At 63.8% G+C, this 56,248-nt stretch carries 52 protein-coding genes, 4 tRNA genes and 1 pseudogene (2 of these 57 cut by a window edge); 31 read left to right on the forward strand and 26 right to left on the reverse strand.

Features of this window, described 5'->3' with window-relative positions:
• Positions 1–300: the 3' portion of an SDR family NAD(P)-dependent oxidoreductase gene (locus WBP06_RS06130; RefSeq protein WP_395332873.1), read on the forward strand. It extends 504 nt beyond the left edge of the window; the window shows 300 of its 804 coding nt (coding positions 505–804); the start codon falls outside the window, past its left edge; the stop codon is at positions 298–300.
• Positions 301–349: 49 nt separating this feature from the next.
• Here WBP06_RS06130 and WBP06_RS06135 read toward each other — a convergent pair whose 3' ends face one another.
• The 3 genes from WBP06_RS06135 to WBP06_RS06145 form a co-directional block, all read right to left on the reverse strand.
• A complete protein-coding gene (locus WBP06_RS06135) occupies positions 350–871 on the reverse strand; it encodes a nuclear transport factor 2 family protein (protein WP_395332875.1) in 522 nt (173 codons plus the stop codon).
• 27 nt (positions 872–898) lie between these two features.
• A complete protein-coding gene (locus tag WBP06_RS06140; protein ID WP_395332877.1) occupies positions 899–1,711 on the reverse strand; it encodes an SDR family NAD(P)-dependent oxidoreductase in 813 nt (270 codons plus the stop codon).
• A 104-nt stretch (positions 1,712–1,815) separates the two neighbouring features.
• Positions 1,816–2,250 (reverse strand): hypothetical protein, encoded by a 435-nt coding sequence (locus tag WBP06_RS06145; protein ID WP_395332879.1) that lies wholly within the window; start codon positions 2,248–2,250, stop codon positions 1,816–1,818.
• A 105-nt stretch (positions 2,251–2,355) separates the two neighbouring features.
• Between WBP06_RS06145 and efp the strand changes: the two genes are divergently transcribed.
• The 9 genes from efp (at position 2,356) to prsR (ending at position 13,303) form a co-directional block, all read left to right on the forward strand.
• Positions 2,356–2,919 (forward strand): elongation factor P, encoded by a 564-nt coding sequence (gene efp, locus WBP06_RS06150; protein ID WP_395332881.1) that lies wholly within the window; start codon positions 2,356–2,358, stop codon positions 2,917–2,919.
• Positions 2,919–3,350, forward strand: a complete 432-nt coding sequence (locus tag WBP06_RS06155; RefSeq protein ID WP_395332883.1) for a hypothetical protein — start codon at positions 2,919–2,921, stop codon at positions 3,348–3,350. The genes efp and WBP06_RS06155 overlap by 1 nt, the downstream gene beginning before the upstream one ends.
• An 82-nt stretch (positions 3,351–3,432) precedes the next feature.
• Positions 3,433–4,251, forward strand: a complete 819-nt coding sequence (locus WBP06_RS06160) for an inositol monophosphatase family protein (protein WP_395334055.1) — start codon at positions 3,433–3,435, stop codon at positions 4,249–4,251.
• A gap of 82 nt (positions 4,252–4,333) precedes the next feature.
• Positions 4,334–4,417, forward strand: a tRNA-Leu gene (locus WBP06_RS06165).
• Between the two features lie 582 nt (positions 4,418–4,999).
• Positions 5,000–6,826 carry a tetratricopeptide repeat protein gene (locus WBP06_RS06170; RefSeq protein ID WP_395332885.1) on the forward strand — a complete coding sequence of 609 codons (1,827 nt, stop codon included), beginning with the start codon at positions 5,000–5,002 and terminating at the stop codon, positions 6,824–6,826.
• A 76-nt stretch (positions 6,827–6,902) separates the two neighbouring features.
• The gene (locus tag WBP06_RS06175; protein ID WP_395332887.1) at positions 6,903–8,237 is read left to right on the forward strand and encodes an amidohydrolase; all 1,335 of its coding nucleotides are present in this window, start codon (positions 6,903–6,905) and stop codon (positions 8,235–8,237) included.
• Between the two features lie 188 nt (positions 8,238–8,425).
• Entirely contained in the window at positions 8,426–9,811 is a 1,386-nt protein-coding gene (locus WBP06_RS06180; protein ID WP_395332889.1) for a TIGR03013 family XrtA/PEP-CTERM system glycosyltransferase, read from the forward strand.
• Positions 9,812–9,828: 17 nt separating this feature from the next.
• Positions 9,829–11,928, forward strand: a complete 2,100-nt coding sequence (gene prsK, locus WBP06_RS06185) for an XrtA/PEP-CTERM system histidine kinase PrsK (RefSeq protein ID WP_395332891.1) — start codon at positions 9,829–9,831, stop codon at positions 11,926–11,928.
• A gap of 1 nt (position 11,929) precedes the next feature.
• Positions 11,930–13,303, forward strand: a complete 1,374-nt coding sequence (gene prsR / locus WBP06_RS06190) for a PEP-CTERM-box response regulator transcription factor (protein ID WP_395332893.1) — start codon at positions 11,930–11,932, stop codon at positions 13,301–13,303.
• Between the two features lie 93 nt (positions 13,304–13,396).
• Here prsR and lpdA read toward each other — a convergent pair whose 3' ends face one another.
• The 10 genes from lpdA to WBP06_RS06240 all read right to left on the reverse strand — a co-directional run bounded on the left by lpdA (position 13,397) and on the right by WBP06_RS06240 (position 26,602).
• Positions 13,397–14,794 carry a dihydrolipoyl dehydrogenase gene (gene lpdA / locus WBP06_RS06195; RefSeq protein WP_395332895.1) on the reverse strand — a complete coding sequence of 466 codons (1,398 nt, stop codon included), beginning with the start codon at positions 14,792–14,794 and terminating at the stop codon, positions 13,397–13,399.
• A gap of 116 nt (positions 14,795–14,910) precedes the next feature.
• Positions 14,911–16,140, reverse strand: a complete 1,230-nt coding sequence (gene odhB / locus WBP06_RS06200; protein WP_395332897.1) for a 2-oxoglutarate dehydrogenase complex dihydrolipoyllysine-residue succinyltransferase — start codon at positions 16,138–16,140, stop codon at positions 14,911–14,913.
• Positions 16,141–16,148: 8 nt separating this feature from the next.
• Positions 16,149–19,013 carry a 2-oxoglutarate dehydrogenase E1 component gene (locus tag WBP06_RS06205; RefSeq protein ID WP_395332899.1) on the reverse strand — a complete coding sequence of 955 codons (2,865 nt, stop codon included), beginning with the start codon at positions 19,011–19,013 and terminating at the stop codon, positions 16,149–16,151.
• A gap of 177 nt (positions 19,014–19,190) precedes the next feature.
• Positions 19,191–20,081 (reverse strand): succinate--CoA ligase subunit alpha, encoded by an 891-nt coding sequence (gene sucD, locus WBP06_RS06210; RefSeq protein ID WP_395332901.1) that lies wholly within the window; start codon positions 20,079–20,081, stop codon positions 19,191–19,193.
• Positions 20,082–20,266: 185 nt separating this feature from the next.
• Entirely contained in the window at positions 20,267–21,229 is a 963-nt protein-coding gene (gene mdh / locus WBP06_RS06215; RefSeq protein WP_395332903.1) for a malate dehydrogenase, read from the reverse strand.
• 454 nt (positions 21,230–21,683) lie between these two features.
• Positions 21,684–22,034: a hypothetical protein gene (locus tag WBP06_RS06220; RefSeq protein ID WP_395332904.1), complete on the reverse strand. Its 351-nt coding sequence runs from the start codon at positions 22,032–22,034 to the stop codon at positions 21,684–21,686.
• Between the two features lie 113 nt (positions 22,035–22,147).
• Positions 22,148–23,254 (reverse strand): cell wall hydrolase, encoded by a 1,107-nt coding sequence (locus WBP06_RS06225; RefSeq protein ID WP_395332905.1) that lies wholly within the window; start codon positions 23,252–23,254, stop codon positions 22,148–22,150.
• A 220-nt stretch (positions 23,255–23,474) separates the two neighbouring features.
• Positions 23,475–25,637 carry a M3 family metallopeptidase gene (locus tag WBP06_RS06230; protein WP_395332906.1) on the reverse strand — a complete coding sequence of 721 codons (2,163 nt, stop codon included), beginning with the start codon at positions 25,635–25,637 and terminating at the stop codon, positions 23,475–23,477.
• 310 nt (positions 25,638–25,947) lie between these two features.
• Positions 25,948–26,109 carry a hypothetical protein gene (locus tag WBP06_RS06235; protein ID WP_395332907.1) on the reverse strand — a complete coding sequence of 54 codons (162 nt, stop codon included), beginning with the start codon at positions 26,107–26,109 and terminating at the stop codon, positions 25,948–25,950.
• 73 nt (positions 26,110–26,182) lie between these two features.
• Positions 26,183–26,602 (reverse strand): Rrf2 family transcriptional regulator, encoded by a 420-nt coding sequence (locus WBP06_RS06240; RefSeq protein ID WP_395332909.1) that lies wholly within the window; start codon positions 26,600–26,602, stop codon positions 26,183–26,185.
• Between the two features lie 93 nt (positions 26,603–26,695).
• Between WBP06_RS06240 and WBP06_RS06245 the strand changes: the two genes are divergently transcribed.
• Both WBP06_RS06245 and WBP06_RS06250 read left to right on the forward strand, forming a co-directional pair.
• Positions 26,696–27,145, forward strand: a complete 450-nt coding sequence (locus WBP06_RS06245) for a globin domain-containing protein (RefSeq protein ID WP_395332911.1) — start codon at positions 26,696–26,698, stop codon at positions 27,143–27,145.
• 153 nt (positions 27,146–27,298) lie between these two features.
• The gene (locus WBP06_RS06250) at positions 27,299–28,633 is read left to right on the forward strand and encodes a surface lipoprotein assembly modifier (protein WP_395332913.1); all 1,335 of its coding nucleotides are present in this window, start codon (positions 27,299–27,301) and stop codon (positions 28,631–28,633) included.
• Between the two features lie 20 nt (positions 28,634–28,653).
• Here the strand turns inward: WBP06_RS06250 and WBP06_RS06255 are convergent, their stop codons facing one another.
• Positions 28,654–29,238, reverse strand: coding sequence for a septal ring lytic transglycosylase RlpA family protein (locus WBP06_RS06255; protein WP_395332915.1), 585 nt, complete (start codon positions 29,236–29,238; stop codon positions 28,654–28,656).
• Positions 29,239–29,355: 117 nt separating this feature from the next.
• Here WBP06_RS06255 and WBP06_RS06260 point away from each other — a divergent pair, with 117 nt between their 5' ends.
• Both WBP06_RS06260 and WBP06_RS06265 read left to right on the forward strand, forming a co-directional pair.
• Positions 29,356–30,315 (forward strand): ABC1 kinase family protein, encoded by a 960-nt coding sequence (locus WBP06_RS06260; RefSeq protein ID WP_395332917.1) that lies wholly within the window; start codon positions 29,356–29,358, stop codon positions 30,313–30,315.
• Positions 30,275–30,880 (forward strand): hypothetical protein, encoded by a 606-nt coding sequence (locus tag WBP06_RS06265; protein ID WP_395332919.1) that lies wholly within the window; start codon positions 30,275–30,277, stop codon positions 30,878–30,880. The genes WBP06_RS06260 and WBP06_RS06265 overlap by 41 nt, the downstream gene beginning before the upstream one ends.
• Position 30,881: 1 nt before the next feature.
• On the opposite strand, the gene WBP06_RS06270 is transcribed toward WBP06_RS06265, so the two are convergent.
• From WBP06_RS06270 to panB, 3 genes are read right to left on the reverse strand one after another with little or no spacing between them, the layout of a single operon-like run.
• A complete protein-coding gene (locus WBP06_RS06270; protein ID WP_395332921.1) occupies positions 30,882–32,558 on the reverse strand; it encodes a M20/M25/M40 family metallo-hydrolase in 1,677 nt (558 codons plus the stop codon).
• Between the two features lie 42 nt (positions 32,559–32,600).
• Positions 32,601–33,056: a GNAT family N-acetyltransferase gene (locus WBP06_RS06275; RefSeq protein WP_395332923.1), complete on the reverse strand. Its 456-nt coding sequence runs from the start codon at positions 33,054–33,056 to the stop codon at positions 32,601–32,603.
• Positions 33,057–33,061: 5 nt separating this feature from the next.
• Positions 33,062–33,931 (reverse strand): 3-methyl-2-oxobutanoate hydroxymethyltransferase, encoded by an 870-nt coding sequence (gene panB / locus WBP06_RS06280; protein WP_395332925.1) that lies wholly within the window; start codon positions 33,929–33,931, stop codon positions 33,062–33,064.
• A 176-nt stretch (positions 33,932–34,107) separates the two neighbouring features.
• Between panB and WBP06_RS06285 the strand changes: the two genes are divergently transcribed.
• The 3 genes from WBP06_RS06285 to WBP06_RS06295 all read left to right on the forward strand — a co-directional run bounded on the left by WBP06_RS06285 (position 34,108) and on the right by WBP06_RS06295 (position 36,836).
• The gene (locus WBP06_RS06285; RefSeq protein ID WP_395332927.1) at positions 34,108–35,670 is read left to right on the forward strand and encodes an amino acid permease; all 1,563 of its coding nucleotides are present in this window, start codon (positions 34,108–34,110) and stop codon (positions 35,668–35,670) included.
• Positions 35,671–35,887: 217 nt separating this feature from the next.
• Positions 35,888–36,085 (forward strand): hypothetical protein, encoded by a 198-nt coding sequence (locus tag WBP06_RS06290; RefSeq protein WP_395332929.1) that lies wholly within the window; start codon positions 35,888–35,890, stop codon positions 36,083–36,085.
• 40 nt (positions 36,086–36,125) lie between these two features.
• The gene (locus tag WBP06_RS06295) at positions 36,126–36,836 is read left to right on the forward strand and encodes an extensin family protein (protein ID WP_395332931.1); all 711 of its coding nucleotides are present in this window, start codon (positions 36,126–36,128) and stop codon (positions 36,834–36,836) included.
• A 100-nt stretch (positions 36,837–36,936) separates the two neighbouring features.
• Here WBP06_RS06295 and WBP06_RS06300 read toward each other — a convergent pair.
• From WBP06_RS06300 to recJ, 4 genes are all read right to left on the reverse strand, one after another.
• Positions 36,937–37,011, reverse strand: a tRNA-Glu gene (locus WBP06_RS06300).
• 38 nt (positions 37,012–37,049) lie between these two features.
• A tRNA-Glu gene (locus WBP06_RS06305) sits at positions 37,050–37,124 on the reverse strand.
• A 36-nt stretch (positions 37,125–37,160) separates the two neighbouring features.
• Positions 37,161–37,235 (reverse strand) — tRNA-Glu (locus WBP06_RS06310).
• 104 nt (positions 37,236–37,339) lie between these two features.
• Positions 37,340–39,139 carry a single-stranded-DNA-specific exonuclease RecJ gene (gene recJ / locus WBP06_RS06315; protein WP_395332933.1) on the reverse strand — a complete coding sequence of 600 codons (1,800 nt, stop codon included), beginning with the start codon at positions 39,137–39,139 and terminating at the stop codon, positions 37,340–37,342.
• A 193-nt stretch (positions 39,140–39,332) separates the two neighbouring features.
• Between recJ and WBP06_RS06320 the strand changes: the two genes are divergently transcribed.
• Positions 39,333–39,806: an NAD(P)H-dependent oxidoreductase gene (locus WBP06_RS06320; protein WP_395332935.1), complete on the forward strand. Its 474-nt coding sequence runs from the start codon at positions 39,333–39,335 to the stop codon at positions 39,804–39,806.
• Positions 39,807–39,869: 63 nt separating this feature from the next.
• The gene (locus WBP06_RS06325; RefSeq protein WP_395332937.1) at positions 39,870–40,670 is read left to right on the forward strand and encodes a hypothetical protein; all 801 of its coding nucleotides are present in this window, start codon (positions 39,870–39,872) and stop codon (positions 40,668–40,670) included.
• 70 nt (positions 40,671–40,740) lie between these two features.
• Here the strand turns inward: WBP06_RS06325 and WBP06_RS06330 are convergent, their stop codons facing one another.
• Positions 40,741–41,691, reverse strand: coding sequence for an NAD(P)H-dependent flavin oxidoreductase (locus WBP06_RS06330; protein ID WP_395332939.1), 951 nt, complete (start codon positions 41,689–41,691; stop codon positions 40,741–40,743).
• 197 nt (positions 41,692–41,888) lie between these two features.
• On the opposite strand from WBP06_RS06330, the gene WBP06_RS06335 reads away from it, so the two are divergent.
• Positions 41,889–43,064 (forward strand): MaoC family dehydratase N-terminal domain-containing protein, encoded by a 1,176-nt coding sequence (locus WBP06_RS06335; protein WP_395332941.1) that lies wholly within the window; start codon positions 41,889–41,891, stop codon positions 43,062–43,064.
• Between the two features lie 4 nt (positions 43,065–43,068).
• On the opposite strand, the gene WBP06_RS06340 is transcribed toward WBP06_RS06335, so the two are convergent.
• The 3 genes from WBP06_RS06340 to WBP06_RS06350 all read right to left on the reverse strand — a co-directional run bounded on the left by WBP06_RS06340 (position 43,069) and on the right by WBP06_RS06350 (position 45,989).
• A complete protein-coding gene (locus WBP06_RS06340; RefSeq protein WP_395332943.1) occupies positions 43,069–43,581 on the reverse strand; it encodes a DUF805 domain-containing protein in 513 nt (170 codons plus the stop codon).
• Positions 43,578–44,876, reverse strand: coding sequence for an ammonium transporter (locus tag WBP06_RS06345; RefSeq protein ID WP_395332945.1), 1,299 nt, complete (start codon positions 44,874–44,876; stop codon positions 43,578–43,580). Before WBP06_RS06345 ends, WBP06_RS06340 begins: the two co-directional genes overlap by 4 nt.
• A gap of 93 nt (positions 44,877–44,969) precedes the next feature.
• On the reverse strand, positions 44,970–45,989 hold the full coding sequence (locus tag WBP06_RS06350) for a 2-hydroxyacid dehydrogenase (protein ID WP_395332947.1): 1,020 nt from the start codon (positions 45,987–45,989) through the stop codon (positions 44,970–44,972).
• 168 nt (positions 45,990–46,157) lie between these two features.
• Between WBP06_RS06350 and WBP06_RS06355 the strand changes: the two genes are divergently transcribed.
• Positions 46,158–46,571 (forward strand): SH3 domain-containing protein, encoded by a 414-nt coding sequence (locus WBP06_RS06355; RefSeq protein WP_395332949.1) that lies wholly within the window; start codon positions 46,158–46,160, stop codon positions 46,569–46,571.
• An 84-nt stretch (positions 46,572–46,655) separates the two neighbouring features.
• Here the strand turns inward: WBP06_RS06355 and WBP06_RS06360 are convergent, their stop codons facing one another.
• Complete coding sequence (locus WBP06_RS06360) at positions 46,656–47,849, reverse strand: acetyl-CoA C-acyltransferase (RefSeq protein ID WP_395332951.1); 1,194 nt, start codon at positions 47,847–47,849, stop codon at positions 46,656–46,658.
• A gap of 436 nt (positions 47,850–48,285) precedes the next feature.
• Between WBP06_RS06360 and WBP06_RS06365 the strand changes: the two genes are divergently transcribed.
• The 10 genes and pseudogenes from WBP06_RS06365 to nuoH all read left to right on the forward strand — a co-directional run.
• On the forward strand, positions 48,286–48,660 hold the full coding sequence (locus WBP06_RS06365; RefSeq protein ID WP_395332953.1) for an NADH-quinone oxidoreductase subunit A: 375 nt from the start codon (positions 48,286–48,288) through the stop codon (positions 48,658–48,660).
• A complete protein-coding gene (locus WBP06_RS06370; protein WP_395332955.1) occupies positions 48,657–49,226 on the forward strand; it encodes a NuoB/complex I 20 kDa subunit family protein in 570 nt (189 codons plus the stop codon). The genes WBP06_RS06365 and WBP06_RS06370 overlap by 4 nt, the downstream gene beginning before the upstream one ends.
• 8 nt (positions 49,227–49,234) lie before the next feature.
• Positions 49,235–49,846 (forward strand): annotated as a pseudogene (locus WBP06_RS06375) (NADH-quinone oxidoreductase subunit C); the annotation flags it as partial.
• A 20-nt stretch (positions 49,847–49,866) separates the two neighbouring features.
• Positions 49,867–51,072, forward strand: coding sequence for an NADH-quinone oxidoreductase subunit D (locus WBP06_RS06380; RefSeq protein WP_395334057.1), 1,206 nt, complete (start codon positions 49,867–49,869; stop codon positions 51,070–51,072).
• Entirely contained in the window at positions 51,069–51,419 is a 351-nt protein-coding gene (locus WBP06_RS06385) for a nuclear transport factor 2 family protein (protein WP_395332957.1), read from the forward strand. Before WBP06_RS06380 ends, WBP06_RS06385 begins: the two co-directional genes overlap by 4 nt.
• A 10-nt stretch (positions 51,420–51,429) precedes the next feature.
• Positions 51,430–51,630 carry a hypothetical protein gene (locus tag WBP06_RS06390; RefSeq protein WP_395332959.1) on the forward strand — a complete coding sequence of 67 codons (201 nt, stop codon included), beginning with the start codon at positions 51,430–51,432 and terminating at the stop codon, positions 51,628–51,630.
• Positions 51,623–52,291, forward strand: coding sequence for an NAD(P)H-dependent oxidoreductase subunit E (locus tag WBP06_RS06395; RefSeq protein WP_132385490.1), 669 nt, complete (start codon positions 51,623–51,625; stop codon positions 52,289–52,291). The genes WBP06_RS06390 and WBP06_RS06395 overlap by 8 nt, the downstream gene beginning before the upstream one ends.
• Positions 52,291–53,592: an NADH-quinone oxidoreductase subunit NuoF gene (gene nuoF / locus WBP06_RS06400; RefSeq protein ID WP_395332961.1), complete on the forward strand. Its 1,302-nt coding sequence runs from the start codon at positions 52,291–52,293 to the stop codon at positions 53,590–53,592. Before WBP06_RS06395 ends, nuoF begins: the two co-directional genes overlap by 1 nt.
• The gene (gene nuoG / locus WBP06_RS06405) at positions 53,592–55,610 is read left to right on the forward strand and encodes an NADH-quinone oxidoreductase subunit NuoG (RefSeq protein WP_395332963.1); all 2,019 of its coding nucleotides are present in this window, start codon (positions 53,592–53,594) and stop codon (positions 55,608–55,610) included. The genes nuoF and nuoG overlap by 1 nt, the downstream gene beginning before the upstream one ends.
• Positions 55,607–56,248: the 5' portion of an NADH-quinone oxidoreductase subunit NuoH gene (gene nuoH / locus WBP06_RS06410; RefSeq protein ID WP_395332965.1), read on the forward strand. It continues 402 nt past the right edge of the window; only the first 642 of its 1,044 coding nucleotides appear in the window; it begins with the start codon at positions 55,607–55,609; its stop codon lies beyond the right edge, outside the window. The genes nuoG and nuoH overlap by 4 nt, the downstream gene beginning before the upstream one ends.

Genomic DNA, 56,248 nt, shown 5'->3' on the forward strand with positions numbered 1-56,248 from the left:
GCGTCCTCCAAGGCTGGTGCGCAGGGCTTCATGCGCTCGATCGCGAAGGAATTGGGGCGCTACAACGTCACCGCCAATTGCGTATCGCTCTCTGCTCTGCTGCCGGACATGGATGAAGATCAGCGTCAGCAGATCATGCAGGGCGACCACATGAGGAACCTGATGACGCGCTATTCGATCCGCCGCTGCGGGAAATCGACCGATGTGGCTGCGTTGGTGACGTTCCTTTGCTCCAACGCGGCGGAATGGATCACGGGGCAGACCTATCCGCTGAACGGAGGCTACGCGCCGTCCGCGTGATCGTTCCATTCGCGGCCGGTGATCAGCCGGCCGCGACAATTTCAGAGGATCAGCCTCTGGCTCCCCGTGCGAACAGCCGCTCCGTGCAGACGGTGTAGCTGGGATCCAGCGCGCCTTGGCCGAGCGTGCCGCCACCGTCGAAGGGCCGGCGCAGCTTGAAATCGTACGTGACGACGCGCTTGGAAAAGCGCCATTTGCCATCGGCGCAGCGTCGATATTTGTCGATGTAGCGGACGGCCATGAAGTCTTCCTGCTGGCCACCCTCGCGCGTGGGGATCAGGTGCCAGGCAAGGGCATAGACTTCGCCGCTGGCACTATCGCCGTCCACCGCGATCAGGTGATTGCACACGTGGTGGCCCGAATAGGGCATGTAGGGGAACGATCCCGCGATGAACTTGCAGTAGTCGTCCGCCGATCCGTCGAACGAATCGCCGTGGGTGTCGGTTGCGTCCTCGGTGTAGAGATCCCGCAGCAGGTCGATGTCCTGCCGGTCGATCGCTCGTGAGTAGAGCAGCACCAGTTCGCGGATCGCATCCTTATCCAGCAGTTCGCGCAGCGCCTTTTCGTCCATATCCGGTCCCTCCCGATCTTCCGTGTTCTAAAGCAGGGCGCCGCCGTCCACGGGATAGACCTGCCCGGTGATGAAACTTGCTCGCTGGCCGGCGAGGAAGGCGACCATTCCCGCCATCTCATCCGGATTTGCGAATGGCCGGCCGACGAACGTGCGTCGCTGGCGCAAGGCTCGGTCTTCCTCGCGCACGCTGGCGGTACCTTGGCTGAACAGGCCGGATTGCGGGTGGAAGCGGCTTCCCTTGCTGAAATCGGCAGCGTCGCGGGAGATGGTGGCGTAAGGTGCCACCGCGTTCACCCGGATGCCGTGCTGGCCCAACTCCTTCGCCAGCACGACGGTGAAACTGTGCACGGCGCCTTTGGCGGCCGAATAGACAGCCAGTTGATAGTCGCCCACCAACGCCGCCGTCGACCCGACATTGACGATGGCGCCGGCCTTGCGCGCGATCATTTCCGGTAGCACCGCATGGGTCATCCGCAGAACCGTGCCGAAGTTGAGGTCCAGGTCCGCCATCCAGGTTGCCGGATCGGAATCCGCGAAGAAGCCTTGGCCGACATTGCCGCCCACGTTGTTTACCAGCACGTCGATCGGGCCCAGCGGCTGCGCAGCCTCCAGCACGCGGGCCGGGCTGCCGGGATCGGTTAGGTCGGCGGCAACGAACAGGGCATCGGGCGCTCCCGCGCGAAGGCAATCGTCGATCAGTCTGGCGCCGGCTTCCTCATCGCGGCCGATCAATACGGTTTTCGCGCCTTCGCCTGCCAGTTCCAGTGCGATGGCTCGGCCGATATTGGCGGTTGCTCCGGAAACGATCGCCAGTTTGCCCGCAAGACCGAGATCCATTGCCCCGCACTCTCCCAATTGCATTGGCAAATGGGGCTAGTGCGGAACCGACAGCAGGGCAAACCGCCAGAGCGATCAGCCGCCGCGATAGGCCGGAGGTGAGATCAATCGTCGGAATCGACCGGGGAATCGTCCCGCATCTGCGGCTTGCGCGATGTCAGCACGCAGCGCGTCTCCGTATCGTTGCCGTCCGCGCCGACGATGCGGACGAAGCCGGGGGAGATGCGATGCAGCCGCAGGCCTTTCAGCCCGCCTCCGGTCATCACCACGGAGTCGCCGGTCAGCAGATAGCTGCCGCGCACACCGTCCACGCCCTTGTAGCTGGAAAAGTTGACCACCTGGAAATCGAGCGTGGGCGCCGGGGTGCCGACGGCACCACCTGCATCGCCATCCTTTTCGCAGGAATATCGGCCCAGCGAGAGCGTGCCCAGCGTGCCGCCGGGAACCGGGGGCGGCGCGGGGCGAGCCGCAAGCGAAGATGCCAGCGCAACCAGCGTGATGGACGATAGGGGCAACAGGACGAGGCGGGCGCGATTCATGACCAAAGCGCTAGCATTGGCGCGAAGCAATTGCCACAGTCGGTGTCCTAAGCTAAGGGCGGCTGCTTCGCCGCCCAGCGGCTCTTTCCCATCGAAGGCTCACTCATGAAGATCAGCGGCGTCGACATTCGTCCCGGCAATATTCTCGAATACGAAAAGGGCATCTGGAAAGTTGCCAAGACGCAGCACACCCAGCCGGGCAAGGGCGGCGCCTTCATGCAGGTCGAGATGAAGAACCTGATCGATGGACGCAAGACCAACGTGCGCTTCCGCAGCGCCGACACCGTCGAGCGTGTTCGCCTCGACACCAAGGATTTCCAGTTCCTCTACGCCGAAGGCGATAGCCTGGTGTTCATGGACATCGAGACCTACGAACAGATCCAGCTTCCGGCCGACCTTCTGGGCGACGCTGCCGCCTTCCTGCAGGACGGCATGCAGGTTCTCCTCGAAATGTGGGAAGAGCGTCCGATCTCGGTGCAGCTGCCGGAACAGGTCGAAGCCAACATCGTCGAAGCCGATGCCGTGGTGAAGGGCCAGACTGCCTCGTCCAGCTACAAGCCTGCCGTGCTCGACAACGGCGTGCGCGTGATGGTTCCGCCGCACATCGAAAGCGGCACCCGCATCGTCGTCGACGTCTATGAGCGCGCTTACGTGCGCAAGGCAGACTGATGCGCCGGGCGGTCGTTTCCGCGCTGGCCATGGGCTCGCTGGCGTTCGGCTCCGTGCCGGCGCTGGCTGCAGCCAAGCCGGCAGCGAAGCCGGCCGCCGCCAAGCCTGTCGCCACCAAGTCTGGCGCGACGGGCACTGCAGCCCAGCCCGCGCCCCCGCCGGAGGTTCAGCACGCGTTGCTTTACCTCAAGGTGCTGATCTCCGGTCTCCAGTCCGACAAGGTCGAGGAACCGGTGAAGGGAGTGCTGGTGGGCTGCCTCTACAACAATTCCCTGGCGCGGATCAGCGGTGCGATGGACAAGGTCATCGTCGACAATCCTGAAAAGGTACATCGCGACAAGCCTGACGAATTGCTGCGCGCCATGGTGGCGATCTGCAATCACAGCGATCAGAAGCCCGCAGGCGCACCGGCTCAGCCGCAGGGGCGCTGATCAGAATGGCGGCCGCACTTTTCGGGGCCGCCCCAAGCCACTAAACATCGGCCGGCACATCCGGCCCACGAAGGACTAAGGTATTATGGCCATCTCCGGTCTCATTCGCGTGATGGAAAAGGCAGCCCGCAAGGCGGGTAACCGGCTGCGTCGCGACTTTGGCGAAATCGAGCACCTGCAGGTCTCGCGCAAGGGACCGGCGGACTTCGTTTCGAAGGCCGATCAGGCGTCCGAACGCACGATCTGGGACGAACTGCGCGCCGCGCGCCCCGATTGGGGCTTCCTGTTCGAGGAAGCGGGCGAGATCCTGGGCGAGCCCGACAAGCCGCGCTTCATTGTCGATCCGCTGGACGGCACGACCAACTTCCTCCACGGCATTCCGCACTTCGCCATCTCGATCGCTGTGCAGGAACCGCGTCTGGACGGGAAGGGCTGGGGCGAAGTGACCGCCGGCCTGATCTACAACCCGGTCACCGACGAATCGTACTGGGCGGAAAAGAGCCGTGGCGCCTGGCTGCACGACAAGCGTCTGCGCGTTTCGTCGCGTCGCCACATGGACGAAAGCGTGATCGCCACCGGCATTCCTTTCGCCGGCCATGGCGATGCCGGCCAGTGGACCCGTATCTATCACGCGCTGGCCCCGCAGGTTGCGGGCATCCGTCGCTTCGGTTCAGCCGCGCTGGACCTCGCATGGGTTGCCGCCGGCCGTTACGAAGGCTTCTGGGAAGCCGATCTGAAGCCGTGGGACACTGCGGCCGGCTGTCTGCTGGTGCGTGAGGCCGGTGGCTTCGTGTCGGACTGGAAGGGCCGTTCGCAGCCGATCTGCGACACCGAAATCCTTGCCGGCAACGATGTTCTCCACTCCCGTCTACATAAGTTGCTGGTAACCGCACTTAAGTGACTTGAGTGCGACGGCCGGCGCGGCTAAGCGAGACGCGCCGGAGCCGTTCGCCTTTGTGCGGCGGCAATCACGCGTGAAGCGTGCCCCTGTGGCGGAATGGTAGACGCGAACGACTCAAAATCGTTTGTAGCAATACGTGCCCGTTCGAGTCGGGCCAGGGGCACCACGCGATTTACGGCAACGGCAGCTATCATTTAGCTGCCCGTCCGTCATCGGCGGGTGACGGTCTTTCTGCCAAGCCACTGATAAGATGGCTTTTCGCATGAACTTGCGCGCGGTGTAACGGTTAAACACTGCCATCCTTCCCCGATTTGCGGCATTACCAGTTCGTCGCTCGATGCGTCGATGTTTCCCTGTCGCGGACCTTGCCGGCTCAGGCTGTCTTCCTCCGGGTCCTCGCGATAAGCATGCGCGTCGAGAACTGCTGGAATCCGGCCCGTTTCACGAGTGCCGAGATGAACCGGGCGCGTGCGGCTTCCCCTACTGCCGCCGATCGGTTTCCGGCATTTCCCGCAAGCCAGGCCACGCCGTTCCCCGAGGATGGTGAAGGCCCCTTCGGGTCGCAAAACGGGCGTGAGTTTCCGCTCCGCCCCGCCACGCCGACATGCTCCGGGGGGAGCATGTCGGCGTGGATCGCCCGCGCAACACGCGGGCCGAACGCAAAACCGCGTCCGATTGCAGGCAACGGGCGGTGAGTACGTTTGCCAAGTCTCTCTTTCCGGACTATTTTGTTCGGGAAGGGAATGACATGGAACGTAGTGCCACCGAATTCCAGGGCGCCCTTTCGCGCGTTGTCGATTCCGCTACTTTCCGTTCTTCGCCGCGTCTGGCGGAACTTCTCACTCATCTTGTTCAGCAGACTATTGCCGGTCACGCAGATCGCCTGAAAGGCTATGCGATAGCGCTCGATGTCTTCGGTCGGGATGAGGATTTCGATGCCTCTTCGGATTCGATCGTGCGTGTCCAGATGACGCGCCTGCGCAAGGCATTGGTCGAACACTATGCCGGAGAGGGGCAAGACGATCCGGTTCGCATCGTCATTCCTCGTGGTTCCTATGTCCCCTTGTTGGAAGATGCTCCGGTTCGCGCGGTGCTGCCAGCACCGCAGCAGCCAACGCCGCCAGATGCACCTAATGAGCAGGTACAGGCGGCAGTGAAAGACGAGGCGAGTGGCGCGCAACCGTTCGCGCCCGGTGAACCCTCATCGGCGGTATCCGCTACAGACACCCCCAAGGCCGCGGCGCCGGCCGGGGAGGACATGGTCCATTCGACCAGTGCGCTGAATCTTCGCCGCCGGGCCTGGGTTCTGCTGGCCGTGCTGGCCCTCGCGGCGGCCTTGCTGATCGTCTATTGGCCGGGCGACGATCGGGATACCGCCATCGCCCGAGCCGGAGAGATGCCGCAAGGCCCCACCGTCTTCGTCATGCCCTATGCCCTCAGCGGGGCGACGCCGCAGATCGCACAAGTGCGCGATGGCATTCAGTATAATCTGGTCAATTATCTGTCGCAGCTTCCCAACATGGCGGTGATCGGTCTGGACGAGGGGACGATTTCACCTTCGATAGACAGGCAGGCAAGGGCCGCGCCGCGTGGCAGTACATTCGTGTTGCAAGGCTCCGTGGTTGCATCGGGGGACAAGTTCCGCGTCAATTCCAGCCTTGTGCGGATCCCGGGTGGCGTTGTCGTATGGTCGGAAAACAGCGAACTGCTCTCCTACGATCCTCTCCACGTGCTTCAGTTGCAGTCGGACATCGCGCTCGGCGTCGCTTCGCGTCTCGGGCAACCGTACGGCGTGATACACGAGACCATGCGGCAGAATCTGGAGAACCACCGCAGCCTCTCGATGGAAAAATATTTCTGCGAACTGCGGGCCTTTGAGTTCATGCGGACCAAGGAGCCCGGCACGCTGGCTCCGGTAAGAAGCTGCCTGGAACGCGCCGTTCAGGAAAAACCGAATTATTCGGACGGTTGGGCCTTGCTGTCCTGGCTCTACACTTATGAGGCCGTGGCGGAAGGCACTGGCAATTCGCCCGCCGCACTGGATGCCGCCAACAGGGCGGTGGCGGCAAATGCGACGAACGCGATGGCCTACCAATATCTGGCGATCGCGCGTTTCCATGCCGGAGATTTCGACGCAGCGCGTGACGCCATCGGCAAGGCGCTGGAGATCAGCCCCAACAATTCCGAAATTCTCGCAGAGGCAAGTCGTCTGTTGGGGGCGTTGAGCGAACATGATGTCGCCCCCGCGCTGGCCGAGAAAGCCATTCGGCTCAATCCTGGCCACCCGGCATGGTACTGGTCCGGCCTGGTGATGGATGCTCTCTATCGTCAGGATGGGGCGCAGGCGTTACATTTCGCGCGCCTCAACGCGGAAGATCGGGGCTTGATCCCGCGTTACCTGCTGGCATCGGCCTACGCCCTGAACGGACAAAAGGATGCGGCGGCCGAGGTGCTGGAGAAGGCCGCGCGGGACTATCCCAAAGTCGCGCGCGATCGCCGGCAATTGATCCGTGAACTGCACATGCCGGACTTCGTTACCGGCCCGTTGGAAGAAAATGGCCTGCTGGGCCCGTGAAATGTTGGGGCGAAGCCTTTGAGCAGATGGGGAATCGCGCTTGTCCTGTTCGGCGTTGCGCCATAGGTTTCGTACCATGAACGCAGCTCTCTATGCCGCCACTCTCGGCCTGATCGCCACCGCTTCCTCTCCGGCGCTGGCCGCCGCGCCGCAGGACGACGTTTCCGCCACCATTTCGCGCGATTTGCCAGGCTTGATGGCGATCTACCGCGATCTTCATGCCAATCCGGAATTGAGCATGCAGGAAATGCGCAGCGCCGCCATTCTGGCCAAGGCTGCGCGCGCAGCCGGTTTCACGGTTACCGAGAAGGTTGGCGGCACCGGCGTGGTCGCGGTCCTGAAGAACGGTGAAGGGCCAACCGTGTTGATCCGGGCCGACATGGATGGCTTGCCGGTGGTGGAGCAGACCGGACTTCCCTTCGCCTCCACCCGGCGCGGAACTTCCACTGCCGGGGTGGAGAGCGGGATCATGCATGCTTGCGGGCACGATACGCATATGACCGCGTGGATAGAGACCGCGCGGCTGATGGCGGCGCGCAAATCGGAATGGTCGGGCACGCTGGTGATGATCGGGCAGCCGGCCGAAGAAACCGGGGAGGGCGCGCTGGCGATGCTCAAGGACGGGCTCTACGCGCGCTTCCCCAAGCCGGACTACACGCTGGCCTTCCACGACTCGGCCGATCTGCCTGCCGGGCAGGTCGGCGCGGCAATCGGATGGGCGCTGGCCAATGTGGACAGCGTCGATATCGACGTGAAGGGCATCGGTGGCCACGGCGCCTACCCGCAGGCCACGAAGGATCCCATCGTCCTTGCCAGCGCCATCGTCATGAAATTGCAGACGCTCGCCAGTCGGGAGACCAATCCGCTCGATCCGGTGGTGGTGACCGTGGGTTCGTTCCATTCGGGCGCCAAGCACAACGTCATTTCAGACGACGCGAAGCTTCAGTTGACCGTGCGCAGTTACTCCGACGAGACCCGCAATCACCTGCTGGACGGCATCCGTCGCATCGCGCGCGGGGAGGCGATTGCTTCCGGCCTGCCGGACGATCTCATGCCGGTAGTGACGGTGAAGGAGCCGCATACCCGTGCAACGTGGAATTCGCCCGAATTCACGCAAGCTGCCGTGGCGGATCTCAAGGTGAAGCTGGGCGAGGGCAATGTGGTGGTGACGCCCTCGGTCATGGGGGGCGAGGATTTCGGCGAATTCCGCCGCGCGGACGAACAGCATATCCAGTCGGTGATCTTCTGGGTGGGTGGCGTGGATCCGGCCAAGCTGGCTGCGGCAAAATCGGGCGGCGCGGCGCTCCCCTCACTGCATAGCCCGTTCTGGGCGCCGGTGGCGGACAAGGTCATCTCTTCTGGCAGCGAAGCCATCACGCTGACCGCGATGCGCCTGATGCCGCGCAAGTGAGGTGTCGTCGCGGGCCGCTTGAATAGCTGTAAATCTGTCCGACAGTCGGGGTGGATCGCAAGAGAATTTCGCTGGAATCGGGTCGTTTCTGCGGTAAACGCCGTTGTTAGATTTACCGACAGTTTACCCATTTTGCCTAGTCTGGCGTCAAGGCCGCATCCGGCCCGGAAGATGGCTCCCCCGAGACGATGATCCGCCTTTTCAAACATTACATCCCCCACGCGGTCGTACTGCTCTGGCTGGTCGACGTGGTGCTGTTGGCCGCGGCGAACGAAGTATCCTGGCGGTTGCGCGCGGAACAGATCGGGATGGATGCCGGAGATCTGATCGGGCGGTTGGGCGTTCACGCCGCATTTGCGGGGGTGATCGTCCTGGCCATGATTGCGGTCGGCGTTTATGGCGCAGATGCGTTGCGCTCCATGCGGTTCGCCGCCGCGCGGCTGCTGGTGGCGGTTTCGCTGGGCATTATTGCCCTGTCGTTCGTGGACTTTCTTGTCGCCGGCCAACACTTCTGGCGCTCCACGCTAGCCTATTCGATGGCTTTCGCGATCGTCCTGCTGATGGCCAATCGCTTGCTGCTGGGCGGTTTTCTCGGAAACGCGGCCTTCCGGCGCCGAGTTCTGGTGCTGGGGGCCGGGCACCGCGCGCAGCGCCTGCGGGAACTGGGCGAGCGGCCGGAAGGGGGCTTTGCCATCGTCGGCTATATCGCCATGAGCGAGGGCGAGCCGGTCGTGGAAGAGGCGATCTCGCGTGCCGCGATCCACGATCTTACCCGCTTCGTGGACAATCTCGGTGTCAGCGAAGTTGTTCTGGCCCTGGAAGAGCGCCGAAATGCCCTGCCGCTGAAGGACCTCCTGCGGATCAAGACGGCTGGGGTTCACGTCAACGAGTTTTCCAGCTTCCTTGAACGGGAGACGGGGCGCGTCGACCTTGATACCGTAAACCCCAGTTGGCTGATCTTTTCGGATGGGTTCTCATCCGGCCGGATGGTCTCCAGCGCGGCCAAGCGTCTTTTCGACATCTGCGCGAGCGCGCTGCTGCTGACGCTGACGGCCCCGGTGATCCTGCTGTTTGCCCTGGTCGTGAAAATCGACAGCCGTGGACCGGCATTTTATCGTCAGTCGCGCGTCGGCCTCTATGGCCAGCCCTTCGACGTTGTGAAACTGCGCTCCATGCGGACGGACGCGGAGGTGGCAGGTGCGCAATGGGCGGAAAAGGACGATCCACGCGTTACCCGCGTCGGTCGATTTATCCGTAGGGTGCGGATCGACGAACTGCCGCAAACCTGGAGCGTGCTTAAGGGGGAGATGAGCTTCGTCGGCCCCCGGCCGGAACGCCCGCAGTTCGTTGCCGATCTGGAAGAGCAACTGCGCTATTATGCCGAACGCCACATGGTGAAGCCCGGAATTACCGGTTGGGCGCAGATCAATTATCCCTACGGCGCCTCGATCGAGGATTCGCGGCACAAGCTGGAATACGACCTCTATTACGCCAAGAATTACACGCCTTTCCTTGATCTGCTGATCATTCTGCAGACCTTGCGAGTCGTGCTGTGGAGTGAGGGCGCACGATGACGGGCGGGCAGGCAACCATGCTTTGGACCAGCGTGGGTTCGGCGCTTAACCTGGCAGGGGCCATTGCCGTGGCCAGCCTGGGCTTCTGGCTCTGGCCGCGTCGGGTGCGGTTTGGAAAAGCCGGCATTCCGGTCATGGTCGCACTGCTTCTGACCGCGATCTGGGGTGTGGCGGCTGCAGCGAGCGGGGACATGCTGACGGTTTCCTTCGCGGAAAGCGCGCGCAATCTGGCCTGGCTGGTGGCGGTCTACGCGCTGTTCGCCAGCGATGGGCGCCACGCCACGCTCGCTCCGATCCGGCCAGTGATCTATGCTCTGATCTTCGTCGAAGTGCTTCATCTGGTGACGGATCTCGGACTCTCGCGCCTCGCGCTAGAGCCGCGCGTGTTGCAGAATGCTTTCGATTTCACCGTGATGTTCCGCCTGTTGGTGGCCATCGGCGGACTGGTTCTGGTGCACAACCTTTATGCCGGGGCTCCGCGAGAGGCGAGGACTGCGCTGCGGTGGCCGGCGGCGGGCCTGGCTGTCATCTGGGCGTTCGACCTCAATCTCTACACGGTCGCCTATCTCGGACACGCATGGCCAATCGAAATTGCCGCCTTGCGCGGATTGGCGACCCTGGCGCTGGCGGCCTGCCTTGCCATCGGTGCGGCGCGCAACCGCGATGAACTGCGCCTGCGCCCTTCGCGGGCTGTGACTTTCCAGACCTTTTCGCTGCTGGTGATCGGTATCTACCTCGTTGCGATGGTCGCGGTGGGGCAATGGCTGGCCTACGCCGGGGGCGACTTTGCGCGGCTGATCGAGCTTGCCTTCCTGACGATGGCCAGTGCTTTCGCGCTGGTCGTGCTGCCTTCGCGGCGGGTGCGGGGATGGTTGAAAGTGACGATGGCCAAGCACTTCTTCCAGCATCGTTACGACTATCGCGAGGAATGGCTGCGCTTCACCCGCACCATCGGCAGCGGCGGTGAACAGGCGCTGCCGTTGGGCGAGCGTGTGGTTCAGGCGGTGGCCGACGTTACCGGCAGCACTGCCGGATTGCTGCTGACGCCCGGCGATCAGGGCGACCTGACGCTCGCGGCCCGCTGGAACTGGCGTGACATCGACGTACCGGCGATTGCATACCCGCTCCGCGCACTCGCGCCGTTCGAGAACCATGCCTTCATTGCCGATCTGGACGAGCAGCGCACCGGCGTCATGGCGGCGGGGTACGAGGTGGATGTGCCGGCATGGCTGCTCGCTGAACAGCGCGCCTGGGCGCTGGTTCCTCTGGTCCATTACGAACGGCTTGTCGGCATGGTCGTGCTGGCCCGGCCACAACTGGCCCGCAAGTTCGACTGGGAGGATTTCGACCTGCTGCGCGTGATCGGCCAGCAGTTGGCAAGCTATCTTGCCGAGAATTCCAGTCAGGAAGCCTTGGCGGAATCGAGCCGGTTCGAGGACTTCCACCGGCGCATCGCTTTCGTGATGCACGATATCAAGAACCTGGCCAGCCAGTTCAGCCTGCTGGCCCGCAATGCCGAGCTTCATGCGGACAAGGTGGAATTCCGCGCGGACATGCTGGTGACGCTGCGCAATTCGTCGGACAAGCTCAATGCGCTGCTGGCGCGCTTGTCACGCTACGGTAACGGCGCCGTCGACAAGCTGGAGCCGGTGGGGGCCAGCGAGGTCGCGCGTTCGGTGATCGCGCGCTTCCAGGGCAACCCGCAAGTGGTGCTGGCAGAGACGCTGGACGTGATGGTCACCGCCAACCGCCATTCGCTGGAACAGGTGCTTGTCCACCTTCTCCAGAACGCGCTCGATGCCAGCGAGGCGGATAGCCCGGTGTTCCTTTCGCTGGTGAATGACGGGCTCAATGCCCGGTTTGAGGTACTGGATTCGGGCTGCGGCATGTCTGCCGAATTCGTGCGCAATCGCCTGTTCAAGCCTTTCGTCTCCACCAAAAGCGGTGGTTTCGGTATCGGCGCGTTCGAAGCGCGCGAACTGGTACGGGCGATGCGCGGCCGCCTTGAAGTGGAATCGCGTGAGGGGCTGGGATCGCGCTTCGTTGTCCGCATCCCGCTTGCCGCCGCCACGGATTTTTACCAGACGCTCGCTGCCAAGGATCAGAAAGTAGCCTGAGATGACAGAGACTTCCAAGGCGCTGCCCAAGCTGCTTGTGGTAGAGGACGATGCCGGGCTTCAGGCCCAGCTCAAGTGGGCTTACGAGGATTTCGAAGTGCTGATCGCGGGCGACCGAGCGCAGGCCATGGCGCTGCTGCGTTCGGAAATGCCTGATGTGGTGACGCTGGACCTTGGCCTGCCGCCCGATCCTGATGGCGTGACCGAAGGATTCGCCGTTCTGGACGAAATCATGGCGCTGAAGCCCGATACCAAGGTGATCGTGGCTTCCGGCCACGGCGCGCGCGAATCCGCGCTTCAGGCGATCGCGCGCGGGGCATACGACTTCTACAAGAAGCCGGTGGACATCGATGCGCTGGGGTTGATCGTGCGTCGAGCACTTCAGCTTCACAGGCTTGAGGATGAGAACCGCCGTCTGGCCTCGAAGGTGGAGAAGGACGACAAGGTTCTCGGCCGGATGATCACCGCCGCGCCGGAAATGGTGCGCGTGGCGCGAACGATCGAGCGGGTGGCCAACACCAATGTCTCGGTGATGCTGCTGGGGGCGTCGGGAACCGGCAAGGAACTGCTGGCGCGCGGCCTGCACGAAGCCAGCGGGCGCGCCAAGGGCGAGTTCGTGGCGATCAACTGCGCCGCGATCCCCGAGAACCTCCTCGAAAGCGAGTTGTTCGGACACGAGAAGGGGGCTTTCACCGGCGCCGTGAAGACCACGCCCGGCAAGATCGAGCAGGCCGGCGGCGGCACGCTGTTCCTCGACGAAGTGGGCGACATTCCGCTCCAGCTTCAGGTGAAGTTGCTCCGCTTCCTTCAGGAACGGGTGATCGAGCGCGTGGGATCGCGGGAGTCTATCCCCGTGGACACGCGCATCGTCTGCGCCACCCATCAGGACCTTGAGGCGATGATCGCCGATGGGCGATTCCGTGAGGATCTGTTCTATCGCCTGGCCGAGATCGTCGTGAAGATCCCCAGTCTGGCCGAGCGGCCGGGGGACGCGACCTTGCTCGCGAAGGCGTTCCTCAACCGCTATGCCAAGGAAATGAATCCGCGGGTGCGTGGATTTTCCGCCGATGCACTGGCGGCGATCGATGCCTGGCAATGGCCTGGTAACGTGCGCGAACTGGAAAATCGGGTGAAGCGTGCGGTGATCATGGCCGACGAGAAGCTCGTCTGTGCGATCGATCTCGACCTTGCGGAGCCGGATGAGCAGGTGGCCAATGCGCTCAACCTGAAGACCGCGCGCGAGCAGGCCGATCGCAAGGTGATCCGTCATGCGCTGGCTCGTAGCGAGGGGAATATTTCCAGCACTGCCAAGATGCTGGGGATCAGCCGGCCGACGCTCTACGATCTGCTGAAGCAGTACGACCTGCAAAGTTGAGGCTTCGGGCCGATCGGTTCTAAGCCCAAAGAAAAAGGCCGGTGGCGCATCGAGCGCCACCGGCCTTTTCTATGCCATCAAGGCAGGAACCGATCAGATGTGGATCGGTTTGCCCTGCACGGCCATGGCCGCTTCCTTGATCGCTTCCGAGTGGGTCGGGTGCGCGTGGCAGGTGTAGGCGATGTCTTCCGAGGTCGCGCCGAATTCCATGGCCTGCGCGGCCTGGGCGATCATCGTGCCGGCAACCGAAGCGATGCACCACACGCCGAGCACGCGGTCGGTTTCAGCGTCCGCGATCACCTTCACGAAGCCGTCCGGCTCATGGTTGGTCTTGGCGCGCGAGTTGGCGAGCATCGGGAACTTGCCGACCTTGACCGCGCCGCGAGCCTTGGCGGCTTCCTCGGTGAGGCCGACGCCGGCGATTTCCGGCTGCGTGTAGACCACGCCCGGGATCACGTCGTGGTTCACGATGCCGGTCAGCCCCGCAATGTTTTCGGCAACGGCAATGCCTTCGTCCTCAGCCTTGTGGGCGAGCATCGGGCCGGGGATCACGTCGCCGATGGCCCAGACGCCGTCCACCTTGGTGGCGAAGTCATGGTCGGTTTCGATCTGGCCGCGCTGGTTCAGTTCGAGTCCGATGTTGCCGAGGCCAAGGCCGTCGGTGTTGGGCTTGCGGCCGATGGCGACGAGCACGACGTCAGCGTCGATCACTTCGGCGGCACCACCGGCGGCGGGCTCGACAGTGACCTTGGCAGACTTGCCTTCAACGGCAACGCCGGTGACCTTGGTCGAGAGCTTGAGCGCCATGCCCTGCTTCTTGAAGATCTTGGCGGCTTCCTTGCGCACGTCCAAGTCCATACCGGGAAGCAGTTGGTCGAGGAATTCGACGACGGTGACTTCCGCGCCAAGGCGACGCCATACCGAACCGAGTTCAAGGCCGATCACGCCGCCACCGATGACGACCATCTTCTTGGGAACCGAAGCCAGTTCCAGCGCGCCGGTCGAATCGACCACGACGCCGCCGGCATTGTCGATCTCGACGCCGGGGAGCGGGGTCACCGAAGAACCGGTGGCGATCACGATGTTCTTGGCGGTCACGGTCTTGCCGGCCACTTCGACGCTGTGCGCGTCCTTGAACTGGGCGTAGCCCTTAAGCCAGTCGATCTTGTTCTTCTTGAACAGGAACTCGATGCCGCCGGTCAGGCCCTTCACAGCGTCCTTGCGCTGGCCCTGCATGGTGTCCAGATCCAGTTCGGGGGTCACTTTGATGCCCATCGCCGCCATCGCGCCGCCCTTGGCCGCGTCGAAGTATTCCGAAGCGTGGAGCAGCGCCTTCGAGGGAATGCAACCCACGTTGAGGCAAGTACCGCCCAGCGTCTCGCGGCCTTCGGCACAGGCGGTCTTCAGACCGAGCTGCGCGGCGCGGATCGCTGCGACATAGCCGCCAGGGCCGGCACCGATGACAAGGACGTCGTAATCGTAATCAGCCATTGTTCAGGCCTCCGTACGCTCGTGCTTTGCACTAATCAGCCACGAGCGGAAAATAGTCATTACATCTCAAGTGAAAACCCCGCCCGACCAAGATCGGTGCGGACGGGGCATTCGGATCAGAGGTCGATGAGGAGACGCGTGGGATCCTCGATCGCTTCCTTGATGGTCTTCAGCGCGGTGACTGCCTCGCGACCGTCGATGATGCGGTGGTCGTAAGACAGCGCGATGTACATCATCGGGCGGATCACGATCTCGCCATTGCGCACGACCGGGCGGTCCTCGATGCGGTGCAGGCCGAGCACGGCCGACTGCGGCGGGTTGATGATCGGGGTCGACATCAGACCGCCGAACACGCCGCCGTTCGAGATGGTGAAGGTACCGCCAGCCATGTCGGCCATGGTCAGCGTGCCTTCCTTGGCCTTCTTACCGAAGTCGGCAATGGCCTTCTCGATGCCGGCGAAGCCCAGCTTGTCGCAGTCCTTCACGACCGGAACGACCAGGCCGTTCGGGGCCGAGACGGCGATCGAGATATCGACGTAGTCGTGGTAGACGATCTCGTCACCGTCGATCTGCGCGTTGACGGCCGGGATGTCCTTGAGCGCGAGGACCGAAGCCTTGGCGAAGAACGACATGAAGCCCAGCTTGATGCCGTGCTTCTTCTGGAACACGTCCTTGTACTTCTCGCGCGCTTCGATGACGGCCGACATGTCGACGTCGTTGAAGGTGGTGAGAAGCGCGGCATTGTCCTGCGCGGACTTCAGGCGCTTGGCGATCGTCTGGCGCAGACGCGTCATCTTGACGCGCTCTTCGTTGCGCGCGGCGGGAGCAGCGGCAGCCGAAGCGGGGACAGGGGCCGAAGCCGGCTTGTTCTTGGCTGCTTCAAGGACGTCGTCCTTGGTGATGCGGCCGTCCTTGCCGGTGCCCTTGATGGTGGCCGGGTCGATGCCATGCTCCAGAACCGCGCGGCGCACGGCCGGCGACAGCACCGAGGAACCGGCCGAAGTGTCGTCCGCGGCGGCAGCCGGGGCGGGGGCGACGGCTGCGGCAGCCGGGGCCGGAGCAGGGGCGGCAGCGGCCGGAGCGGCTACGGGGGCAGCAGCGGCGCCCGAGCCCGCTTCGATGGTGGCGATCAGCGCGCCGACGACGACGGTGTCGCCTTCCTTGGCAAGCTGCTGGCCCATGACGCCGGCGTGCGGCGCCATGACGTCGATGGCGACCTTGTCGGTTTCCAGGCTGGCGATGGGTTCGTCAGCGGCGACCGCTTCGCCGGGCTGCTTCAGCCACTGGCCGATGGTGGCCTCGGCGACGGATTCCCCAAGGACGGGGACCTTGACTTCGGTGGTCATGATTTATCTCAAGCCTTCTGCTTGCGGCGGAGTTCGGAACGGACGGAGAGGTGCAGCGCATCGGCAACCAACGCGGCCTGTTCGGCGACGTGGCGCTTGGCAAGGCCGGTGGCCGGCGAGGCGGAGGCATTGCGGCCGGCATAGCGCGGACGGGGCTGAGCGACACCTGCTTCGATGGCGGCAGCCTCGATCTGCGATTCGACGAAGAACCAGGAACCGTTGTTCTGCGGTTCTTCCTGACACCAGACGATCTCTTCGAGATTCGGCATACGTGCAAGGCGCTTGGTCAGCGGCTCGCCAGGGAAGGGATAGAGCTGCTCCAGACGGATGATCTGCGTGTCGTCGATCTCGGCGGCGTCACGGGCTTCGAGGATGTCGTAGAAGACCTTGCCCGAGCACAGGATGACCTTCTTCGTCGCTTCGTCGCTCGAACCGTTGGGGTCCGAGAGAAGGCGGCGGAAGTGGCCGTCACCGAGGAATTCCGAAGCGGCCGACTTCGCCAGCGGGTGACGCAGAAGCGACTTCGGCGTCATGATGACCAGCGGCTTGCGGAACGGACGGTGCATCTGACGGCGCAGAACGTGGAAGTAGTTCGCGGGCGTCGTGATGTTGCAGACCTGGATGTTGTCCTGCGCGCAGAGCTGCAGGTAACGTTCCAGACGGGCCGAGGAGTGCTCCGGCCCCTGGCCTTCGTAACCGTGCGGCAGCAGCATGACGAGACCGTTGGCGCGAAGCCACTTGGACTCGGCCGAGGCGACGTACTGGTCGATGATGATCTGGGCGCCGTTGGCGAAGTCGCCGAACTGCGCTTCCCAAAGCACCAGGGTCTTCGGATCGGCGCTGGCGTAGCCGTACTCGAAGCCGAGCACGCCATATTCCGAAAGCGTCGAGTTAAGCACCTCGAAGCTGCCGTGGGGCAGGGTCTTGATCGGGGTGTACTTGTGCTCGTCCTTCTGGTCGACCCAGACGGCATGGCGCTGCGAGAAGGTGCCGCGTTCGCAGTCCTGGCCGGACAGGCGCACGCTGTAGCCTTCGGTGACGAGGCTGCCGAAAGCGAGCGCTTCCGCCGTGGCCCAGTCGAACCCGTCGCCAGACTTGAACATCTCTTCCTTGGCAGCGATCACGCGGGCCAGCGTCTTGTGGACGGTGAGGTCCTCAGGAACCGTGGTCAGCACGCGGCCCAGGCTGTCGAACAGCTTGTTCTCGATACCGGTTTCGACATTGCGACGCGCGGTTTCGGGATCGGCGGGCTTGTGGAAGCCGCTCCACTGCCCGGCGAACCAGTCGGCCTGGTTGGCCTTGTAGGTCTTGGCCGCCTCGAACTGCTCTTCCAGATGCTGCGTGAAAGCGGCTTCGGTCTGCGGCAGGAACGCATCGTCGATGACGCCTTCCTTCTTCAGGCGCTCGGCATAGATCTGACTGACCGGCGGGTGCTGGCGGATCTGCGCGTACATCAGCGGCTGCGTGAAGCCGGGCTCGTCGCCTTCGTTGTGGCCGAAGCGGCGATAGCACCACATGTCGATCACGATGTCGCGGCCGAAGGTCTGGCGATAGTCGATAGCCAGCTTGCACGCGAAAGTAACGGCAGCCGGATCGTCGCCGTTGACGTGCAGGATCGGGGCCTGAACGCCCTTCGCCACGTCCGACGGATACGGCGAGTTGCGCGCGAACTGCGGGCTCGTCGTGAAGCCGATCTGGTTGTTGATGATGAAGTGGATGCAGCCGCCGGTGTTGTAGCCCTTCACGCCCGAGAGGCCGAAGCACTCCCAGATGATGCCCTGGCCGGCGAAGGCCGCGTCGCCGTGGATAAGGACCGGCAGCACCTGCTTGTGCTTGGCGCCGGGGCCGACGTCGTCGCCGATGTCGTCCGCGATCGTCTGGTAGGCGCGGACCTTGCCGAGCACGACCGGATCGACGGTTTCGAGGTGCGACGGGTTGGGCATCAGGCTCATGTGGACCTTGATGCCGTCGAACTCACGGTCGGCAGAGGTGCCGAGGTGGTACTTCACGTCGCCCGAGCCGCCGACGTCTTCCGGGTTGGCGGTGCCGCCCGAGAATTCGTGGAAGATCACCTTGTAGGGCTTGGCAAGGACGTTCGCGAGGACGTTCAGGCGGCCGCGGTGGGCCATGCCGTACACGATTTCCTTCACGCCCAGCGTGCCGCCGTACTTGATCACGGCTTCCAGCGCCGGGATCATGGCTTCGCCGCCGTCGAGGCCGAAGCGCTTCGTGCCGACGTACTTCTTGCCGAGGAACTTCTCGTACTGCTCACCGCGGACGACGGCCTGAAGGATCGCCTTCTTGCCCTCGACGGTGAACTCGATCTCCTTGTCGGCGCCTTCCATGCGCTCCTGGAGGAAGCGGCGTTCCTCGACATCGGAGATGTGCATGTATTCGAGGCCGACCTTGCCGCAGTAGTTGGCGCGCAGGATCTGCACGATCTCGCGAACGGTCGTCCACTCAAGGCCCAGGGCGCCGCCGACATAGACCGGACGGTCCTGCGCCGCGCCCACGAAGCCGTGGTATTCGGGGGTCAGGTCAGCGGGAAGCTGACGCTGGTTGAGGCCAAGCGGGTCCAGGTCCGCCGCCAGGTGACCGCGCACGCGATATGTGCGGATCAGCATCATGGCGCGGATGGCGTCTGCCGCCGCTTCGTCTATGCGGGACTGGTCGATCTTCGGGCCACCCTTGGCGGCCGCCTTCTCGATCTGGACCTTCAGCGCTGCGGGATCGAGGCCCTGCGTAAGGTCGTCCTCGAACTCGGCGCCGACAAGGGGCCAGTTCTTGCGCTGCCAGCTGGGGCCGGCCTGCGGGCCGTCAAGGGGGCTGTTGTCAGCCGAGCCGGGGGTGAAGTCGAAACTCTCGTCGCCCATGGGAATCACCTTCATGTGGCGTCGGGAGGGGATTCCCGGCGCTACCGAGCATAGTCTGCGCGAAGCCGGGATTCGGGGAGAAGGTCCCGTGTCTTCGCAAATCGTCCGGCGTCAGAAGCGCACCGGTTATTTATAGACCCGTGGCGACGGCGAACCGCCGCCACGGGCAAAACTGGTTTACGCCAGTTCCTTGAGAACCTCGACCAGCGTCTCGCCCAGGAGCGAGGGCGAGGGGGAGACGCGGATGCCCGCTTCTTCCATCGCCGCGATCTTGTCCTCGGCGCCGCCCTGGCCGCCCGAAACGATCGCACCGGCGTGGCCCATGCGACGGCCCGGAGGAGCCGTGCGGCCGGCGATGAAACCAACCATGGGCTTCTTGCGGCCACGCTTGGCTTCGTCCTTCAGGAACTGAGCCGCTTCTTCTTCGGCGCTGCCGCCGATTTCGCCGATCATGATGATCGACTTGGTAGCTTCGTCGGCCAGGAACAGTTCCAGGACGTCGATAAAGTTGGTGCCGTTGACCGGGTCACCGCCGATGCCGACCGCCGTGGTCTGGCCGAGGCCGGCGTTGGTGGTCTGGAACACCGCTTCATAGGTAAGCGTGCCCGAGCGCGAAACAACGCCCACCGAACCCTTGGAGAAGATGCTGCCGGGCATGATGCCGATCTTGCATTCGCCGGGGGTAAGAACGCCGGGGCAGTTCGGGCCGATCAGGCGCGACTTCGAGCCCGAGAGGGCGCGCTTCACGCGGACCATGTCCAGAACCGGAACGCCTTCGGTGATCGCGACGATCAGTTCCATCTCGGCGTCGATCGCCTCGAGGATGGCGTCGGCGCAGCCGGCGGGCGGAACGTAGATGCACGAAGCGGTCGCGCCGGTGGCAGCCTTGGCTTCGGCGACGGTGTCGTACTGGGGCAGGTCAAGGTGGCTGGAGCCGCCCTTGCCGGGGGTGACGCCGGCAACCATCTGGGTGCCGTAGGCCAGCGCGGCTTCGGTGTGGAAGCTGCCGGTCTTGCCGGTCATACCCTGGGTAATGACCTTGGTGTTCTTGTCGACGAGAATGGACATAGGGAAATCCTAATTCCTGTTCCTGGGGTGGGCCGATTCCGGCTTGGGAAGCGCCATGGCGCAAATTCCGCGAAGTGCAACCAAGTCGTAAAATCAACGGCCCGGTAAGCCGTAACCCCGCCAGCCCCCTCGAAACGCATTGGTTCGCGTTTTTGGGGGGAGCTGGCGGGGCCGGTTAAGTCAGATCAGGCCAGCGAGCTGTCGATGCCCTTGCAGGCCACCAGCAGTTCCTTGACCGCGTCGATCGAAACCTGAAGGCCGGCCTTCGCCTGCTCGTTCAGTTCGATCTCGATCACCTGCTCGACGCCGCCGGCGCCGATCACGACGGGCACGCCGACGTAGAGGTTGTCAACGCCATACTGGCCTTCGAGGTGCGCGGCGCAGGGCAGGACGCGCTTCTGGTCACCCAGGTACGATTCAGCCATGGCGATCGCCGAAGCAGCGGGGGCGTAGAAGGCCGAGCCGGTCTTGAGCAGGCCAACCACTTCGCCGCCGCCGTTGGCGGTGCGCTTGACGATGGCGTCGATGCGCTCCTGCGTGGACTTGCCCATCTTGATGAGGTCGGGAACCGGGATGCCCTTGACGGTCGAGTATTCGACCACCGGCACCATGGTGTCGCCGTGGCCGCCGAGCACGAACGAGGTCACGTCGCGGACCGAAACGCCGAATTCCCAGGCCAGGAAGGTCGAGAAGCGGGCCGAGTCCAGAACGCCGGCCATGCCGACGACCTTGTTGTGGGGCAGGCCCGAGAATTCGCGCAGCGCCCAGACCATCGCGTCGAGCGGGTTGGTGATGCAGATCACGAAAGCGTCGGGAGCGTTGGCGGCGATGCCTTCGCCGACCGACTTCATCACCTTGAGGTTGATGCCGAGCAGGTCGTCGCGGCTCATGCCGGGCTTGCGGGCGACACCGGCGGTGACGATGATCACGTCTGCGCCTGCGATGTCGGCATAGTCGTTGGTGCCGGTGATCTTGGCGTCGAAGCCTTCGACGGGGCCGCACTGCGACAGATCAAGCGCCTTGCCCTGCGGCAGGCCTTCGGCGACGTCGAACAGGACGATGTCGCCCAGTTCCTTCTGCGCAGCGAGGTGCGCGAGCGTGCCGCCGATGTTGCCGGCGCCGATAAGGGCAATCTTCTTACGAGCCATGTTGCTGCTTGTCCTTCCCACAAGGCGGGCGCTTCGGACGAAATGGCTCCTGCTGTGTCCCGCTAAAGGCAGGTGCCGGTGTTGACGAAGGGCGCCGTACGCCCCTCAATCCGACATTGCAACCGGGAAACCGCCGCAGAAAGGCGGGACGATGAAGAATTTAATGATAATAGTTCGCAATTGCAATAGTCGGGGTGGAAGTACGGGATTCCGTGTCGGGAATCGCCTCAGGCCAACCGATCGGCGCAATCGCGACCGCACTATTCGCAAGCCCATGAACGAGCTGTGAAGGCGTGAATCTTCCCGCAGTCCGGTGACACTGGCAAGAACGGCCGAAGCGAGTCGGCGCATCGGCAAGGCGCGTGGTCGCGAACGGGAACGCAGAACGAAGAACGGGCGCCGCCTGCTGCGACGCCCGTTTGGAGGGGCATGGTGGGGAGAGCCTCTTTCGTAGTCACCCGCTGCGGGCAATGCGTCGTTCGAAGGCCTCAGCCATGCGGCGATCGAGCTGGCGGCATACGGCGATCCACCATTCACAAGCCTTGTCGTCGCCGGCAAGGCGGGCAGCCTCTGCGTTGGCGCGGGCATGGCGGGCGGCGGAGAGGCCGTAGACCGCGAAATGGCGCAGTGCCTCTGTCAGCATACGCTCGTCATGGCCGTTCTGGTTGGCGGCCGAGGGTATTACTGGAGAGGCGCGGCGCGTGGCGCCGTTGTCGTTGACGGCGTCGAGCGGGGCCCACGAACAGAGCAAGCGCATGACCGCCGGTGGCGTATCGCCGCGTGCAGCGGAAAAGCGGATGGTCATCGTTGCGGGCCCTTTTGTCGTTGTCGCAGGGCTATTTCTGCCACGCAGGCCGCTAAGTCTTCGTGAGGGCCTATGGTTGCCAGAGCGTTATCTTTGCCCTTTGTCGCGGGTTTTCAGGTGCTCGGCTTGGCTATCCATTTGCCGGAATTGGCATATTCGGGGCGAATGCCCTGCGCCTCGGGCAAGCCTTGGGCGCGGTAGAGGTCGTCGCCACCGCGCGCGCGCACTTCATCGGAGTAGCGCGGCGCCGGGGCGCTGTCGCTCGCTGCGGGGGCCGAGCGGGCGGCGGGAGCATCGCCTGGCACGGCGAACGCGCGTTGCAGTGCAACGGGATCGAGCGCCGCGTCGGCCATGGCGGTTGCGGCGGAAAGATCGCGCGGATGGGGCGCGGCCAATGGCTCGCCGCCCAGATAGGCCAGGCGGAAAGACGCCGGAGCGCCAGCGGCCCCTGCGAAGCTGTAGAAGCGGTGCGCGCCGATGGTGGTAAGGTAGTGGAGGCTCGGCGCCCAGTAGGGATTGACCTGGATCGTATGATAATGCGTCGCCAGTCCAGCGGGGGCATACACATAGCCGGCCAGTGCCGCGCGGGCGACGGCGGCCGCCCGATCCCAGAAGAAGCGCTGCGGCGCGCGGGCCAGTGACCCGTCACAGGCGAAGGTGAACTGGCAGCCGGTCGGCCGCTCAGATCCTTCGAATACGACGCCGCAGACCGTCTTGGGATAGGCCGGGTGCGCCAGCCGATTGAGAACGACCTGGGCCACGGCGCGCTGCCCGCCATCAGGCTCGGTCGCGGCTTCGTAGTAGATTGCCATGGTCATGCATTGCTGCGCCCGCGCGCGATCGAGGGTGGATCCCTCGAAGCGGAACGGCCGTGCAATCGGCCCTGAAGGGTCGTTGAAGGCGTTATCGGTGGTTGTAGTCTGAACCGCCGGTTCTGTCTGGAGGTAGTAATAGGCCGAGCCTGGAAAGCTTTCGCCCTTCTGCTCGAAGGGCATTGGCAGGACGCCCTCGTTTGCGGCCGGCGCGTCGCCGATGGAAAAACGGCCCCAGCTTCCCGGCTCGGCAAAGGCAGGCAGGGCCATCGCCGCCAGCACACCAATCGCCAGTGCCCACCGCTTCTGGGCCTGTTTACGCCGATGACGCCATCCACCGCGCACTGCGAAGTCGCGCGAGAGCGGCTCCATTCCGCGGAGTTTAGGGATGGGGGCGATATCCGTCACAAGCAGTCCCAAGGTCCAGATTCAAGGTAGCGCGCCTTTGCGCGTAACGCATCGGGCGGTGTTCCGCATGGTCGGAGTCGAAGCCGTCCCGAAGCGGAACGCTATGAGCGGAAAGGATGAAGGAGTAGCGAACGCGCCATTCCGGTCGAAGGTATGGGTGGTGAAACGAAAAACGGGCAGGTCGCGCCTGCCCGTTTTCCTTTGTCGCTGCGTGGCGCCGTTACTTGGAGGCCTGCGTCAGTCCGCGTGCCTCCAGCATCGGTTCCACGCTGGGATCATGCCCGGTGAAATCGCGATACATCTGCGCAAAGTCCTTCGAATGGCCCTGGCCCAGGAAGCTGGCGCGGATGTGGTCGCCATTGGCGCGGGTCATGCCGCCGTTCTTTTCCACCCAGGCCCAACCATCGTGGGCCAGCACTTCGGTCCAGATATAGGCGTAGTAGCCGGCCGCGTAGCCGTTGTCCCAGATATGGCGGAAGTAGGGCGTCTTGTAGCGGGGCGGGATCAGGTCCGTGCGCAGGCCGGTTTCCGCCAGCGCCTTGGCTTCGAAGGCCATTGGCGGCTGTGCTGCCTCTTCAGGGTTCAGGGTGTGCCAGCGCATGTCGAGCATGGCCGAAGTCAGCGTCTCGCCCAGGCCCAGGCCCTGGTTGAACTTGCCCGCGGCCTGGATCTTGTCGAGCAGGCCCGCCGGCAGCGGCGCGCCGGTCTGATAATGCTTGGCGAAGTGGTTCAGCACTTGCGGCACGGTGGCGAAGTTCTCGTTGAACTGGCTGGGGAACTCCACGAAGTCACGCGCGGTGTTGGTGCCGGAAAGCGACGTGTACTTCTGGCTGGCGAAGAAGCCGTGCAGCGCGTGGCCGAATTCGTGGAACATCGTCGTCACGTTATCCCAAGTGGCGAGCGGAGGCTGGCCATCGGCGGGCGGATCGATGTTGAGCGTGTTGACGATCACCGGCTTGGTGCCGTTGATGTAGGACTGGTCGACGAAGTTGTTCATCCATGCGCCGCCCTTCTTGTTGGGGCGGGCGAAGGGATCATAGTAGAACAGCGCGAGCGACGAGCCATCCTTGTCGAACACTTCATAGACGCGCATCGACGGGTGATAGCCCGAAAGGTCGGTGCGGCGCTTGAAGGTGATGCCGTAAGTTTGCGTGGCGGCGTAGAAAACGCCGTTTTCCAGTACGTTCCACACCTCGAAGTACGGCTTGATCGCCGCCTCGTCGAGGTCGTACTTCGCCTTGCGAACCTTCTCCGCATAGTAGCTCCAGTCCCAGGGCTGAAGCGCATCGGTGACGCCATCCGCCTTGGCGGCTTCGGTCAGCAGGGCGGCCTCACGATCCTGCGTGGCGCGCAGGGCGGGGACGAAGCCCTTCATGAAGTCCATCGCCTGCTTGGGCGACGTGATCATCTGGTTGTACATGTTGAGCGTGGCGAAATCCGGCTTGCCCAACAGCTGCGCCTTCTTGGCGCGCGCCACTGCGATCTGGCTGACGATGCCGGTGGTGTCGTACTGATCGCTCGAACTGGTGCGATTGATGCTGGCTTCGAACACCTTCTTGCGGCTGTCGCGGTTGGTCAGCTGCGTCAGTACCGGCTGCTGGGTAAAGTTGAGCAGCGGGATCAGGTACTTGCCCGGCTTGCCCTGTTCTGCGGCGCGCTTGGCAGCTTCGGCGATGGCGGCGTCGCTCATGCCCTTCAATTCGGCGGCATTGTCGAAGACTACGCCGTGCGCGGCGGTGCCGGCGGTCAGCGTCTGGGAGAACTTGGTCTCCAGTGTGGCGATCTCAAGGTTTAGCTTCTTCAGTTCCACCTTCTGCGTGGCCGAGAGCAACGCGCCGCGATTGACGAACTTGGCGTAAGTGGTCGAAAGCAGCATCGCGTCTTCGCCGGTCAGCGCCTTGCCTTCGGCGCTGTCATGCACGGCCTTCACGCGGGCGAAGAGTGCATCGTCGAGATAGATGTCATCGTTGAGCGCGGAAATCTTCGGGCTGAGCGCGGTGTCCGCAGCGTCCAGCGTGCCATTGGTATTGGCTGAGGTCAGCTGGCTGAACACGTTGTCCACGCGATCGTACATGCTGCCCGCGCGTTCCATGGCGACCAGTGTGTTCTCGAACGTCGGCTTGGCCTTGTTGGTGGCGATTGCCTTGATCTCGGCGCGCTTGATGGCGATCGCAGCCTCGATCGCCGGCTGCCAGTCACTGTCCTTGTACTGTGAGAAGTCCGGCGCGCCGTAGGGCAGGGTGCTGGGCTGTGCGAAGGGGCCGGTATAGGCCGGGGCAGCGGCCTTCGGAGCTTCCTTGGCGAACGCAGTCATGGGGATGCCTCCAAGCAGGCCGGCGCCGAGTACGAGCGGGGCAGCGGCGGCCATGAGCCGGGTCTTCATCGGTCATTTCTCCTGGCGGCGGCAACCCGGAAAAGAGAAGGCAACCGGAACGTGGAGCCGAACAAACGGCCGCGTCCGGCGCGCTGGCATGGGCGCCGCAGTTGGTGGATGACCGGGGTTGAAGCGCAGAAAACAGCCACAGGCAAGCGCACTGGCGACCAATTGTGACAGGTTGCGCAAAGATGCTTGCCGGCTTTTCGGATCGCCAGAACTATGACGCCGGGGCGCAACATGCTTACGCCCCGGCGCCTCGACGGCCGCGGGATGCCTCTTGAAGAGGCTCTATCGCCGGCGGGGGATTCCGGCCCGGTCAGTTCGACCGGAAGCGACCGTTCGACCAAATCTGCATCGGCTGATCGCGGCCTTCGTCGTGCTGGCGCACGCGATCTTCAAGCTGGCGATCGAAGATCAGCGATCCGGTGCGGCGCGCAAAACGGCTGCGGCGGTAAGGAAGTTCTGCACCGATGTTCATGATCATCTCCTCTCAAGGCGGCAAACGCGGACTGTCGGCGTTGGTTCCCGACTTTGGTCCAGCATCAGGACTATCAGCCGACGGCGGGAAGGGGAAGCGGAAGGCGCGTTCCGTTCGCCGCATCGGCCAGCGTATACGCGTCCAGTTCTGCCAGAAATGCGCCCATCGCCTTGCGCAGCAGAGCGGTCAGGCCGCAGGCACCCCGCAGCAGGCAATTGTCGCAATCGGCGGGCTGGAGATTGGGTTCGGTGAGCCGCACGACTTCGCCCAGCGTGATCGCAATGGCCGGTCTGCCAAGTCGAAAGCCGCCGCCGCGACCGCGCACTGTTTCCAGCAATCCGGCGTTGCCCAGCAGGTTTACCACCTTCATCGCGTGATTGCGCGAAATGGCGTGTGCGTCGGCCACTTGCGCGATCGAGAACAGCCGGTCTGGATCGACAGCGGCATGAAGCAGGATGCGCAAGGCGTAATCTGTGTGCGCGGTAAGGCGCAAATCGCAGTCTCCGGATAATGATGCTTTTTGTTTACATCTTTTAGGGCTGCAGGTATAGATGTATTCAGTTTGCATCTTTAAGGAAGATTCGAGATGGCTGCTCCTCTCAGCGAAACCACCATTGCCTTGATCAAGGCTACTGCACCCGCGCTTCAGCAGCACGGTGTGGAGATCACGACGCGCATGTATGCGCGCCTTTTCGAGAATGAGGATGTGCGCGCCATGTTCGATCAGGCCGCGCAGGAATCGGGTGAGCAGCCACGCCGTCTGGCTGCAGCGATCCTTGGCTATGCACAGAACGTGGACAAGTTGCAGAACCTGACCGGCGCGGTTGCGCGCATGGTGCAGCGCCATGTCGATACCGGTGTGAAGGCGGAGCACTACCCGCTGGTGGCCGAAGCGCTGCTTCCCGCCATCCGCGATGTGTTGGGCGAAGCGGCGACGGACGAAGTGCTCGCCGCCTGGGGAGAAGCCTACTGGTTCCTCGCCGATATTCTGATCGGCAAGGAGGCCGATGCCTACGCCGAAATGGAAACGGCCTGATCCATCGCCCCCGAACGGATGAGTCGGTCCGTCGAGGGCGGATTTACCCTGGCAAACGTGCTTGCCGCATATGGACAAGCGCTTGCTTCTCGCCATAAGCACGCCGCCTCAACCGGGGGGTGTGACATTCGGATTCATAAATGGCTGGCGGCGATGGCCTTGGCGGGCGTCGCAACCGGGGCGACTGCGCAGGTCGCATCGGGGCAGGAGGATGTTCCCGCCCCGCGCGCGGGTGAGCGGACCGAAAGCAAATCGCTTTCGGCCGTTCAGGTGTTTGCCATGGCGGAAGAAGCGCGTGCGAAAGGCGATTTTCCCACCGCCGAAGTTGCCTATCGCGCGCTGACGCAGGATCGGGATCTTGAAGTCCGTACCGAGGCGCGCTTCCGCCTGGCGCTGATGCTGGGCGATCAATTGCATCGCTATTCGGATGCGGCCTTGGAATTGCGGCGCATTCTGGACGACAAGCCGGGGGCGGGGCGTGTGCGCCTCGAACTGGCGCGGATGCAGGCGCAGATGGGAAATCTGGCAGCAGCACGTCGCGAACTGCGCGCGGCGGAGGCATCCGGATTGCCGCCGGAAGTCGAGCAATTGGTCCGCTTCTACAGCCGTGCGCTCACCGCGAAAAAGCCGTTCGGCGGCTCGATCGAGGTGGCGCTGGCCCCCGACAGCAATATCAACCGCGCCACCCGGGGAGACAAGCTGGGCACGGTTATCGGCGACTTCACGCTGGACGACGATGCGCAGGCAAAGTCCGGCCTTGGGCTCGATGTGCGGGGGCAGGGCTACTTCCGGCTTGGAATTTCGAAAAGCGCGGAACTGATGACGCGCGTTTCAACCAGCGCGACGCTCTACAAGGATAGCCGTTTCGACGATATCTCGCTGGCGCTTCAGACGGGCCCTCAGTTCGTGTCTGGCGGGGATCTGGTAACGGTTTCGGCAGGTCCTACCTGGCGTTGGTACGGACTGGACCCCTATTCGCTGAACCTTGGCGGCAACGCAGCGATCCAACACCCGATGGGCAAGCGCGGGCAATTGCGCGTCGAAGGTGGCGCCAGCCATGTGACCAACCGCCGGAACGCCTTGCAGACCGGATGGGACTACACCCTTTCGACCAGCCTCGATCGCGCGTTTTCGGCTCGGTTTGGCGGCGGTCTCCAGTTCTATGGCTTTCGCGAGGCGGTGCGCGATCCGGGTTACTCGCTCGCAAGTGGCGGCGTGTCTGCCTATCTCTTTCGCGAATTGGGCCGAACCACGCTGGTCGGCACGGTCGGCTACAGCCACCTGGAAGCGGACGAGCGCCTGTTTCTTTATCCCAAGCGGCGGATCGAAGACCGCTACAACGCCAGCATCGCGGCAACCTTGCGCGCGCTTCACGTCGGTACTTTCGCGCCGCTGGTGCGCCTGAGGTGGGAGCGCAACCGATCGACCATCGAAATCTACGACTATCGCCGCGTGGCCGCCGAATTCGGCGTCACATCGGCGTTCTAGCAGCGCAGCAGGTCTCAGGCTCAGCGAGTACCCACGCCGCGCTCGAACTGGGATTGCAGGTTCGTCAGCGCTGATGGGGTGATCGGCGGCAGTTCCTGCGCCGTCTTGCCTTTCCGCAGGGCGGCGCGGTCCTTTTCGGAGGGATCGACCACGCGCACACGCACGGCGGCCTTGCCTTTTGCACGAATGCCCAGCGCTTCGGCGGCGCCGCGCGACAGGTCGATCACGCGGGCGCTTTCGCCGTAAGGGCCGCGGTCGTTGACGCGCACGAGGATGCGCCGGCCGGTATCGAGCGAAGTGACTTCGACATAGCTCGGCAGCGGCAGCGTCTTGTGTGCGGCGGTGATCCAGTCGGGGCGGAAGCGTTCGCCATTGGCTACCTGGTTGCCGGACTCCTTCCCGTACCACGTCGCATAGCCCAGAACGTCGTAGCCGGGCTGATTGGCGGGCGTGTACGTGACGCCGCGCACTTTGTAAGGCGGGCCGACGCGTACCGGCACATCGCTGACGGCGCGAAACTTCGTGCCACCGCCGCAGGCTGCCAGCGTCGAGACCAATGCAATTGCGAATATGGGCTTGAGCGCCCCCGTTAAACTGCCGCTCATGCCCGATCCCTAGCGTTGCATCCGGTGCCCTGTCCAATCGTCTTGACGCCGGGGAGGGGCGGACCGCCGGAACCGTGGACCGGATCGACCGGTTGTCCACCGCTGAAGGAGCGATGCATGTTCAAGTCCATAGCCGTGGCTGCGCGGGACCGGGGCCGAATGACGGAAGTATCCGCCGTGATCGCGCGTTTCGGGCTGGAATCGCTGGCGGTGCGGCTGGGGATAGGGGAGGGCGATGACGGTGCTGGTTCCGAGGCGCGCGATCTGCCCAGTCGCACCCGGCGCGGGCTGGAAGCGCTGGGGCCGACGTACGTGAAGCTCGGCCAGATCCTGGCAACCCGGCGCGACTTGCTGCCCGATCCATGGATCACCGCTTTCGAGCAGTTGCAAAGCGATGCGCCGCGTGTGCCGTTCGAGGAATTGCGCAGTGAAGTGGAGGCGGCGCTGGGCGAACCGCCCGAAAGTGCGTTCGCCCATTTCGATACCGAACCGCTCGCAGCCGCATCCATCGCGCAAGTCCACCGGGCGCGGCTGCACGATGGCAGGGAAGTGGTGGTGAAAATCCGCCGTCCGGGGATCCGCGCCCGGATGGAGGCGGACCTCAGGCTGATGCGTCATCTTGCCGCCTTGGCGGAGGCGCGCAGCGCCGTGGTTCGCCGGATGAAGCCGGCCGCCATGATCGAACAACTTGGTCGCGAGATTCTGGACGAACTCGATTTCACCAACGAGGGGCGCAATGCCGAACTGCTGCGGGCTGATCTCGCTTCGCTGGATCGCGTTACCGTACCGCGCATCCATTGGGAGTGGACTGGCGAGCAGGTGCTGGTCATGGACTACATCGATGGCGTGCCGCCGCGCGATCCGGAGGCGTTGAAGGCCGCCGGCATCGATCCATCGCGCATCGCTTCGCTTGGCGCGGAACTGGTGCTGGAGATGGTGCTGGTCAATGGGCGCTTCCACGCCGATCCGCATCCCGGCAACTTGTTGTGCCTGCGTCCCGAGACTGCGGGGGGGCGACGGGCTGGCGCTGCTCGATATGGGTTCTGTCGGCTTCGTCAGTCCGCGCCGGCAGCATGAATTCCTGACCTTTGTGCTCGCCTTGCGCAGTGGCGATCCCGGCGGTGTGGCGGACATGCTAGCCACATGGTCGGACGGCGGCGATGTTCCTCGCGAAAAACTGCTGCGGGCATCCGAACGGCTCGTGGCACGACATGGCACCGGGGCCTTGGTCCTGAATGCGATGGTCGCCGACTTCTTCCCACTGCTGCGGCAGGAAGGGCTGGTCCTGCCACCCGATCTGGTACTGATCTTCAAGGCGATGGTGACGATGGACGGCGTGCTGACCAGCATCGCGCCGGATTTCGACTTGTCGGACGCATTGGAACGCATGCGGGGCAAGCTCGTTGCTTCGCGGCTTTCGCGCCTTGCCGCGCCGGACAAGCTGGAAACGGCGCTACTGGAATTTTCGCGCCTAGCCGAGGAAGCGCCGCGCTTTCTGCGGGCCGCCTCTTCGCGAATGGAGGCTCCATCTCCTCCGCCGCGTGAGGAGGACACGGCTAAGGCTATCAGGCTGGCCGGATGGCTGGTCGGCGGAGCGGTGGTGTTTCACGCGCTCGCCGACCTGCTCATCCACTGGACTTGAGTTAGTGGCGGGCGGCCTCGGACTTGTCGCGCGCGGCCTTGAATTCCGAGCCCGACTTCCACTGCGGCCACTTGGCCGAGTTGGCGAGTTCTTCACCGATGGTGCGGATCAGTTCCACATCCTGCACGGCGCCTTCCATCTTCCAGTCGGGCGACCAGGCGTCGCAGGCCTGATGGTAGCACTGGCCGGTATAGGCATCGATCCACGCCTGTCCCGCCTTGATGCCGCCCTGCTTGAGATCGGAGGCGCCGGCGATGCCCATCATCAGCATGACCGGCACGCCGCGCTTGGCGAAGGAGAAGTGATCGGCGCGGTAGAACAGTCCGCGCTCGGGCAGGCTTTCCGGGGTGACGCGGCGGCCCTGCGTGGCGGCGACGCGGGCCATGTCGTCCTCCAGCGTATCCTGCCCCTTGCCGATCAGCGTCACATCGTTTGCGGCGCCGGCGGTCTGCAGCACGTCGATGGTGAGGTTGGCGACGGTCTTCTCCATCGGAAACACCGGGTTGGCGGCATAGAATTCCGAGCCCAGCAGTCCGCGCTCCTCGGCCGACCAAGCGGCGAACACCACCGTGCGCTGCGGCGCGGCTTCCGCCTTCATGACGCGGGCGATGTCGAGAATGCCGGCAATGCCGATGCCGTCGTCATTGGCGCCCGCGCGGTAGATGCGACCCTGCGCATCGGGAGCGCCCTTGCCATAGGCGTCCCAGTGGGCGCCGAACATCACCACTTCGTTCTTGCGTGTCGTACCGGGAATCTGCGCCAGCACGTTGTGGCTCATGACCTCTTCGTGGTTCACTGGCACGTCGGCATCGAAAGTCACGCCCTTGAGGTCCACGGGCTTGAAGTCCGGGCGGCGTGCCGCGGCCGAAAGCTTGGCAAGGTCCAGCCCCGCCGAAGCGAACAGCCGCGTCGCCGCATCGGCGGAAAGCCAGCCCTGCAGGGCAAGGCTGGTGAGGTGGTCCGGCTGGCGCACGATGTCGTAATTCTCGCCGCCTGGGCTGGTGACCACGTTCCAGCCATAGCCGGCACCGGCCGTGTCATGAACGATCAGCGCACCGATCGCCCCCTGACGTGCTGCTTCCTCGAACTTGTAGGTCCAGCGGCCGTAGTAGGTCATCGTCCGGTCGCCGAACTTGCCGGCGGCGGGCTCGCCCTTCTTTGCGTAGAAGTCCGGGTCGTTGATGAGGAAGACGACGACCTTGCCTTTCAGGTCCGTGCCCTTGAAATCGTCCCAACCGCGTTCGGGCGCCTTTACGCCATAGCCGACGAAGACCACTGGAGCGCCAGCGATACGCGCACTGTCGTCAGGGCGGATGGTGGAGATGTAGATGTCCTTGGCGACCGAGACGGGCATGGTGCCCTTGGGGCCTTTGAACGCCAGAGCCCTGGGTGCACCCAGCGTGGTGTGCAGCAGCGGCACTTTCTGCACCCACTGTCCGTCAGGTCCGGCCGGCTGAAGGCCGATGTCCTGAAAACGTGCGATCAGATAGCCGATCGTGCGTTCCTCACCCACGGTGCCTGGTGCGCGGCCTTCGAACGTGTCGGATGCCAGCGTCTTCACATCGGCGACCATCCGGTCGGGATCGATCGCTTCCTTCGCGATGGCAGGGTGGGACACGGAGGCGAGCAGCGCCGCGACGGCCATGGCGGGGGGCGCCAGAAGGGGGGATATTTTCATGGCCCCCGCTTTTAGGCGCGGAGGCAGGGTAGGCAAGGGCGCTTAACGCAACTCCAACACCATGAACTGGTTGTGCGGGCTCGATTCGTAATCCGCGAAGGGCGGGCAGGATAGGAACCCGCTCTTGCGGTAGAGGTCGATGGCCGGCTGGTGAAGCGGGGAGGTGCCGGTCTCCAGATAAAGCCGCTCCAACCCTCGGTCGCGCGCCTCGGCAACGACGTGATCGATCAGCGCGCGGCCGACGCCGGTGCCCCGCGCTTCCGGAGCGGCGCGCATCGACTTCACCTCGCCATCGCCGTTACCCAGCAGTTTGAGCGCAGCAAAACCCACCAGCTTTTCGCCGCGCCATGCGGTCCAGAAGGTCACTGCGGGTTCGGCCAGGCCGCTCGCATCGAGTGCGAAGGCGTGTTCGCCCATCACCGCAGCCAGTTCGGCAAGGTGATGGGCAAGCAACTCGGCGACGTAAGGTGCGGTCGGGTCGTCGACCCGTAAATCCACCGCGATCACTTCGGCTGATAGGTCTGTTCTGGGCCCGGGAAGGCACGCGCGCGGACTTCTTCGGCATACTTGGCGGCAGCTTCCGATACCAGCGTGGCCATGTCGGCATAGCGCTTCACGAAACGCGGCACCCGGTCGAACATGCCGAGCATGTCCTCGGCGACCAGCACCTGCCCGTCGCACTGTGCGGAGGCGCCGATGCCGATCACCGGGATTTCAAGGCTCTGGGTCAGCGAGATGGCGATCGGTTCCACCACGCCCTCCACCACGACGGAGAATGCGCCGGCCCCAGCCACGGCCTTGCCGTCGGAGATGATCTTGGCATGCTCTTCCTGGCTGCGGCCGCGCGCGCCATAGCCGCCCAGTGCATTTACGGCCTGCGGAGTGAGGCCGATATGCGCCATCACCGGAATGCCGCGGCTGGTCAGGAAGGCAATCGTTTCCGCCATGGCGACGCCGCCCTCAAGCTTCACCGCCGCGCAGCCCGTCTCCGCCATGACCCTAGCGGCCGACGCGAAAGCCTGTTGCGGGCTTTCTTCGTAAGAGCCGAACGGCATGTCGACGACCACGAGCGAATGATAGCTGCCGCGCACGACAGCGGCGCCATGGGCGATCATCATGTCGAGAGTGACGGGCAGGGTTGAGGGTAGGCCGTAGATGACCTGTGCCAGCGAATCTCCCACCAGCAGGATGTCGCAGTGTTCGTCGAGGATCTGCGCCTGGCGGGCGGTGTAGGCGGTCAGCATGACCAGCGGGTCGGCCGTGAGGCCGCCGGCCTTGCGGCGCTGGATGGCCGGGACCGTCAGGCGCTTCATCGGTGCCGGGGTGGGGTTGGCGCGGCTGGTCGCGGTGTCGAGCTGGAAGGTCGTGGACATGACCGGTCTTCTAGCGGGCCGCAACCGGCGGGAAAACCCCGGAACGGCGATCCTTGCAGAGTGGTCCCTTCGTATGGACCAGATGCAGTAAATATGGGGAACCAACCGCCTTAACGCTTGCGATACCGCGGCAGCACGCTAGCGTCGCCGCCATACAAGAACTCGGGGGTCCAATAATGTTCGGACGCGTAAAACCGCTGGACGCCATTCTGGCGACCGCGGAAAAGAAATCTCTTCACAGGACGTTGGGGCCTGTCCAGCTGACGCTGCTTGGCGTCGGCGCCATCATCGGTACCGGAATTTTCGTTCTCACCGCCGCTGCGGCCCAGAAGGCTGGCCCGGGCATGATGTGGAGCTTCGTGATCGCCGGCGCCATCTGCGCGGTGGCGGCGCTTTGTTACTCTGAACTGGCGTCCATGGTGCCGGTGTCGGGCTCTGCCTATACCTACAGCTATGCCGTCGTCGGCGAACTGCTGGCCTGGATGGTTGGCTGGGCGCTGATCCTGGAATATGCGGTTGCCGCGTCGGCCGTTTCGGTCGGCTGGTCGGGCTACTTCATGGGCCTCTTGAAAAGTCTGACGGGGTTCGAATTACCCGCCTTACTTTCCTCCGGTCCCGCATGGTCGCTTTCGGGCGTCGATTTCAGCCATGGCATCATCAACGTCCCCGCCATCTTCGTGGCATTGGCGGTGACGGCGCTTCTGGTGATCGGCACCAAGGAAAGCGCCACTTTCAACGCCGTCCTGGTCGCGATCAAGGTCAGCGCGCTGACGATGTTCATCATCTTCACGCTGCCCATGATGAAGGGGGAGCACTTTGCGCCCTTCGCGCCCAACGGTTGGTTCGGCCCGGCAGGCAGCAGCGGCCTTGGCATCGTGGGGGCGGCGGCGTCGATCTTCTTCGCCTACGTGGGATTCGACGCGGTTTCGACCGCGGCTGAAGAAACCAAGAACCCGCAGCGCAACGTGCCGATCGGCCTGATCGGCAGCCTTGCCCTTTGCACCGTGTTCTACCTGCTGGTCGCTGCCGGTGCCATCGGCGCGGTCGGCGCGCAGCCGACTGCGCTGGGCGTGCAGCCCGGTTCGGCCGAGTTCGCGGCGCAGTGTGCCGCCCTCGCCAAGCAGGGGCAGGTGCCGCTGGTCTGCTCGAACGAGGCGCTGGCCCACGTTCTGCGCTCCATCAACTACACCGTTGCCGGTGACCTGATCGGTCTTGCGGCCAATCTTGCTCTGCCGTCGGTCATCCTGATGATGCTCTACGGCCAGACCCGCATCTTCTTCGTGATGGCGCGTGACGGCCTGCTTCCCGAGAAGCTGGCGACCGTTCACCCGAAGTGGAAGACGCCGCACATCGTGACGATCATCACCGGCGTGTTCGTGGCCATTGCCGCCGCGCTGCTGCCGGTTGGCCAGTTGGCCGACATCTCGAACTCGGGCACGCTGTTCGCGTTCCTGATGGTGTCGATCGCGGTGCTTATCCTGCGCGTGCGCGATCCGAAGCGTCACCGTCCGTTCCGCACGCCGCTGGTGTGGGTGGTTGCGCCTATCGCGATTCTGGGCTGCGTGATCCTGTTCTTCAACCTGCCGTTCGAAGCGATGATGGTGCTCCCCGTCTGGGGTGGCATCGGCCTGATCGTCTACTTCGCCTACGGCTACCGCAAGAGCCACATCGGCCGTGGTTTCGTGGAAGTTCACGAAGCGGATGTCGATGCGCCGCCGCAGCCGGTTCCACCGGTGTAAGGCAATCTACCATTGATAAACGGGAAAAGGGGGCTTTACGGCCCCCTTTTTCTTGATGCGTTGACATCGTCGGCTCGGGGTTGCCCACTTTTACGAACTGACTACCCCGGAATTATCCACAATATTGCCCACAGACCGAACCCCTTCTCGGTAGGATCAAATTAACCAGTTGGTGGCACTCTCACGTCAGGCACAGATAAAGAACTCAGGCATTGTCATGGCAATCATCAAGGCCCTGATCCCGGCATTCCTGCTCACCTGGGTGGTTTCGCTGGTCATTGGCTCCCAAGGCTCCAGCGGTGGCATGCTGGCAATCACCCATACCTTCTACCAAGGGCATGAACTCTACTGGTCCTGGCCGTTGTTCCTGGGCGCTACCGGGCTTGCCTGGGCGATCTTCTCGCTGCTTGAGTAGCTTTGGCGGAGCGAAGCGTCCGGGCCGGCGTTGAGAATGCATGTCCTTTCCTGTCGACCGCATTGCATTATCGCTCCTGCTGCTCGCCTGCGTTATTCTGGCGGGGCTGAACTGGTTGCAGGATCATCCGGAAGACAACCCTTGGGCACCGCTGACGCTGGATGAGCAGCCTGGCTGGGCTACTGGCCGCAAGCTGGCGGCCTTGCGCGCGGACCTTGTCGCCTGCCGGGCTTTTCTGGACCGAAGCGGACTGCCGAACCGGCCATTGCCGCCCGAGGGAGCCGGCGCATGTCGCCGCGAAGATCGCGGACCTCTCTTGCTCCCTGATGCAACATTGAAGCCGCAGCGTGCAGAGGCGACCTGCGCGGTGGATGCGGGCATGGCGTTCTGGTTGCGGCACGTCGTTCAGCCGCAGGCCGAAGCGATGTTCAGCAGTCCCGTGATACGGATCGAGCACCTTGGCACCGTGAATTGCCGCCGCATTGGCAACGGGGCAAAAGGTGCGTGGAGCGAACATGCCACGGGCAATGCGATCGACGTTTCCGCATTCGTGCTTGCAAACGGCCGCCGCGTCGAGGTCAAGCGCGACTGGAAGGGCGGTGTGGACGATGCCGCGTTCCTGCATGCGGTGCGGGATGGGGCCTGTGGCAGCTTCTCCACGGTGCTCTCACCCGATTACAACGCTGCGCACGCCGATCACCTGCACCTTGACCAGGCGAGGCGGACAGGTGGTTGGAAGGCTTGTCATTAGCGTTGGAGCAGCACGCACGGAAGCTGTGATGGCTATCCTGCGTCAGGTGCTTGGGCGATTATTGATGTGTCGGGGGAGCAAGCTAAGTGCTTGAAAAGACTGGTGACCCCTACGGGAATCGAACCCGTGTTTCAGCCGTGAGAGGGCCGCGTCCTAACCGCTAGACGAAGGGGCCATTATGGCCAGTCGCGACCGTCTGAAGACCGTCGGTAATGGTGACCCCTACGGGAATCGAACCCGTGTTTCAGCCGTGAAAGGGCCGCGTCCTAACCGCTAGACGAAGGGGCCATCAAAGGCATTTTACCTGCACTCAGCGCACCGAAATGGTGACCCCTACGGGAATCGAACCCGTGTTTCAGCCGTGAAAGGGCCGCGTCCTAACCGCTAGACGAAGGGGCCATTCCGAGCTGCGCCGGAGGCAGGACCGGCCCTCTAGCGGGGGTCCTACGGGGGGTCAACCCCCTCAGATCAGAAAAATGAATTCTTCGTGGCGGTTGTTGAAATCAGTCCAGGAAAGCCGCGTCGTCGACATGCAATTCCGCCTGCGGGCGACTGCCCCAATCGTCGATTTTCGCGCGTCCTGCCAGCCAGAGCCGGCGCCCTTGAGAGGCGTGGAGCAATGCCTGGCCCATGTCGGATTCGGCGGCGCGGAAAGCCATGGCCTTGAAACGGCCTCCATCGTTGCCGCTGACGATCAGGCGCACGTGATCGGCGCCCACGGTATCGGCCTTGATCACCCGTACCGGCCCCACAGCCACGCGGGGGCCGGGCCACCCCATTCCATAGGGGCCAGCGCTTTCCAGGGTTTCCACCAGTTCAGGCGTAAGGCCGCCGGGGGCAAGCGCGAGGTCGAGCAGCATGGATTGATGCGCGCTGGCCAGCGCAACGTCGTTGGCAAGCCGCGAATCGAGCCAATCCCCCAGCGCGTCCAGCTTGTCCGGCGCGATGGTCAGCCCGGCCGCCATCGCGTGCCCGCCACCGGCGACCAGCAATCCTGCCTCACGCGCGGCGATGATGGCGGCGCCAAGATCGACACCGGAGATCGAGCGACCTGAACCCTTGCCCTGTCCGGCCTCATCGGCGTCGAGGGCGATGACCAGGGTCGGCTTTCCGGTCTTTTCCTTGATGCGACCCGCCACGATACCGATAACGCCGGGGTGCCAGCCGGTACCGGCGGCGACGATAACGGCGCGGTTGTGTTGTGCGGCCAGCTGCGCTTCGGCGGCTTCCTGTACCGCCTGTTCGATGGCGCGGCGCTCGTCGTTCAGGCGCGACAACTGTGCGGCGATGTCGCGGGCCTCGTCAGCGTCGGTGGTGGTCAGCAGGCGCACGCCCAGCGTTGATTCGCCCACGCGACCGCCCGCATTGATCCGTGGGCCCAAGGCGAAGCCGAGGTCGGAGCAGGTGGGCGCGCGGTTGAGGCGACTGGCGTCGATCAGGGCCGACATGCCGACATTGTCGCGCCGGGCCATGATCTTGAGGCCCTGCGCCACCAGCGCGCGATTGAGGCCATGCAAGGCGGCAACGTCGGCCACGGTGCCGAGGGCGACAAGGTCCAGCAAGGCGAAAAGATCGGGTTCGCGGCGGTCTGCGAAGAAGCCCCGGCGGCGAAGCACGCGCACGGTGGCAACGGCCAGCAGGAACGCCACGCCCACGGCGGCAAGGTGGCCGTGGCTGGCGGCCAGTTCGCTTTCGTCCAGTCGGTTGGGGTTCACCAGCGCCATTGCGCGGGGAAGCACCGCTGCGCACTTGTGGTGGTCCACCACCACGACGTCGACGCCGGCGTTGCTTGCCATTTCCAGCGCTTCGTAGGCCATGGCGCCGCAGTCGACAGTGACGATCAGGCTGGACCCTTCGCCGGCGATTCGCACCAGGGCCTCGCCGCTGGGGCCATAACCCTCCAACAGGCGATCGGGGATGTAATAGCGCGCCTCATGCCCCAGTTCGCGCAGAAGAAGGATGAGCAAGGCGGCGCTGGTGGCGCCGTCCACGTCATAGTCCCCGTAGACCGTGACAGTCTCGTTCGTCTGCACGGCTTGCGCCAGACGTTCCGCCGCCGCGTCCATGTCGCGGAATTCCGAAGGGTCCGGCAGGAAACTGCGCAGAGAGGGATTGCGATGGCGCTCCAGATCCTCGCGCGGGACGCCGCGCGAAAGCAGCAACTGGGTGACGATATCGTCGGTAAGCCCGCCCCCGAAGCCGGCGCCGGGCTCGGAAAGGTCCATGTTGCCGCCGCGCCAGCGCCAGGATTTGCCGGAGAGAGAGCGGTCGATGCCCAAAACGGATGTGGATCGTGAAGCCATCCTGGCCGGTTATACCAGCGGGAAGCCGACGGGAAGACAGGGTTATGATCTGGGCATGGTTCTGGCCGGAATGATGACTAGGGAACGGCCGGCGCGGAGAGTATAGTCAGGAAAAAGGGCCGAGGAGAGGGCTGCCATGACCACAAGCGCAGAACATGCGATGCGTCTGCCTGCCGGGCGGGAGGGCTGAGCGATGCTGGCGATCATCTGGCACAGCCGCACCGGCGCTGCGCGCGCAATGGCCATCGCCATCGCGGAAGGGGCAGGGCAGTCGTCCTACCTGCTACCCGCCGCGGAAGCCATGCCCGCGATCCTGCTGGGCGCGAGCGGGTATATCTTCGTCTGTCCCGAAAACCTGGGCACGATGTCCGGAATGATGAAGGAAATGTTCGATCGCAACTATTACCCGCTGCTCGGCAGGCTCGAAGGGCGCCCCTATGCCACTGCGATTGCCGCCGGCTCGGACGGCGCCGGCGCGCAGGCGCAGGTAGACCGGATCGTCACCGGATGGCGGCTGAAGCGCGTTGCAGAGCCTTTGATCGTGCATCTGAATGCGCAAACGCCGAAGGAGATTCTTGCCGAAAAAACCGTCTCGCACGGTGATCTCGATGCGTGCTGCGAGCTGGGCATGGCCTTTGCGGAAGGTCTGGCGTTGGGGATCTTCTGACGAGCGTTGCGGGTTAATCCCTGTTCATCGATGTAAATCGAACTCGACGGCGTGTGAACATTGATGCCAAGTGGCCGTGTGGAAACGGATAATCCGGAAAGCATCGGTCTTCGCAACGCTGGCGCACTGTCGCGTCCTGCGGCGATGGGTGTCTCGCTGCTGTTTGCGCCCCCGTCGCGGCCATCGGTTCCAGATATCGAAGCCCTCCTGTCGGTGGGAGAGCACAGTGCCCCTACGGCACGGATCAGCTACAGGCCGCCCGATGAGGAGGGGTGGCTGGAATTGTTGGCAAGTGGGCTGACGTTCAATATCTCCGGCCTCTCGCCTGCCATCGGCGCGGCGCCAATGGCGGTGCAGCACGTCTATGGCTTTGCGCATCAGCCCGAGCTGGATGGTCTTGAGGCGATAGGCCTGGTGCCCAGCGACCATATTGCAGGCGGAGGAACGATGCCCCCCGTCGTTCGCACGCTGGTGGGCCTTGCCACGGCCTTGAGTTTGCAGCTGCCGGTTACGGCGATTGCATGGCATTCGGCCGGAACGGTGATGGAACCGGGTTATTTCACGCGGATTGTCACGAGCTGGCTCAGCGGCGGTGCTTTCCCTGCGCTGGGCTTGGCGGCCCTGGTGTCAGCGGCAGACGGCAGCATCACCAGCCACGGGCTGGAGGTATTCTGCGGTCAGGAATTCCAGCTTGAGGCGGGGCAGAACGGGGCGAGCGCCGATAGCGTGAAGCTGGCGCTGCGGGTGGCCGATCACCTCGTTCGTCGCGGACCGGTAAAGTCGCCCACTTCGATCGAGGGTACGGCGTTGCTTGCGGAACCTTCGCAAGTCGGCAAGCTGGTATGGATCTGGCGCCAGGATTGACGGACACGAAAGTGCTGGCGGCCGGGGCAGGGCAAGGCAAGTCATGCCCCCCATCCCCGGCCGTAGCGGATCAGACTATGCCGGCACGTGCACGCAAATTGGCTTTTGCCGACTGATACTGTGCTTCCAGAGCGGCAACGCGATCCGAAACGGACTCGATCCGCTCGACCGCGCCGACGCCCTGTCCGGCGCCCCAGATGTCCTTCCACGCCTTTGCCGCGGTGTTGCCGCCGGATCCGAAATCCATCGTGTTCTTGTCGCCTTCGGGAAGATTGGCGGGATCGAGTCCGGCAGCGACGATCGAGGAGCGCAGGTAGTTTCCGCTAACCCCGGTGAAGAGGCTGGAATAGACGATGTCGGACGCATGGCTGTCGACGATGGCCTGCTTGTAGCCTTCCGTTGCGTTGGCTTCCGTCGTGGCAATCCACGGGCTGCCGACATAGGCGAAATCGGCACCCATGGCCTGTGCGGAAAGGATCGAGCGGCCGCAAGCTATGGCGCCGGAGAGTGCCAGCGGACCTTCGAACCAGGCGCGGATTTCCTGCATCAGCGCGAAGGGGGATTGGGTTCCCGCGTGGCCGCCGGCTCCCGCCGCAACCGCGATCAGGCCGTCCGCGCCCTTTTCCACCGCCTTGCGGGCGAAGCGATCGTCGATCACGTCATGCATGACCAATCCGCCCCAGCCGTGCACTGCCGCGTTGACTTCGGGGATCGCGCCCAGCGAGGTGATCACCAGCGGAACCTTGTGCTTTTCCAGAACCTTCAGGTCTTCCTCAAGCCGGTTGTTGCTCTTGTGGACGATCAGATTGACTGCGAGCGGTGCCGTGCAACCATCTGTTTCTTCGGCAATTCTGTGCAGCCACTCGTCAAGCTGGCTGGCGGGCCGGGCGTTGAGCGCCGGAAAGCTTCCGACGATTCCCGCGCGAAGCTGCGCGATCACCAGTTCGGGGCTGGAAACGATGAACATCGGGGCGGCAATCACGGGGAGGCGCAGGTTGGCGAAAAGCGCAGGCAGGGTCATGTCCGGTCCGTTTAAGTGATCGATTAAACTGCGGCATAATCGGCTGCCGTCATCCTGTCGAGAGCGGCGCAGCGCCACGGCGTTACCGCAGGCGTTCGGGGCGTTGATGCGTGACCTTGCTCTGTGACGGTGTAATAGACAGCACTGTCGACCACTAATGGGCCAATCAACGGCCGGGACTAGGAGAGGATTTCACCATGGCCGAAGCGGCAACCGCCACGCTCGACTGCTCCGACATCGACCAGTATCTCGGAAAGGTCATCGATTCCTCGCCCATCCGCGAGCCGTTGGGCAACAACGATATTCGCCGCTGGGTGCAGGCGATGCACTATGCGAACCTGCTTCACTTCGATCCCGCCTATGCGGCTGCCAGCCGCTTTGGCCGCCTGGTCGCGCCGCAGAGTTTCCCGATCGTCATGGACGATGGCCACGGCACCGCACCGTCCTGTGTCGGGTGCATTCCCAATTCGCACCTGCTCTTCGGCGGCGACGAGTTCTGGCACTATGGCCCGCGCGTCTTTGGGGGCGACACCGTCACGAACGAGCGCATTCCGTTCGACTATGTGGTGAAGAACACCGGTTTCGGGCCGACCTGCTTTCAGCGCGGCGATAACTTCTATCGCAACCAGCACGGCGATCTGATTGCCAAGCAGCGCTCCACTGCCATCCGCTACCTTGCCCACGCGGGCGGCGACACGGTCAATACTGCCGAGTTTGACGAGCCGGCGTGGACGGACGAGGAACTGGAAAAGCTGGAGGAGCGCAAGTTCGCGTGGATCCAGATGATCCACGACCTTGGTCACAAGGAACGCTGGTGGGACGACGTGAACGTGGGCGATCAGCTGCCCGAACGCGTCTTCGGCCCGCACACCGTGGCCAGCTTCACCACCGAGTGGCGTGCCTATCTGTTCACGACCTGGGGCACGCTGGACCGCCGCGAGCTTGACCTTGCCGCGCTTGGATTCACGCCGGAAATGGCCGGTCACGAGAACGATCCCCACATGGAACGGATCAACCCCGAACTGACTGACGGCGCCTATTTCGGCCCTTCGCGTGGTCATCTGTTCCCCAAGTACGCGCGCAAGATCGGCATGCCCCGCGCGTATGGTTATGGCGCTTCGATGGGGGCCTGGGTGACGGACTATCTGGCCGGATGGGCCGGCGAATGGGGCATGGTGGTTCATTCCACGGCGAACTATCGCGGCCCGGCGCTTTCGGGGGACGTCACGATCCAGACGGCCGAAGTGGTGGACAAGATGGTGGATGAGGACGGCCGCCATCTCGTTCAGGTCAAACACAAGATGGTCAACCAGAAAGGCACGCTGATGTGTGCCGGCCTGGCCGAGATTTCGCTGCCGAAAAAGCCGGGCTAAGCCGTCAGGCGGCCCCTGCGGCGATCGGCAAATCGGGTGCGGCTCTGGGATCGGGGCCGTACCCATTGGTGCCTTTGGTGCCGGGCGCCAGCAGCAAAATCAGGTAGACGAAGCCGAATGCCGGGAACAGCACCCAGTCCAGATAACGGGTGACCGCTTCGATGTTCCCGCGGGCTCCCCATCCGGCGGTGCGGGTCACCATTTCCAGTACGAGGTTCTGGATCGCTACGAGCAGCATCGGCAAGCTCCACCACCCGCGATAGCCGATGTCGTGCATCCGCCGCGCAAAGAGTGCGAAGCCCGGCAGAATGGCCAGAATCGTGATCGTGAATCGTACCCATTCCAGTCTGTCGCTGGAACCCGTCAGCGCACCGATCATGTTGGTTACGATGTTGACCGAAACGACCAGCACAAACCATGCGATCAGCTCTCTACGCGCGGCCCGCCCGGACAGGGTGAACGTTCGCCTTACCGACTGGGCAGCGAGTTTTAGCCAAATTCCAAGCGCATTTTTCATGAAGCTGAGTGAATCCCGTGGGTGCTGGCGTCGAGTCCAATGCGCTCTGCGTTTTCCGACATGCGCATCGGAAACAGCACCGAGGCCATGAGTGCGGCGATGGCGCTTACCACGGCAGACCACAGACTCACCACGCCCAGGCCCACGGCTTGGGCAAAGACCTGGGAAACCATCGTATAGCCATGGGCATATCCCGTGCCGCCGAGTTCCGGGCTTTGAAACACTCCGATCAGCAGCGCTCCGGCTGCACCGGACAATCCGGCCGAGGCGAAGACGCCCAGCGCATCGTCGATTCGCAAGCGACGGAGCAATGCCAACCCTTGCAGCGCGATCAGCGATCCAAGCACGCCAAGAACCAGCGCGGCGCCGGGCGATACGTAGCCGGCGCCGGACGCTATCGCGGCCAGCCCGGCAAGAATGAAGGTGCTCGGAGTGGCGGTGGTCTCCCCGTGATTGCCGATAAGGCGACGGGCACCCAGACCGGTCAGCAAGGCGGCGGCCATCGCGACATGGGCGTTGATCGCGGCGGCAGCGGCCGAATCGCTGGCGGCGAGCGCCCAGCCTCCGCAAAGGCCAAGCCCGCCGATCCAGAGCAGTGCGCCACCCACCAGTGCCGCGGGCGAACGGTTCCGGCTTTCCGGTGTGACCAGCCGTCGTCCCATCATCAAGGCCACCACCAGCGAGGAGACCCCTGCAGCGACGAAAACCGCCAGTCCACCCGACCAGTCGAGCGTGCCGACCGAACTCGCCAGCCATCCGCCACCCCACATCCAGTGCGCAATCGGGGCGCCGACCATGAGCGACCACAATCCGCAGAACAGCAGCACCCATCCGAAGCGCGCGCGTTCTGCCCAGGCGCCGGTCATCAGGACGGGGGCAAGGGTGGCGACAGCCAGTTGGAACAGCACGAAGGCGCTTTCCGGGATTGCGGTGCCGGGGCGCAGCACGCCAAGTTGGATCAGCATCCAGGCATTACCGGCGCCGATCCAGCCGCCGCTGACATCGCCAAACGCCAACGTGTATCCGACGATCGTCCACGTCAGCGTCACTACCGCTGCGATCGCGAGAGCCTGGAACCGCACGGACAGGGCGTTCCCCGCGCGCAGTCGGGCCGAATAGACGATCGCGATGCCGGGCAGGGCAGCCAGCAACACGAGTGCGGCGGCTGCCAAAAGCCATGCGGTGTCGCCGCTGTCCGCCACGTGGGCCGGTTCCGTCGCCTGAGCCATGCACGGCGCCACGTCCAGCAGGCCTGCAACAGGCAGCGCTACGGCAAGCGTAGTCCGCTTGATCATGATATTCCCCCCGGCACCGCCAGAGCGGCGGCTCAATCTGGGAAATGACTTAGTGCAGGAACTCGGCGCGCGACAAGCGCAAGGCCGTGACGGTCACGGTAATTCGGGCAGCACCTGGTCGGGAGGGCGATGGCCGTCCACCCAGAAGCGGATGTTGGCGATGACGCGTTCGCCCGCTGCGCCGCGACCTTCGAACGTCGCACTGCCGAGATGGGGAAGCGCGACGAGGCGCGGCAGGGCCAGCAGGCGCGGATTGACCGTGGGTTCGTTCGCAAAGACGTCCAGCCCGGCTGCCCCGATGCGGCCTTCGGAAAGTGCCGCGATCAGGGCCTCTTCATCCACCAGCTGTCCGCGACCGGTGTTGATGAGGCAAGCCGTTGGCTTCATCCGTGCCAACCGATTGGCGTCGATCAGCGGCACGCCGTTGGGAAGGGCGGGGCAGTGGAGCGTGATGATGTCGCTTTCTGCCAAGAGGCGGTCCAGATCGGATTCGAAACGGGCGCCAAACATCGTTTCCAATGCGGAAGGCAGGCGGCGTCGGTTGTGGTAGGTCACCTCCAGTCCGAAAGCGCGGGCGCGGTGTGCCACGGCCTGGCCGATGCGCCCCATGCCGACAATGCCGAGTCGTTTGCCGGAAAGCGCATGGCCCAGCATTGCCGAAGGCCCCCATCCGTCCCACTCCCCGGCATGGAGCACGGCCTGGTTCTCGCCGAAACGGCGCATCGTGAAGAGAATTAACGCCAAGGTGAGGTCGGCGGTGTCGTCCGTGAAGACGCCGGGCGTGTTGGTGACGACGATGCCGCGCGCGCGGGCCGCCTCCACGTCGATATGTTCGGTGCCGGCGCCGAAGTTGGCGATCATGCCGAAATGTTCGCCGGCCTGGGCGATCAGGTCCGAGTCGATGCGATCGGTGACGGTGGGGACCAGAACGTCGCATTCACGCATGGCCTCTGCCAATGCATCGCGCGACATCGGGGTGTCGGTGAGGTTCAGGGCCGCATCGAACAATTCGGCCATGCGCGCCTCTACCGCCGGAAGCAGGCGCCGCGTGACGACGACGCGAGGGCGTCCGTCGGTGCGGTGTGCCAGATCGGTCTCGGTAACCAGGGTCATGTCGGCAACGGGCTAGGCCTTCCACAGGCGGTGGGTCAAGCGGCCTTGAAGCCATGCGGCTCGGCAAGGTATGAACGTGCCATGTTTCGAGGAAATTCCTTCCGGCTGCGTGCGGCCGCATATGCTGCCATCGCCGGCGGGTTCGCCTGCGCCGTTGCGGCACCAGCCATGGCCGCTGACGACGGCAAGGTGCCTTATTGGGCCTCGATCGATGCCGATATCGCCAACCTGCGGGTCGGCCCCGGAGAATCTTACAAGATCGACTGGGTGTACCGCCGCCCGCATCTGCCGGTGAAAGTGATCCGGCGCGAAGGTCCGTGGCGTCTGGTCGAGGATCCGGACGGCGCGCAGGGCTGGATGCGCGATTTGCTGTTGTCGCGCACCCGTTCCGCGATGGTCCGTTCGAAAGGCGTGATCGATATGCGTGCGGAGCCGAAGTCCTCATCTGCCATGCTGTGGCGCGTCGAACCCGGAGTCGTGGGGCTGCTGGGTGAATGCAAGGACGGTTGGTGCACGTTCGATGCCGCCGGTCACAAGGGCTTCGTAGACCAGAACGACCTATGGGGCGCTGGTTCGCTCTAAGGATTATACGCCATTTTATTGAGATAAAAGAAAAACCCCCGTCGTTTCCGGCGGGGGTTTCTTCTTGAGAGCTGAATTTCGCGATCAGGCGAGTTCGACTGCCACCGCCGTCGCTTCTCCGCCGCCGATGCAGAGCGAGGCGACGCCCTTCTTCAGGCCCTTTTCCTTCAGGGCATTGATGAGGGTGACGATGATGCGGGTGCCCGAAGCGCCGATCGGGTGGCCAAGGGCGGTAGCGCCGCCGTGGACGTTCACCTTGTCATGCGGGATGCCAAGGTCGTGCATCGCGAACATGGCGACGCAGGCGAAGGCTTCGTTCACTTCGAACAGGTCAACGTCCGAAAGCTGCCAGCCCACCTTGTCCATCAGTTTGGTGATCGCGCCGACCGGAGCGGTGGTGAACTTGGCGGGCTCCTGCGCATGGGCGGCAACGCCAACCACGGTGGCAACCGGGGCAAGGCCCTTGGCGTCGGCCACGCTCTTGCGCGTCATTACCACAGCAGCAGCGCCGTCGGAGATCGAGCTGGAGGTGGCGGCCGTGATCGTACCGTCCTTGGCGAAGGCGGCCTTCAGCGTGCGGATCTTGTCCGGATTGCCCTTCGGCGGCTGTTCGTCAGTGTCGATCACCAGATCACCCTTGCGGGTCTTCACGGTAACGGGGACGACTTCTTCCTTGAACGAACCGTTGGCGATCGCCTCCTGCGCGCGGCGCAGCGACTCGATCGAGTAGTCGTCCTGGTTCTCGCGGGTGAGCTGGTACTCGTCCGCGGTCACCTGAGCGAAGGAGCCCATCGAGCCGCCTTCGTAGGCGTCCTCAAGGCCATCGAGGAACATGTGATCGTACAGCGTGTCATGGCCGGCGCGCGCGCCCGAGCGGTGCTTCTTCGACAGGTACGGCGCATTGGTCATCGATTCCATGCCGCCGGCGATGATCACGTCGAGCGAGCCGGAAGCGAGAGCCTCTGCGCCCATGATCACCGTCTGCATGCCGGAGCCGCAGACCTTGTTGACGGTGGTCGCCTGGACGGACTTGGGCAGGCCGGCCTTGATCGCGGCCTGGCGGGCGGGGGCTTGGCCAAGGCCGGCCGGCAGCACGCAGCCCATGTAGATGCGTTCGATATCGTCTCCGGCAACGCCGGCGCGTTCAACGGCGGCCTTCACGGCCGTGGCGCCAAGGTCGGTCGCCGAAACTTCTGCGAGCGAGCCTTGAAGGCCGCCCATGGGGGTACGAGCATAGGAAAGAATGACAATCGGGTCCGAAGCCGAGATCTGGGCCATTATTATGCCTTTCACGCTGGGAAACAGGTATCCTTGGCAGGTGAACTAGTGTTGCGCTGCATCAATTGCAATTGGCGACTCTGGCGATAACGGATGCGAACATGCTCCATCCCCGTGGCGTTGGCCTACCGCTGCTAAGCGTCATTTTTCGCAATCTGGCTGCGAAATCTTGCATCTATGGGGCAGTCGAGCAGTTTTGGTGCATTCTCCGCCAATCCCCCGGCTCACGCAGGTTTCGGCATGCTGCCGAATGGTGACGGTTCGTGTCTGAACGCGTCCTTATTGCGAACGTGTTGCAACGCAACGAACTCGGGCCGATTATTCCCATCCGACACCTTGCGATAGGGGGAGGGCTGGCCTAAGAGCGCCCGCAACGACCGGGCGTTGTCTTATGGCATGAGTCCGGCTGCCGTAATCCGGTATGAGGCCAGAACCATTGACTGATCTGTCACAATACCTGCCGATCCTGATCTTCCTCGTGATCGCCCTTGGGCTCTCGTCGGTGATCGTGCTGCTGCCGTTGGCCGTCTCGCGCCTGACCGGCACTCACAACCCGAGTGCCGACAAGAACAGCGAGTACGAGTGCGGCTTCCCCGCGTTCGAAGACCCGCGCAGCCAGTTCGACGTCCGCTTCTATCTCGTGGCGATCCTGTTCATCGTCTTCGATCTTGAAGCCGCGTTCCTGTTCCCCTGGGCCGTTTCGCTCAAGCTGACCGGCTGGGCCGGCTGGCTGACGATGATGGTGTTCCTGGGCGAACTGGCCATCGGCCTCGCTTATGCATGGAAGAAGGGAGCTCTGGACTGGGAATGAGCACGCTCGTTAACTCCGCCGGCCAGCCTCTCGCGCCGGCCGCAAGCCAGGGCGGCGCGATCACGCCGCCCGATCAGTCCTTCTTCAAGGACCTCAACCAGGAAGTTTCCGACAAGGGCTTCCTCGTCACCTCTACCGAGGAACTGTTCCAGTGGGCCCGTACGGGTTCGCTGTGGTGGATGACCTTCGGTCTCGCCTGCTGCGCGGTTGAGATGATCCACGTGAACATGCCCCGCTACGACATGGAGCGCTTCGGCGCCGCGCCGCGCGCTTCGCCGCGCCAATCGGACGTGATGATCGTTGCCGGCACGCTCTGCAACAAGATGGCCCCGGCGCTCCGCAAGGTCTACGACCAGATGTCGGATCCGAAGTACGTCATCTCGATGGGCTCGTGCGCCAACGGCGGCGGCTACTATCACTACAGCTACAGCGTCGTGCGCGGTTGCGACCGGATCGTTCCGGTCGACATCTACGTGCCGGGCTGCCCGCCGACTGCCGAAGCGCTGCTCTATGGCGTGATGCAGTTGCAGCGTAAGATCCGCCGCGTCGGCGCGCTTGCCAGGTAAGGACGACGATGACCGTTCTGCATTCCGCCCCGAAGTTCGCTTCGAATGAAGGTGTGATCGAGACGCTCTCGGCCGCGCTGGGCACCATGGTCGAGGCGAGCAAGGAAGAGCATGGCGAAGTCGTGCTCACCGTCGCGCGCGACCAGATCGAAAACGCCCTTCGGCTGCTGCGTGACCATCACGAATACCAGCAGCTGATGGAAATGGCCGGCGTCGATTATCCGTCGCGTCCGGAGCGTTTCGAAGTCGTCTACATGCTGCTCTCGGTGACGAAGAACCATCGCCTGATGGTGAAGGTGAACGCCGCCGAAAGCACCCCGGTGCCGACCGTGACCACGCTGTGGCCCAACGCGGGCTGGCTGGAGCGCGAAGTGTTCGACATGTACGGCGTGATCTTCGCCGGCAACCCGGACCTGCGCCGCATCCTGACCGACTATGGCTTCGAAGGGCACCCGTTCCGCAAGGACTTCCCGCTCACCGGCCATGTCGAGCTGCGTTACTCGGAAGAGGAACAGCGCGTGGTCTACGAGCCGGTCAAGCTTGCGCAGGATCTGCGCCAGTTCGACTTCATGAGCCCGTGGGAAGGCGCCGAATACGTGCTCCCGGGCGATGAAAAGGCCGAAGGAGAGGCGAAGTGAGCATGTTGCTTGAGCAGTCGCCGACCACCGGCGACGAAGTCATCACCAACTACACGATCAACTTCGGTCCGCAGCATCCGGCGGCCCACGGCGTTCTGCGCATGGTCATGGAACTCGATGGCGAGATCATCGAGCGCATCGACCCGCACGTCGGCCTGCTGCACCGCGGCACCGAAAAGCTGATCGAGCACAAGACGTATCTTCAGGCGCTGCCGTATTTCGATCGTCTGGACTACTGCTCGCCGCTGGGCATGGAGCATTCCTACGTCCTCGCGGTCGAGAAGCTGCTCAACCTCGAAGTGCCGATCCGCGCGCAGTACCTGCGCGTGCTGTTCGCCGAGCTGACCCGCATCTGCAACCACATGCTCAACATCGGCTCGCACGTCATGGACGTGGGCGCGATGACCCCGAACCTGTGGCTGTTCGAAATCCGCGAGGACTGCCTCAACTTCTTCGAACGCGCTTCGGGCGCCCGCATGCACTCGGCGTGGTTCCGCCCCGGCGGCGTTCACCAGGACGTGCCGCTGAAGCTGCTGACCGACATCGCCGACTGGCTCGATACGCGCCTGCCGGAGCTGTTCGAGGATGCGATGAGCCTCGTGGTCGACAACCGCATCTTCAAGCAGCGCAATGTCGACATCGCGCTGGTGAGCAAGGAAGACGCGCTGGCATGGGGCTTCTCGGGCCCGATGATCCGCGGCGCCGGCATCCCCTGGGATATCCGCAAGTCGCAGCCTTACGACGTCTATGACCGCATGGACTTCGAGATCCCCGTCGGCACCAACTCTGACTGCTACGACCGCTTCATGGTCCGCGTCGAGGAAGTGCGCCAGTCGGCCAAGATCATGAAGCAGTGCCTGGCGCAGATGCCGGAAGGCCCGGTTGCTTCGAGCGATCGCAAGGTGGTTCCGCCCAAGCGCGGCGAGATGAAGCAGTCGATGGAATCGCTGATCCATCACTTCAAGCTCTACACCGAAGGCTTCCACGTGCCCGCCGGTGAAGTCTACGTCGCCACCGAGAGCCCGAAGGGCGAATTCGGTGTCTATCTGGTGTCGGACGGTTCCAACAAGCCGTACCGCTGCAAGATCCGCCCGACTGCCTTCTCGCATCTCCAGGCGATGGACTTCATGTCGAAGGGCCACATGCTTCCGGACGCGACCGCCATTCTCGGCGCCATCGACGTCGTGTTCGGGGAGTGCGATCGGTGAGCCGTCTCGCCATCGCAGAGGCCATGATCGCCGCCTACAACGCGCAGGACGTCGATCTCTACGTGTCCTATATGACCGATGACGCCAGCGAAGCGAACTATCGCGGCGCTGTCGTTCGTGAGGGCAAGGAAGGCACGCGTGCAGGCCTGCGCACGGCTTTCGCCAAGTGGCCCGAGAACAAGGCTGAGATCGTCTCGCGAGAAGTAACCGACAACTACGTCGTCTTCCGCGAACACGTCACGCGCGGACCCGCGACGGACGGTTCCGATCTCGTCGAGCCTTTCGATGTCCTCGCAGTCTACAGCTTCGAGGGCGACAAGTGCTCGCGCGTCGAGTTCATCCGGTGAGGGGGCGTTGATGAAGTTCAACACACTCGAACTGACCCGCATCTGGGCCGCCGTTACCGGTGTGGCCCTTGCAGTGTGGTATTTTGCCGCCGTCTATCTCGATTTCCAGCCCACGGCCGTGCTGCCGATGCTGGTGACCGCGATCGGCGGTTTCGAATTGTTTCTTTTCGGCCAGGACCAGTGGCTGAAGCGCAGGGGTAAGCATGGCTGACCGCTATATCGAACCCGACACGCCCGAACTTCGGGCCCGTTGGGGCAATTTCGCCTGGACTCCGGAAAACGCCGAAAAGGCGAAGGAAGTCGTCGCGCGTTATCCGGAAGGGCGCCAGCGCTCGGCCGTGATGCCGTTGCTCGATCTGGCTCAGCGCCAGGTCGGTGCCGAACTGAACACGCAGGGCTGGCTGCCGATCCCGGTGATGGAATACATCGCCGCCTATCTCGACATGCCGATCATCCGCGTTGTCGAGGTTGCGACCTTCTACACGATGTACAACATCGCGCCGATCGGCCGTTTCCACGTGCAGGTCTGCGGCACCACGCCGTGCATGCTGCGCGGTTCGGACGATCTGCTGGCGACCTGCAAGTCGCGCGGCATGAAGAAGGGCCACATCTCGGAAGACGGCCTCTGGTCGTTCACCGAGGTCGAGTGCATGGGCAACTGCGCCTCGGCCCCGATGGTCCAGATCAACGACGACAACTACGAAGACCTCACTTCCGACCGCCTGAATGCGGTGCTGGACGCGTTGGCACGTGGTGAAACGCCCAAGGCCGGGACCCAGGATCCTGCCCGTCACACCGTGGAACCGGTGGGCGAGCCGACTAACCTGGCGGCCATGATCACCGAAAACCATGACTATCGGAGTGAGTGGTAATGGCTCTCCTCGATAAAGACCGCATCTTCACCAACCTCTACGGCTATCAGCCGTGGAACCTGAAGGAAGCGCAAGCGCGCGGCGCCTGGGACAACACCAAGGCGCTGATCGAGCGCGGTCGTGACGCCATCATCGATGAGATGAAGGCCTCGGGTCTGCGCGGTCGCGGCGGTGCGGGCTTCCCGACCGGCATGAAGTGGTCCTTCATGCCCAAGCAGCCGCCGCTCGACCAGAACGGCAACCCCAAGCCCAGCTTCCTCGTGATCAACGCGGACGAATCCGAACCGGGTTCGTGCAAGGACCGCGAGATCATGCGCCATGACCCGCATCTTCTGTTCGAAGGCGCGCTGGTCGCCGGCTTCGCCATGGGTGCGCGCGCGGCCTACATCTACATTCGCGGCGAATACATCCGCGAGGCAGAGACGCTGTTCGCGGCACGTGAAGAGGCTTACGCAGCCGGTCTGCTGGGCAAGAACGCCTGCGGTTCGGGTTACGATTTCGACGTCTTCGTCCACCGCGGCGCCGGCGCTTACATCTGCGGCGAAGAAACCGCGATGATCGAAAGCCTTGAAGGCAAGAAGGGCCAGCCCCGCCTGAAGCCGCCGTTCCCGGCCGGCGCAGGCCTCTATGGCTGCCCGACCACAGTCAACAACGTCGAATCGATCGCTGTCGCGCCGACTATCCTGCGTCGCGGTGCCGCGTGGTTCTCCAGCTTCGGCCGCGAGAACAACAAGGGCACCAAGCTCTTCCAGATCAGCGGACACGTGAATCGTCCCTGCGTGGTCGAAGAAGAGATGTCGATCCCGTTCAGCGAACTGATCGAGCGTCACTGCGGTGGTATCCGCGGCGGTAAGGACAACCTGCTGGCGGTGATCCCCGGCGGTTCGTCGGTTCCGCTGGTTCCGGCTGCCGAGATCTGGGACGCGCCGATGGACTTCGACGGCCTGCGCGCCGTCGGCTCCGGTCTCGGTACCGCTGCCGTCATCGTCATGGACAAGTCCACCGACATCGTCCGCGCCATCAGCCGCATCTCGTACTTCTACAAGCACGAATCCTGCGGCCAGTGCACCCCCTGCCGTGAAGGCACGGGCTGGATGTGGCGCGTGATGGAGCGCCTGCGCACCGGCGACGCGGAAGTCGAGGAAATCGACATGCTGCAGCAGGTGACCAAGCAGGTCGAAGGCCACACCATCTGCGCTCTGGGCGACGCTGCGGCGTGGCCGATCCAGGGCCTGATCCGTCATTTCCGTCCGGAGCTTGAGCGCCGGATCGCCGAAAACGTCCGCGAGGCTGCCGAGTAATGCCTAAGGTCAAAGTCGACGGCGTCGAGATCGACGTCCCCACCGGCGCAACCGTGCTGCAGGCCTGTGAGCTTGCCGGCAAGGAAATCCCGCGCTTCTGCTACCACGAACGTCTGAGCATCGCCGGCAACTGCCGCATGTGCCTGGTCGAAGTGAAGCCCGGACCGCCGAAGCCCCAGGCTTCGTGCGCGCTTCCGGCCGCCGAAGGCCAGGAAATCCGCACGGATTCTGAAATGGTCAAGAAGGCGCGGGAAGGGGTGATGGAGTTCCTCCTCATCAACCACCCGCTCGACTGCCCGATCTGCGATCAAGGCGGCGAGTGCGACCTTCAGGACCAGTCCGTCGCTTACGGTCGCGGCGCTTCGCGCTATGACGAGAACAAGCGCGCGGTCACCGAAAAGTACATGGGCCCGCTCATCAAGACGACGATGACGCGCTGCATCCACTGCACCCGCTGTGTGCGCTTCTCGGAAGAGATCGCCGGCGTGGACGAGATCGGCGCGCTTTATCGCGGCGAGAGCATGCAGATCACGACCTATCTCGAACATGCAGCCAAGCACGAGATGTCTGCCAACGTGATCGACCTCTGCCCGGTCGGCGCGCTCACCTCGCGTCCCTACGCTTTCGAGGCCCGTCCCTGGGAACTCAAGAAGACGCTGGGCATCGACGTGTCGGACGCCACCGGCGCCAACATCCGCATCGATGCGCGTGGCCGCGAAGTGCTGCGCGTGCTTCCTCGTAACAACGATGACGTGAACGAGGAATGGATCAGCGACAAGGCGCGCTACATGGTCGACGGGCTTACCAAGCGCCGCCTCGACAAGCCGTTCCTGCGCCGTGACGGCAAGCTCGTCGCGGTCAGCTGGAACGAGGCGTTTGCCGCCATCGCCACGCTGAACCCGGGCAATTCGATCGCCGCCGTCGCTGGTGACATGGTCGATTGCGAAACGATGTTCGCGGCCAAGAAGCTGGTCGGCGCGCTCGGTTCGAAGCTCATCGAAGGTCGCCAGACCGGGATGGACTATGCGACCGACAGCCTGGCTGCCGTCAACTTCAACACCACGTTCTCGGGTATCGAGGCGGCTGACGCGATCCTGATCGCCGGCAGCCAGGTGCGCTGGGAAGCTCCGCTGCTCAACGTTCGCCTGCGCAAGGCGGTGAAGCGCGGCGCCAAGGTGTTCCTCGTCGGTCCCGAATGGGAGACCACTTTCGGCGGCGAATTCCTTGGCGAAGACCTCTCGGTCCTTGGCAACCTTCCGCAGAACGTCGCCGATGCGCTGTCGAACGCCAAGCGTCCGGCAGTGATCCTCGGCGGCGCGGCGCTCGGCCGTGGCGGTCTGGAAGCGGGCCTTGCGCTCGCCGCCCAGTTCAACCTCGTTCGCGACCTCGAAGACGGCACCAAGTGGAACGGCTTCAACGTCCTCCACATGGCAGCGGCCCGCATGGGCGGCCTGATGCTCGGCTACGCGCAGAAGGGTGGCATTGCCGACCTCGTTGCCGCCAAGCCCAAGGTGCTGATCGCGCTCGGTGCCGACGAAGTGGACTTCACGCAGTTTGCCGGTTCGATGATCGTCTACATCGGTCACCACGGCGACAAGGGCGCCCACGCGGCCGACGTGATCCTGCCGGCTTCGGCCTACACCGAAAAGGCGGGCACTTACGTCAACACCGAAGGTCGCGTGCAGTGGACCGACAAGGCCGTGTTCGCACCGGGCGACGCCCGTGAGGACTGGACGATCCTGCGCGCGCTCGCCGATGCCTTCGGCGTGACCGTCGGGTTCGACACTTTCGATCAACTGCGAAATGCAATGATCGAGGAAGTTCCTGCACTTGGCAGCGAAGGCCTGGCGGACTACGGGAGCGTTCTGCCTAACGGTGGCGGTTCCGCTGCCGGTCAGATCGCCTATCCGATCAAGGACTTCTACATGACCAACCCGATCGCTCGCGCGAGCGCCGTCATGCAGCGTTGTTCGGCTGAACTGCTGCACGGTGAAGAGCTGGCGGAGGCCGCGGAATGACCGCTTTCTTCCAAACTCTTGGGATGAGCTACGAGTGGGCATGGTTCGTGTCCACCGTCTGCGGCGTCCTGCTGATCGCGCTGCCGCTGATGCTGGCCGTCGCCATGATCATCTATGTCGACCGCAAGATCTGGGCCGCCATGGCGCTTCGCCGTGGTCCCAACGTGGTCGGCCCGTTCGGTCTGCTCCAGTCCTTCGCGGACGGTCTGAAGGTCTTCCTTCAGGAAACGATCATTCCTTCGGCGGCGAACAAGGGTCTGTTCCTGATCGCCCCGATCGTGACCTTCACGCTGGCGCTCCTGTCCTGGGCGGTGATCCCGTTCAATTCGGGCGCTTTCGTCTCCAACATCAACATCGGTCTGCTCTACATCCTCGCGATCAGTTCGCTGGGTGTCTACGGCACGATCATGGCGGGCTGGGCTTCGAACTCGAAGTACCCGTTCTTCTCGGCGATGCGCGCTTCGGCGCAGATGATCTCGTATGAAGTCTCGATCGGCTTCATCCTGATCACCGTCGTTCTCTGGGCGGGTACGTTCAACATGAACGACATCGTCTGGGCCCAGAAGGGACATGTCTGGATCATCAACGGCTTCGTCGCGAACCCGCTGCTGTTCCCGATGTGGGTGATGTTCCTGATT

The sequence above is a fragment of the Novosphingobium mississippiense genome (assembly GCF_044029535.1).
Taxonomy (GTDB): Bacteria; Pseudomonadota; Alphaproteobacteria; order Sphingomonadales; family Sphingomonadaceae; genus Novosphingobium.

Bases quoted from the DNA above. Each gene is read 5' to 3' on its own strand.
- WBP06_RS06360 (WP_395332951.1), bottom strand. From the start codon at position 47,849: ATGGCCCAGATCTCGGCTTCGGACCCGATTGTCATTCTTTCCTATGCT.
- efp (WP_395332881.1), top strand. From the start codon at position 2,356: ATGAAGATCAGCGGCGTCGACATTCGTCCCGGCAATATTCTCGAATAC.
- WBP06_RS06260 (WP_395332917.1), top strand. From the start codon at position 29,356: ATGTTCAAGTCCATAGCCGTGGCTGCGCGGGACCGGGGCCGAATGACG.
- lpdA (WP_395332895.1), bottom strand. From the start codon at position 14,794: ATGGCTGATTACGATTACGACGTCCTTGTCATCGGTGCCGGCCCTGGC.
- WBP06_RS06255 (WP_395332915.1), bottom strand. From the start codon at position 29,238: ATGAGCGGCAGTTTAACGGGGGCGCTCAAGCCCATATTCGCAATTGCA.
- WBP06_RS06180 (WP_395332889.1), top strand. From the start codon at position 8,426: ATGATCCGCCTTTTCAAACATTACATCCCCCACGCGGTCGTACTGCTC.
- WBP06_RS06355 (WP_395332949.1), top strand. From the start codon at position 46,158: ATGGCCGCTGACGACGGCAAGGTGCCTTATTGGGCCTCGATCGATGCC.
- WBP06_RS06140 (WP_395332877.1), bottom strand. From the start codon at position 1,711: ATGGATCTCGGTCTTGCGGGCAAACTGGCGATCGTTTCCGGAGCAACC.
- WBP06_RS06265 (WP_395332919.1), top strand. From the start codon at position 30,275: ATGGGTTCTGTCGGCTTCGTCAGTCCGCGCCGGCAGCATGAATTCCTG.
- WBP06_RS06350 (WP_395332947.1), bottom strand. From the start codon at position 45,989: ATGACCCTGGTTACCGAGACCGATCTGGCACACCGCACCGACGGACGC.
- WBP06_RS06290 (WP_395332929.1), top strand. From the start codon at position 35,888: ATGGCAATCATCAAGGCCCTGATCCCGGCATTCCTGCTCACCTGGGTG.
- WBP06_RS06145 (WP_395332879.1), bottom strand. From the start codon at position 2,250: ATGAATCGCGCCCGCCTCGTCCTGTTGCCCCTATCGTCCATCACGCTG.
- WBP06_RS06270 (WP_395332921.1), bottom strand. From the start codon at position 32,558: ATGAAAATATCCCCCCTTCTGGCGCCCCCCGCCATGGCCGTCGCGGCG.
- WBP06_RS06370 (WP_395332955.1), top strand. From the start codon at position 48,657: ATGAGCACGCTCGTTAACTCCGCCGGCCAGCCTCTCGCGCCGGCCGCA.
- WBP06_RS06380 (WP_395334057.1), top strand. From the start codon at position 49,867: ATGTTGCTTGAGCAGTCGCCGACCACCGGCGACGAAGTCATCACCAAC.
- prsK (WP_395332891.1), top strand. From the start codon at position 9,829: ATGCTTTGGACCAGCGTGGGTTCGGCGCTTAACCTGGCAGGGGCCATT.
- WBP06_RS06345 (WP_395332945.1), bottom strand. From the start codon at position 44,876: ATGATCAAGCGGACTACGCTTGCCGTAGCGCTGCCTGTTGCAGGCCTG.
- WBP06_RS06175 (WP_395332887.1), top strand. From the start codon at position 6,903: ATGAACGCAGCTCTCTATGCCGCCACTCTCGGCCTGATCGCCACCGCT.
- WBP06_RS06340 (WP_395332943.1), bottom strand. From the start codon at position 43,581: ATGAAAAATGCGCTTGGAATTTGGCTAAAACTCGCTGCCCAGTCGGTA.
- WBP06_RS06230 (WP_395332906.1), bottom strand. From the start codon at position 25,637: ATGAAGACCCGGCTCATGGCCGCCGCTGCCCCGCTCGTACTCGGCGCC.
- recJ (WP_395332933.1), bottom strand. From the start codon at position 39,139: ATGGCTTCACGATCCACATCCGTTTTGGGCATCGACCGCTCTCTCTCC.
- WBP06_RS06155 (WP_395332883.1), top strand. From the start codon at position 2,919: ATGCGCCGGGCGGTCGTTTCCGCGCTGGCCATGGGCTCGCTGGCGTTC.
- sucD (WP_395332901.1), bottom strand. From the start codon at position 20,081: ATGTCCATTCTCGTCGACAAGAACACCAAGGTCATTACCCAGGGTATG.
- WBP06_RS06170 (WP_395332885.1), top strand. From the start codon at position 5,000: ATGGAACGTAGTGCCACCGAATTCCAGGGCGCCCTTTCGCGCGTTGTC.
- nuoF (WP_395332961.1), top strand. From the start codon at position 52,291: ATGGCTCTCCTCGATAAAGACCGCATCTTCACCAACCTCTACGGCTAT.
- WBP06_RS06235 (WP_395332907.1), bottom strand. From the start codon at position 26,109: ATGAACATCGGTGCAGAACTTCCTTACCGCCGCAGCCGTTTTGCGCGC.
- panB (WP_395332925.1), bottom strand. From the start codon at position 33,931: ATGTCCACGACCTTCCAGCTCGACACCGCGACCAGCCGCGCCAACCCC.
- WBP06_RS06250 (WP_395332913.1), top strand. From the start codon at position 27,299: ATGGCCTTGGCGGGCGTCGCAACCGGGGCGACTGCGCAGGTCGCATCG.
- WBP06_RS06135 (WP_395332875.1), bottom strand. From the start codon at position 871: ATGGACGAAAAGGCGCTGCGCGAACTGCTGGATAAGGATGCGATCCGC.
- WBP06_RS06295 (WP_395332931.1), top strand. From the start codon at position 36,126: ATGTCCTTTCCTGTCGACCGCATTGCATTATCGCTCCTGCTGCTCGCC.
- WBP06_RS06205 (WP_395332899.1), bottom strand. From the start codon at position 19,013: ATGGGCGACGAGAGTTTCGACTTCACCCCCGGCTCGGCTGACAACAGC.
- WBP06_RS06325 (WP_395332937.1), top strand. From the start codon at position 39,870: ATGCCAAGTGGCCGTGTGGAAACGGATAATCCGGAAAGCATCGGTCTT.
- odhB (WP_395332897.1), bottom strand. From the start codon at position 16,140: ATGACCACCGAAGTCAAGGTCCCCGTCCTTGGGGAATCCGTCGCCGAG.
- WBP06_RS06390 (WP_395332959.1), top strand. From the start codon at position 51,430: ATGAAGTTCAACACACTCGAACTGACCCGCATCTGGGCCGCCGTTACC.
- nuoG (WP_395332963.1), top strand. From the start codon at position 53,592: ATGCCTAAGGTCAAAGTCGACGGCGTCGAGATCGACGTCCCCACCGGC.
- WBP06_RS06395 (WP_132385490.1), top strand. From the start codon at position 51,623: ATGGCTGACCGCTATATCGAACCCGACACGCCCGAACTTCGGGCCCGT.
- WBP06_RS06335 (WP_395332941.1), top strand. From the start codon at position 41,889: ATGGCCGAAGCGGCAACCGCCACGCTCGACTGCTCCGACATCGACCAG.
- mdh (WP_395332903.1), bottom strand. From the start codon at position 21,229: ATGGCTCGTAAGAAGATTGCCCTTATCGGCGCCGGCAACATCGGCGGC.
- WBP06_RS06330 (WP_395332939.1), bottom strand. From the start codon at position 41,691: ATGACCCTGCCTGCGCTTTTCGCCAACCTGCGCCTCCCCGTGATTGCC.
- WBP06_RS06320 (WP_395332935.1), top strand. From the start codon at position 39,333: ATGCTGGCGATCATCTGGCACAGCCGCACCGGCGCTGCGCGCGCAATG.
- prsR (WP_395332893.1), top strand. From the start codon at position 11,930: ATGACAGAGACTTCCAAGGCGCTGCCCAAGCTGCTTGTGGTAGAGGAC.
- WBP06_RS06220 (WP_395332904.1), bottom strand. From the start codon at position 22,034: ATGACCATCCGCTTTTCCGCTGCACGCGGCGATACGCCACCGGCGGTC.
- WBP06_RS06245 (WP_395332911.1), top strand. From the start codon at position 26,696: ATGGCTGCTCCTCTCAGCGAAACCACCATTGCCTTGATCAAGGCTACT.
- WBP06_RS06285 (WP_395332927.1), top strand. From the start codon at position 34,108: ATGTTCGGACGCGTAAAACCGCTGGACGCCATTCTGGCGACCGCGGAA.